Annotated in this window: 56 protein-coding genes (1 of these 56 cut by a window edge); 34 read left to right on the forward strand and 22 right to left on the reverse strand. The window is 55.7% G+C overall.

What is annotated here, in order from left to right; translation table 11 throughout:
- Positions 1–223: 223 nt before the first annotated feature.
- A complete protein-coding gene (gene dps, locus HFD95_RS05450) occupies positions 224–727 on the reverse strand; it encodes a DNA starvation/stationary phase protection protein Dps (RefSeq protein ID WP_010254336.1) in 504 nt (167 codons plus the stop codon).
- Positions 728–1,053: 326 nt separating this feature from the next.
- Positions 1,054–1,968 (reverse strand): threonine/homoserine exporter RhtA, encoded by a 915-nt coding sequence (rhtA, locus tag HFD95_RS05455; RefSeq protein ID WP_167429925.1) that lies wholly within the window; start codon positions 1,966–1,968, stop codon positions 1,054–1,056.
- Positions 1,969–2,336: 368 nt separating this feature from the next.
- Here rhtA and ompX point away from each other — a divergent pair, with 368 nt between their 5' ends.
- Positions 2,337–2,849: an outer membrane protein OmpX gene (gene ompX / locus HFD95_RS05460; protein ID WP_010254344.1), complete on the forward strand. Its 513-nt coding sequence runs from the start codon at positions 2,337–2,339 to the stop codon at positions 2,847–2,849.
- Between the two features lie 240 nt (positions 2,850–3,089).
- Here the strand turns inward: ompX and HFD95_RS05465 are convergent, their stop codons facing one another.
- Positions 3,090–3,281, reverse strand: coding sequence for a hypothetical protein (locus HFD95_RS05465; protein ID WP_122458979.1), 192 nt, complete (start codon positions 3,279–3,281; stop codon positions 3,090–3,092).
- A gap of 253 nt (positions 3,282–3,534) precedes the next feature.
- Here HFD95_RS05465 and mntR point away from each other — a divergent pair, with 253 nt between their 5' ends.
- The 7 genes from mntR (at position 3,535) to HFD95_RS05500 (ending at position 12,560) form a co-directional block, all read left to right on the forward strand.
- A complete protein-coding gene (gene mntR / locus HFD95_RS05470; protein ID WP_010254350.1) occupies positions 3,535–3,993 on the forward strand; it encodes a manganese-binding transcriptional regulator MntR in 459 nt (152 codons plus the stop codon).
- Positions 3,994–4,013: 20 nt separating this feature from the next.
- On the forward strand, positions 4,014–5,123 hold the full coding sequence (locus tag HFD95_RS05475) for an SLC13 family permease (protein ID WP_033779510.1): 1,110 nt from the start codon (positions 4,014–4,016) through the stop codon (positions 5,121–5,123).
- A 150-nt stretch (positions 5,124–5,273) separates the two neighbouring features.
- The gene (locus tag HFD95_RS05480; protein ID WP_124889814.1) at positions 5,274–6,419 is read left to right on the forward strand and encodes an HlyD family secretion protein; all 1,146 of its coding nucleotides are present in this window, start codon (positions 5,274–5,276) and stop codon (positions 6,417–6,419) included.
- On the forward strand, positions 6,416–7,984 hold the full coding sequence (locus HFD95_RS05485) for a DHA2 family efflux MFS transporter permease subunit (protein ID WP_010254360.1): 1,569 nt from the start codon (positions 6,416–6,418) through the stop codon (positions 7,982–7,984). The genes HFD95_RS05480 and HFD95_RS05485 overlap by 4 nt, the downstream gene beginning before the upstream one ends.
- Position 7,985: 1 nt before the next feature.
- Entirely contained in the window at positions 7,986–9,515 is a 1,530-nt protein-coding gene (locus tag HFD95_RS05490; protein WP_010669731.1) for an efflux transporter outer membrane subunit, read from the forward strand.
- Between the two features lie 872 nt (positions 9,516–10,387).
- Positions 10,388–10,789, forward strand: a complete 402-nt coding sequence (locus HFD95_RS05495; protein WP_003850507.1) for an H-NS family nucleoid-associated regulatory protein — start codon at positions 10,388–10,390, stop codon at positions 10,787–10,789.
- Positions 10,790–10,967: 178 nt separating this feature from the next.
- The gene (locus HFD95_RS05500; protein WP_010254366.1) at positions 10,968–12,560 is read left to right on the forward strand and encodes an ABC-F family ATPase; all 1,593 of its coding nucleotides are present in this window, start codon (positions 10,968–10,970) and stop codon (positions 12,558–12,560) included.
- 302 nt (positions 12,561–12,862) lie between these two features.
- Here the strand turns inward: HFD95_RS05500 and moeB are convergent, their stop codons facing one another.
- A complete protein-coding gene (moeB, locus tag HFD95_RS05505) occupies positions 12,863–13,621 on the reverse strand; it encodes a molybdopterin-synthase adenylyltransferase MoeB (RefSeq protein ID WP_033771233.1) in 759 nt (252 codons plus the stop codon).
- Positions 13,622–14,857: a molybdopterin molybdotransferase MoeA gene (moeA, locus tag HFD95_RS05510; RefSeq protein WP_064690061.1), complete on the reverse strand. Its 1,236-nt coding sequence runs from the start codon at positions 14,855–14,857 to the stop codon at positions 13,622–13,624. It abuts the gene before it with no gap.
- Between the two features lie 256 nt (positions 14,858–15,113).
- On the opposite strand from moeA, the gene HFD95_RS05515 reads away from it, so the two are divergent.
- The 9 genes from HFD95_RS05515 (at position 15,114) to HFD95_RS05555 (ending at position 25,059) form a co-directional block, all read left to right on the forward strand.
- Positions 15,114–16,073: an isoaspartyl peptidase/L-asparaginase family protein gene (locus tag HFD95_RS05515; RefSeq protein WP_010254371.1), complete on the forward strand. Its 960-nt coding sequence runs from the start codon at positions 15,114–15,116 to the stop codon at positions 16,071–16,073.
- A gap of 9 nt (positions 16,074–16,082) precedes the next feature.
- A complete protein-coding gene (locus HFD95_RS05520; protein ID WP_167429926.1) occupies positions 16,083–17,939 on the forward strand; it encodes a dipeptide ABC transporter ATP-binding protein in 1,857 nt (618 codons plus the stop codon).
- A 54-nt stretch (positions 17,940–17,993) separates the two neighbouring features.
- Positions 17,994–19,529, forward strand: a complete 1,536-nt coding sequence (gsiB, locus tag HFD95_RS05525; protein ID WP_010669736.1) for a glutathione ABC transporter substrate-binding protein GsiB — start codon at positions 17,994–17,996, stop codon at positions 19,527–19,529.
- Positions 19,530–19,575: 46 nt separating this feature from the next.
- Positions 19,576–20,505 carry a glutathione ABC transporter permease GsiC gene (gene gsiC, locus HFD95_RS05530; RefSeq protein WP_010254376.1) on the forward strand — a complete coding sequence of 310 codons (930 nt, stop codon included), beginning with the start codon at positions 19,576–19,578 and terminating at the stop codon, positions 20,503–20,505.
- Positions 20,502–21,407: a glutathione ABC transporter permease GsiD gene (gene gsiD, locus HFD95_RS05535; RefSeq protein WP_010254377.1), complete on the forward strand. Its 906-nt coding sequence runs from the start codon at positions 20,502–20,504 to the stop codon at positions 21,405–21,407. The genes gsiC and gsiD overlap by 4 nt, the downstream gene beginning before the upstream one ends.
- Positions 21,404–21,853: a DUF4385 domain-containing protein gene (locus HFD95_RS05540; protein ID WP_167429927.1), complete on the forward strand. Its 450-nt coding sequence runs from the start codon at positions 21,404–21,406 to the stop codon at positions 21,851–21,853. The genes gsiD and HFD95_RS05540 overlap by 4 nt, the downstream gene beginning before the upstream one ends.
- 517 nt (positions 21,854–22,370) lie before the next feature.
- Entirely contained in the window at positions 22,371–23,006 is a 636-nt protein-coding gene (locus HFD95_RS05545; RefSeq protein ID WP_010254395.1) for a carbonic anhydrase, read from the forward strand.
- Between the two features lie 141 nt (positions 23,007–23,147).
- Positions 23,148–23,807 (forward strand): DUF3313 domain-containing protein, encoded by a 660-nt coding sequence (locus HFD95_RS05550; RefSeq protein ID WP_022625967.1) that lies wholly within the window; start codon positions 23,148–23,150, stop codon positions 23,805–23,807.
- A gap of 115 nt (positions 23,808–23,922) precedes the next feature.
- The gene (locus tag HFD95_RS05555) at positions 23,923–25,059 is read left to right on the forward strand and encodes a PQQ-dependent sugar dehydrogenase (protein ID WP_167429928.1); all 1,137 of its coding nucleotides are present in this window, start codon (positions 23,923–23,925) and stop codon (positions 25,057–25,059) included.
- Positions 25,060–25,267: 208 nt separating this feature from the next.
- On the opposite strand, the gene HFD95_RS05560 is transcribed toward HFD95_RS05555, so the two are convergent.
- The gene (locus HFD95_RS05560; protein WP_022625965.1) at positions 25,268–25,924 is read right to left on the reverse strand and encodes an HAD family phosphatase; all 657 of its coding nucleotides are present in this window, start codon (positions 25,922–25,924) and stop codon (positions 25,268–25,270) included.
- A 272-nt stretch (positions 25,925–26,196) separates the two neighbouring features.
- Here HFD95_RS05560 and HFD95_RS05565 point away from each other — a divergent pair, with 272 nt between their 5' ends.
- Entirely contained in the window at positions 26,197–27,399 is a 1,203-nt protein-coding gene (locus tag HFD95_RS05565) for a serine hydrolase (RefSeq protein ID WP_010669738.1), read from the forward strand.
- Between the two features lie 263 nt (positions 27,400–27,662).
- On the opposite strand, the gene ybjG is transcribed toward HFD95_RS05565, so the two are convergent.
- Both ybjG and HFD95_RS05575 read right to left on the reverse strand, forming a co-directional pair.
- Positions 27,663–28,268, reverse strand: coding sequence for an undecaprenyl-diphosphate phosphatase (gene ybjG, locus HFD95_RS05570; protein ID WP_010254408.1), 606 nt, complete (start codon positions 28,266–28,268; stop codon positions 27,663–27,665).
- Between the two features lie 404 nt (positions 28,269–28,672).
- Positions 28,673–30,361: an aspartate:alanine antiporter gene (locus tag HFD95_RS05575; protein ID WP_010254410.1), complete on the reverse strand. Its 1,689-nt coding sequence runs from the start codon at positions 30,359–30,361 to the stop codon at positions 28,673–28,675.
- Between the two features lie 258 nt (positions 30,362–30,619).
- Here HFD95_RS05575 and ybjM point away from each other — a divergent pair, with 258 nt between their 5' ends.
- Positions 30,620–30,985: an inner membrane protein YbjM gene (ybjM, locus tag HFD95_RS05580; protein ID WP_010254412.1), complete on the forward strand. Its 366-nt coding sequence runs from the start codon at positions 30,620–30,622 to the stop codon at positions 30,983–30,985.
- Between the two features lie 88 nt (positions 30,986–31,073).
- On the opposite strand, the gene HFD95_RS05585 is transcribed toward ybjM, so the two are convergent.
- Positions 31,074–31,337, reverse strand: a complete 264-nt coding sequence (locus tag HFD95_RS05585) for a GrxA family glutaredoxin (protein ID WP_010254413.1) — start codon at positions 31,335–31,337, stop codon at positions 31,074–31,076.
- Positions 31,338–31,592: 255 nt separating this feature from the next.
- Here HFD95_RS05585 and HFD95_RS05590 point away from each other — a divergent pair, with 255 nt between their 5' ends.
- From HFD95_RS05590 to rlmC, 10 genes are all read left to right on the forward strand, one after another.
- Positions 31,593–31,844: a DUF1418 family protein gene (locus HFD95_RS05590; RefSeq protein WP_010254414.1), complete on the forward strand. Its 252-nt coding sequence runs from the start codon at positions 31,593–31,595 to the stop codon at positions 31,842–31,844.
- 16 nt (positions 31,845–31,860) lie between these two features.
- Positions 31,861–32,583 carry an oxygen-insensitive NADPH nitroreductase gene (gene nfsA, locus HFD95_RS05595; protein WP_167429929.1) on the forward strand — a complete coding sequence of 241 codons (723 nt, stop codon included), beginning with the start codon at positions 31,861–31,863 and terminating at the stop codon, positions 32,581–32,583.
- 20 nt (positions 32,584–32,603) lie between these two features.
- Positions 32,604–33,506: a 30S ribosomal protein S6--L-glutamate ligase gene (rimK, locus tag HFD95_RS05600; RefSeq protein ID WP_010254416.1), complete on the forward strand. Its 903-nt coding sequence runs from the start codon at positions 32,604–32,606 to the stop codon at positions 33,504–33,506.
- Positions 33,507–33,593: 87 nt separating this feature from the next.
- Positions 33,594–34,073, forward strand: coding sequence for a YbjN domain-containing protein (locus tag HFD95_RS05605; protein WP_022625960.1), 480 nt, complete (start codon positions 33,594–33,596; stop codon positions 34,071–34,073).
- Between the two features lie 387 nt (positions 34,074–34,460).
- On the forward strand, positions 34,461–35,570 hold the full coding sequence (gene potF, locus HFD95_RS05610) for a spermidine/putrescine ABC transporter substrate-binding protein PotF (RefSeq protein WP_167429930.1): 1,110 nt from the start codon (positions 34,461–34,463) through the stop codon (positions 35,568–35,570).
- 122 nt (positions 35,571–35,692) lie between these two features.
- A complete protein-coding gene (gene potG, locus HFD95_RS05615) occupies positions 35,693–36,826 on the forward strand; it encodes a putrescine ABC transporter ATP-binding subunit PotG (RefSeq protein ID WP_010254420.1) in 1,134 nt (377 codons plus the stop codon).
- A 9-nt stretch (positions 36,827–36,835) separates the two neighbouring features.
- Positions 36,836–37,798, forward strand: a complete 963-nt coding sequence (gene potH / locus HFD95_RS05620; RefSeq protein ID WP_010254421.1) for a putrescine ABC transporter permease PotH — start codon at positions 36,836–36,838, stop codon at positions 37,796–37,798.
- Positions 37,795–38,640 carry a putrescine ABC transporter permease PotI gene (gene potI / locus HFD95_RS05625; RefSeq protein WP_010254422.1) on the forward strand — a complete coding sequence of 282 codons (846 nt, stop codon included), beginning with the start codon at positions 37,795–37,797 and terminating at the stop codon, positions 38,638–38,640. The genes potH and potI overlap by 4 nt, the downstream gene beginning before the upstream one ends.
- A 75-nt stretch (positions 38,641–38,715) precedes the next feature.
- The gene (locus tag HFD95_RS05630; protein WP_010254423.1) at positions 38,716–39,183 is read left to right on the forward strand and encodes a YbjO family protein; all 468 of its coding nucleotides are present in this window, start codon (positions 38,716–38,718) and stop codon (positions 39,181–39,183) included.
- Positions 39,184–39,224: 41 nt separating this feature from the next.
- A complete protein-coding gene (rlmC, locus tag HFD95_RS05635; RefSeq protein ID WP_167429931.1) occupies positions 39,225–40,415 on the forward strand; it encodes a 23S rRNA (uracil(747)-C(5))-methyltransferase RlmC in 1,191 nt (396 codons plus the stop codon).
- Here rlmC and HFD95_RS05640 read toward each other — a convergent pair.
- The 6 genes from HFD95_RS05640 to HFD95_RS05665 all read right to left on the reverse strand — a co-directional run bounded on the left by HFD95_RS05640 (position 40,394) and on the right by HFD95_RS05665 (position 44,871).
- Positions 40,394–41,125, reverse strand: coding sequence for an arginine ABC transporter substrate-binding protein (locus HFD95_RS05640; protein WP_010254425.1), 732 nt, complete (start codon positions 41,123–41,125; stop codon positions 40,394–40,396). The two genes, rlmC and HFD95_RS05640, sit on opposite strands and share 22 nt — an antisense overlap.
- A 115-nt stretch (positions 41,126–41,240) precedes the next feature.
- Complete coding sequence (gene artM / locus HFD95_RS05645; protein ID WP_031593159.1) at positions 41,241–41,909, reverse strand: arginine ABC transporter permease ArtM; 669 nt, start codon at positions 41,907–41,909, stop codon at positions 41,241–41,243.
- Positions 41,909–42,625: an arginine ABC transporter permease ArtQ gene (gene artQ / locus HFD95_RS05650; protein WP_010254430.1), complete on the reverse strand. Its 717-nt coding sequence runs from the start codon at positions 42,623–42,625 to the stop codon at positions 41,909–41,911. Before artQ ends, artM begins: the two co-directional genes overlap by 1 nt.
- Before the next feature lie 6 nt (positions 42,626–42,631).
- Positions 42,632–43,363 (reverse strand): arginine ABC transporter substrate-binding protein, encoded by a 732-nt coding sequence (artJ, locus tag HFD95_RS05655; protein ID WP_031593157.1) that lies wholly within the window; start codon positions 43,361–43,363, stop codon positions 42,632–42,634.
- A gap of 15 nt (positions 43,364–43,378) precedes the next feature.
- Positions 43,379–44,107, reverse strand: coding sequence for an arginine ABC transporter ATP-binding protein ArtP (gene artP, locus HFD95_RS05660; protein WP_010254433.1), 729 nt, complete (start codon positions 44,105–44,107; stop codon positions 43,379–43,381).
- A 224-nt stretch (positions 44,108–44,331) separates the two neighbouring features.
- A complete protein-coding gene (locus HFD95_RS05665) occupies positions 44,332–44,871 on the reverse strand; it encodes a lipoprotein (protein WP_010254434.1) in 540 nt (179 codons plus the stop codon).
- A gap of 106 nt (positions 44,872–44,977) precedes the next feature.
- Between HFD95_RS05665 and HFD95_RS05670 the strand changes: the two genes are divergently transcribed.
- Both HFD95_RS05670 and HFD95_RS05675 read left to right on the forward strand, forming a co-directional pair.
- Entirely contained in the window at positions 44,978–45,298 is a 321-nt protein-coding gene (locus HFD95_RS05670) for a heavy metal-binding domain-containing protein (protein ID WP_003849304.1), read from the forward strand.
- Complete coding sequence (locus HFD95_RS05675) at positions 45,295–46,119, forward strand: N-acetylmuramoyl-L-alanine amidase (protein WP_132498834.1); 825 nt, start codon at positions 45,295–45,297, stop codon at positions 46,117–46,119. Before HFD95_RS05670 ends, HFD95_RS05675 begins: the two co-directional genes overlap by 4 nt.
- Before the next feature lie 4 nt (positions 46,120–46,123).
- On the opposite strand, the gene ltaE is transcribed toward HFD95_RS05675, so the two are convergent.
- From ltaE to HFD95_RS05690, 3 genes are all read right to left on the reverse strand, one after another.
- The gene (gene ltaE, locus HFD95_RS05680; protein ID WP_010254443.1) at positions 46,124–47,125 is read right to left on the reverse strand and encodes a low-specificity L-threonine aldolase; all 1,002 of its coding nucleotides are present in this window, start codon (positions 47,123–47,125) and stop codon (positions 46,124–46,126) included.
- A gap of 69 nt (positions 47,126–47,194) precedes the next feature.
- On the reverse strand, positions 47,195–48,916 hold the full coding sequence (gene poxB / locus HFD95_RS05685; protein WP_167429932.1) for a ubiquinone-dependent pyruvate dehydrogenase: 1,722 nt from the start codon (positions 48,914–48,916) through the stop codon (positions 47,195–47,197).
- A gap of 130 nt (positions 48,917–49,046) precedes the next feature.
- Positions 49,047–49,946: a lysine exporter LysO family protein gene (locus HFD95_RS05690; protein ID WP_010254448.1), complete on the reverse strand. Its 900-nt coding sequence runs from the start codon at positions 49,944–49,946 to the stop codon at positions 49,047–49,049.
- 132 nt (positions 49,947–50,078) lie between these two features.
- On the opposite strand from HFD95_RS05690, the gene HFD95_RS05695 reads away from it, so the two are divergent.
- A complete protein-coding gene (locus HFD95_RS05695) occupies positions 50,079–51,716 on the forward strand; it encodes an ATP-dependent endonuclease (RefSeq protein WP_167429933.1) in 1,638 nt (545 codons plus the stop codon).
- A gap of 73 nt (positions 51,717–51,789) precedes the next feature.
- Here the strand turns inward: HFD95_RS05695 and cspD are convergent, their stop codons facing one another.
- Positions 51,790–52,011, reverse strand: coding sequence for a cold shock-like protein CspD (cspD, locus tag HFD95_RS05700; protein ID WP_010254451.1), 222 nt, complete (start codon positions 52,009–52,011; stop codon positions 51,790–51,792).
- 316 nt (positions 52,012–52,327) lie between these two features.
- On the opposite strand from cspD, the gene clpS reads away from it, so the two are divergent.
- Both clpS and clpA read left to right on the forward strand, forming a co-directional pair.
- Entirely contained in the window at positions 52,328–52,648 is a 321-nt protein-coding gene (clpS, locus tag HFD95_RS05705; protein WP_010254453.1) for an ATP-dependent Clp protease adapter ClpS, read from the forward strand.
- 52 nt (positions 52,649–52,700) lie between these two features.
- A complete protein-coding gene (gene clpA, locus HFD95_RS05710) occupies positions 52,701–54,977 on the forward strand; it encodes an ATP-dependent Clp protease ATP-binding subunit ClpA (protein ID WP_010254457.1) in 2,277 nt (758 codons plus the stop codon).
- Between the two features lie 87 nt (positions 54,978–55,064).
- Here clpA and infA read toward each other — a convergent pair whose 3' ends face one another.
- From infA to cydC, 3 genes are all read right to left on the reverse strand, one after another.
- A complete protein-coding gene (infA, locus tag HFD95_RS05715) occupies positions 55,065–55,283 on the reverse strand; it encodes a translation initiation factor IF-1 (RefSeq protein ID WP_002211347.1) in 219 nt (72 codons plus the stop codon).
- Between the two features lie 345 nt (positions 55,284–55,628).
- On the reverse strand, positions 55,629–56,321 hold the full coding sequence (aat, locus tag HFD95_RS05720; RefSeq protein WP_010254921.1) for a leucyl/phenylalanyl-tRNA--protein transferase: 693 nt from the start codon (positions 56,319–56,321) through the stop codon (positions 55,629–55,631).
- Positions 56,322–56,354: 33 nt separating this feature from the next.
- Positions 56,355–56,906, reverse strand: partial view of a cysteine/glutathione ABC transporter ATP-binding protein/permease CydC gene (gene cydC / locus HFD95_RS05725; RefSeq protein ID WP_167429934.1) — the 3' end only. Its footprint extends 1,179 nt past the window's final position; only the last 552 of its 1,731 coding nucleotides appear in the window; its start codon lies beyond the right edge, outside the window; it ends in the stop codon at positions 56,355–56,357.

The following is a 56,906-nucleotide window of genomic DNA, read 5'->3' on the forward strand; positions in this document are numbered from 1 at the left end:
GAGTTAAATAACATAGCTGACACGATTTTGCAGTTAATTCTGCCATTGCACTATTTTGGTGCTCAGTTTTGGTGCAGGTGGCTGTTTTGGTGCAAGCGGTAGTGTGCCTCAGATGTTAAGGCTGTGAAGCGGAGGAGGGAAGAACTGTTAACAGGGTCATAAAAATGCGGTAACACAGACGTAAAAAAGGCGGGTTTCCCCGCCTGACAGACTGCATTGAGTCTTATTCGATGTTCGCTTCGATAAACCACAGGAATTTATCAAGGTCACGTGATGCCGCAGTAAAGATATCAGCGGTATCTTCGTCTTTTACTTCAGTGATCGCTTTACGGGTGTCATTCGCGACAACGCTGTAACGGTCTGCCAGCGCTTTCAGATGATCCTGAACGCTGTGAATATTCAGCGGATAGCTCTTCAGCGGAGTCGTATCGTTAACGACCTGCGTGGTGCCCAGCGCCACGCCACCCAGCTGAACCACACGCTCGGCAATAGTATCCTGATGATCGGTAATCGCGGTGCGGAAGCCGTCCAGCATCTCATGCACACCGATAAAATTAGCACCGCGCATGTTCCAGTGCGCCTGCTTAGTGATCAATGACAGGTCAATAAACTCGACTACCAGACGGTTTAACACCGCGATGGTGGCTTTTTTATCGTCTTCGGCCACATCATTGCGGGTATAAATCAGGTCAGAAGATTTAGTTTTAACCAATTTAGCGGTACTCATCGTTTCAGTCCTCTCTTTGATGGTTGTCCTAATCAAGTACCGGATAAGTATAGCAGCGCTTTTCAGCTTTGCAGAAACGACTTTGTCGATGGATGAAATAGCGTGCGTCTTTAGTCAGAGCAGAGCTGGGCTAAGAAGGTTAATGCCATGTTAAAATATAAAATAAAATAAATAGCTATTTAAATCATGTTGTTATTCTATTATGTAAATAACTGGTAAGTGTCTGTTTCAAAATAGGCAACTCAGGAAGGAGCGAAGATTAGGAATAATTCTCATGATGAGCATGATTATTATTTAGCCCCGCCAGCAGGCGGGGCGGATAGCGTTTATTTTTGGATATTGTCTGATAATTCAACGCTGTTTAACTGACTCTTTTTCGGCCGCATGGTCAGCGTTGAACCTGCCGAGGCGATGATGATCGCCAGCAGCGCCAGCCACTGAAGTCCGGTCAGGGTTTCCCCCAGAAACAGCATGCCGGAAAAGGCAGCCATGGCGGGTTCCAGACTCATCAGCGTGCCGAAGATGCGCGCCGGTAAGCGGGTGAGGGCGATCATCTCCAGCGAATAGGGGATGGCGCTGGAGAGCAGGGCAACCAGCAACGCGATCGGCATAACGGCCCATGTCCAGATGCCACTTTCTGCGAACGTCAGCCCCAGCGGTACAAAAATCACTGAGGCAATCAGCGACCCGATAGCTACTGTCGCCGGGCCATGTTCTGCGCCTGCCCGCTGTCCCGCCAGGATATAGATCGCCCAGCAGGCGCCTGCGCTCACTGCCAGCGCAGCGCCCAGCGGATCAATCGCAGTCATGCCTGTGCCAAAAGGCAGCAGGAACCATAGACCAATCACGGCCAGCAGCACCCAGACAAAATCCAGTGGCCGTCGCGATCCGAATAGCGCCAGCGCCAGTGGGCCGGTAAATTCCAGTCCCACCGCCACACCCAGCGGCACGGTACGAATCGCCAGATAGAACGTGAAATTCATTGTGCCCAGCGCCAGTCCATACATCAGGAGTGGCAGACGTTGCTCCCGGCTAAAGCGTAAACGCCAGGGTTTGAAGATAATACAGAGTATCAGGGTGCCAAAGCCCAGACGCAGCGCGGTGATGCCGGTAGCGCCAACGGCAGGAAACAGGCTTTTCGCCAGCGAAGCACCGCCCTGAAGCGACAGCATCGCAATCAGCAGCACGGCAATCGGCATCACTATCGGGGCAAGGTTTTTAGAAGCGGGAGAGGCAGACATCCTGTGTACTTTTCCTGGTCATCAACGTAATGAGTCAGCCAGTGTAAAGGAAATAGCAGGCAAAAAATCACGGAATGGGGTTTTAAATTTCTCTCAACTGAGCGATTTTTGGCCAGAATCAGGGCCATTTAGGTAAAGAAATGTCAGGTTTTTTTAGGATTTAACTTAAAGAACGAAATGAGCACAAAATGATTATTACAGAAAGATGACGGATTTTATAAGAAAAATGAATGACATAGGTTGTCGCATTAACTTCCTGTTACACCAAACATTCTGTTAGACAACAAAATCCGGGCAGAGTTTCTCGCTATTTTTTGTTATATTTTCAGCGTTGTCAGGAGAGAAGTATTTTCACATTTGAGGTGGTTATGAAAAAAATTGCATGTCTTTCAGCATTAGCCTGTGTACTGGCAGTATCTGCAGGTTCAGCAATGGCACAGAGCACCGTAACTGGTGGCTATGCTCAGAGCGACTATCAGGGCGTAGCTAACAAAGCTAACGGCTTCAACCTGAAATACCGCTACGAAGACGGTTCTAACCCACTGGGTTGGATCGGTTCATTCACCTACACAGAAAAAGATAACACCGATTCTGGCATTTATAACAAAGGCCAGTACTACGGTGTGACCGGTGGTCCTGCTTTCCGTCTGAACGACTGGGCAAGCATCTACGGTGTTGTGGGTATCGGCTACGGTAAATTCCAGCAGAACGATACTTCATCACGCGATAAAACTGATTCAAGCGACGTAGGTTTCTCTTACGGCGCAGGTCTGCAGTTTAACCCAGTTCAGGACTTCGCAGTTGACGTTGGTTACGAGCAGAGCCGTATCCGTAACGTTGACGTTGGCACCTGGATTGCTGGCGTAGGTTACAGCTTCTAAGTTTAGCTTAGCTGACCTGCAAAAAAGCGGCCCCTTGTGGGCCGTTTTTTATTGTGCTGATTTACTCACCCTTCTCTCGTATCTGCACGTTTCCCGACTTTTCCGGATCGCTGTAGCCGATCAGCAGCCATGCTGGTTGAAGCCGCAGGTCATATTGATTCGATGGGGAAACAGGAAAAAGAGAGAGCAGAAAGGGAGAGTGCGCCTCTCAGCCAGCGGCTGAAAGGCATAGAATCAGGATTAGCCGCGCCAGATGAGATTCTCACAGCGACGATCGTCAGACTTATGGCCCAGCAGTTTTTCCAGCAACATCAGACGCAGTGTGAACGGTGAACGCGTCAGCAGGCACAGCCAGGATTTCATCTCCGTGGTTGTTTTCTTCTCAGCCTGGAAGCATTTACTGCAATCTAAGCAACATTTCAGGGTGCTCATAGAATCACCTCCCAATCATTGTCGACGCGGTAGTCAGCAGCCTGCGGTGAGAGGCGTCATCATCACCGGAGCAACAGAGGATCATCAGGGATCGCTCTTTTGCTGCTTACATTATCGTCAAATATAGCACTGGCTATATCCTTTAGCCAAGGCTAATGACGAAAAATTTGAGCTTCTTTGCGGCTGGTTTACAATGAGCGCAGCTAAATCCGTACAGCAGTGACAGTACGGGAAAAAATAATGAGGAAGCTGAATGAGTCGTCGTGCTAAAAGCGTGGTTTCTGCGCCAAAAGGACCACTGAAAGATATTGAAGAGCATGTCGAAGGTTTTCGGCAGGTGCGTGAAGCGCATCGTCGGGAATTAATTGATGACTACGTTGAGTTAATCTCTGATTTGATTGGTGAATTTGGCGAAGCGCGTCAGGTTGATATGGCGGCCCGCCTGGGCGTTTCACAACCTACCGTAGCGAAAATGCTGAAGCGGCTTGGCAGTGCCGGGCTGGTTGAGCAGGTGCCTTACCGCGGTGTCTTCCTGACCGGTGAAGGGGAGAAACTGGCAGAGGAGAGCCGCGCCCGTCATCACATTGTTGAAAGTTTTCTGCTGGCGTTAGGCATCAGTCCCGAAACTGCCCGACGTGATTCAGAAGGTATTGAGCATCACGTCAGTGATGAAACGCTGGCCGTATTTAAGAAATTCTCCGAAACCCGCTAACGCTAAGGCGTACCTTCATCATGCCTCAACTGCTTCGATCTTTTTTGCATGACTCTGTTTTGCATTTATTAATCGTGATTGGTGTAGTTCTGGCATTTCTGGCGGATTTTCGCTGGGCCGATCTGCCCGGTGCCGTAGACTGGCATACCATTATTACGCTCACCGGGTTGTTGATCCTGACCAAAGGGCTGGAAACCAGTGGCTACTTTGACGTGCTGGGGGGACGACTGATTGCGCGTTTCCGGCACGAACGTGCGCTGGCGCTGTTTATGGTGCTGGCTGCCGCGTTGCTCTCTACGTTTCTGACCAATGATGTGGCGCTGTTTATTCTGGTGCCGCTGACGCTGACGCTGCGAAAGTTCTCTCACTTACCTATCTCGCGACTGATCATCTTCGAAGCGCTGGCGGTCAACGCCGGATCCCTGCTGACGCCGGTCGGCAATCCGCAAAACATTCTGCTGTGGAGCCACGGCAAACTAAGCGTTGTCGCGTTTATTGTGCAGATGCTGCCGCTGGCCGCCTGGCTGCTGGTTAGCCTGATGGTATTAACCTGGTTCAGCTTTTCAAAGCGGTCGATTGATAAGCATGACAACCCGGAACAGCCGCAGTGGCAGAAGCCGCTGTTTATTGTCAGCGTGGTGCTATACCTGCTGTTTATCGCCGGCCTGGAGCTGGAAATCACCGGTTGGGTCCTGCTGCTGATTCTTGCCACGTTCCTGGTGATGGCGCGTCCGGTGCTGCTGCGCATCGACTGGAGCCTGCTGGCGGTGTTTATCGCCATGTTTATTGACGTCTTCCTGATGACGCGTCTGCCGGTGATGCAGGCTCACTTTGATGCGGTTTCTCATTTCGGTCAGGGGCAGCTCTACCTGCTGGCGATTGGTCTGTCACAGGTGATCAGCAACGTTCCGGCGACGATTCTGCTGCTGCAAAAAGTCCCGCCTGGCGATGTGCTGGCCTGGGCGGTCAATATTGGCGGATTCGGCCTGCTGCCGGGTTCGCTCGCCAACCTGATTGCCCTGCGCATGGCGAAAGATCGGGCCGTCTGGTGGCATTTCCATCTCTTTTCTCTCCCTCTGCTTGCCTGGTCGATGGCCAGCGGCTGGCTGCTGTTGCGGCTGCTCAATTAGGCCCGACGCATCCTGCTACCCGCCACAGGTGGCAGGATGTGCGCCATTTCTCAAGTTTCGTAAAGTTGCGCTGGATTTTGTCAGTTTCCGATATAAGGTTAACAGGACCTTTATGCCCGGGAATTAGGGCCTTAGCCAGTGATGGGAACTATGAGCGAGAATAACCAACGCGATCCACACCAGCAGGACGCAGAGAATGCGACGGATAAAAACCGTCAGGCAGAGGAAAATCAGGACAACGACCAGCAGCCTGAGCGTAAACGCCCCGGTAAAAAGCCGCTGATTATTCTGGCGGTAGTGGTGGTGATTATGCTGATTGTCGGCTTCTGGTTCTGGTTCACTACCCGCAATATTGAAACTACCGACGACGCCTTTACCGAAGGCGATGCCGTTACCATTGCGCCTAAAGCCTCCGGCTATGTCGTGAAGCTGCTGGTGAAAGATAACCAGCGGGTGAAGAAGGGCGATCTGCTGGTGGAGATCGATCCCAGCGACAATCGTGCCCAGCGTGAGCAGGCTAATGCGCAGCTCGGTTTAGCTGTCGCACAGCTGCATCAGGCGCAGGCTCAACTGGCGCTGTCAAAGGTACAGTATCCGGCACAGCGCGATCAGGCGCTGGCGGATCAGGCGAAAGCCGAAGCGAATCTGCTTAATGCGCAGGCGGATTATCGTCGCCAGCGCGGCGTCGATCCGCGTGCGACCAGTCAGCGTAATATCGACAGCGCGTCCGCGCAGTTACGTTCGGCGCAGGCGCAGTTACAAAGCGCGAAAGCACAGGTTGAAGTGGCGTCACAAGTTGCTCTGCAGATTCGCCAGCAGGAGACCAATGTTGAAGCGCGTCAGCAACAGGTTGAGCAGGCTAAGGCGCAGTTAAGCACGGCCGATCTTAATCTCTCCTATACCCAGGTTCGCGCGCCCTATGACGGGTTTGTCACCAAGCGTAACGTTCAGCTGGGCACACTGGTGCAGGCGGGATCGTCGCTGTTTTCGCTGGTCTCGCCTGAGATCTGGGTCACCGCTAACTTCAAAGAGTCTCAGCTGCAACACATGAATCCTGGCGACAAAGTTGAAATCAGCGTCGATGCCTGGCCGGATATGAAGCTGGAAGGGCATGTTGACAGTATTCAGATGGGCTCTGGTTCACGCTTCTCGACTTTCCCGTCAGAAAACGCCACCGGTAACTATGTGAAAATCGTTCAGCGCGTGCCGGTGAAAATCGTCATCGACAAGGGCCTTGATCCGAACCATCCTCTGCCGCTGGGTCTCTCTGTTGAACCGAAGGTAACGGTGGAATGAGTACGGCGCAGAGCTGGAAACCCGCCAGTAATCCGTGGTTAGTGGCGATCACGGTCACGCTGGCGGTGTTTATGGAGATCCTCGACACCACCATTGTTAACGTGGCGCTGCCGCATATCGCCGGTTCGCTCTCCTCCAGTTACGATGAGTCAACCTGGGTGCTGACCTCTTATCTGGTGGCGAACGGCATTGTGCTGCCTATCTCTGCGTTCTTCAGCCGACTGTTTGGCCGTAAACAGTTTTTCCTGATCTGCATCGTGATGTTTACCATCTGCTCCTTCCTGTGCGGCATCGCTACCGAACTGTGGCAAATCATTCTGTTCCGCGTGCTGCAGGGCTTTTTTGGTGGCGGATTGCAGCCGGTTCAGCAGTCTGTGCTGCTGGACTACTTCAAGGCGGAAGATCGCGGCAAGGCATTTGGGCTCTCCTCTATCGCCATTATTGTCGCGCCGGTGATTGGTCCGACATTAGGTGGCTGGATTACCGACAACTACAGCTGGCGCTGGGTGTTCTTTATCAACATTCCGGTCGGCGTACTTACCGTGCTGGCGATCTATCAGCTGCTGGAAGATCCACCGTGGGAGCGTAAATGGGCCAAAGGTAAACTGAAGATCGACTATATCGGTATCAGCCTGATTACCTTAGGACTGGGTTGTCTGCAGGTGATGCTGGATCGCGGAGAGGATGAGGACTGGTTTGCCTCGCACTTTATCGTGCTGTTCGCCATTCTGGCGCTGATTGGCATCGTCGGTGCCATCTACTGGCTGATGTATGCCCGTAAGCCAGTGGTCGATATTCTGGTGATGAAAGACCGCAACTTCTGGGTCGCCGGGCTGTTGATGGCGGGGATGGCGATGATTCTGTATGGCAGCTCCGTAGTGCTGCCACAGCTGGCGCAGCAGGATCTGGGGTACACCGCCACCTGGTCAGGTCTGGTGTTGTCGCCTGGCGCGGTGCTGATTGTGCTGACCATACCGCTGGTGCTGAAACTGATGCCAATCGTTCAGACGCGCTACATCATTGCCTTTGGCTTTAGCTGTCTGGCCGTGGCGTTTCTCTACTCCGCTACCTTAACGCCCAACGTCGATTTCACCACTTTGGTGTTGATGCGCAGCGCACAGTCAATCGGGCTGGGTTTCCTGTTTGTCCCGCTGACGACTATCGCCTTTGTCACCATTCCGCAGCGGCTTAATGCTGACGCCTCGGCGCTGTTTACCATGTTCCGTAACGTGGCCGGATCGATTGGGATTTCACTCTCGACCGCTGCCATTACCGAGCGCGAACAGGTGCGGTCAGCGCACATGGTGCATAACATGACGCCGCTGAATGAGCCGTTCAACATTACGCTTCAGCACTGGGCGCAGGCGATACGCGACTTTACCTCGGCGGTGGGCGATCCCGTCACGCTGGCAACCGGTCAGCTCTATCAGGAGATGATTGCGCAGTCGCGTATCCTCGCTTACATCGATGTCTTCTCAGGCCTGAGTATTGTCGCCCTGATTTTGATTCCATTTTGTTGGCTGCTGTCGCCGATTAAGAGCGAAGGCAGTGCAGGAGCACACTAACATGAAGGTTTTTTACTCTCATCGCCTGAAACCCCTGAGTTTACTGCTGGCCCTCGGGCTGGCGGGCTGCGCTGTCGGACCTGACTATCAGGCGCCGAAACCTGCCGTGCCGGGTGGCTACAACACCCTGGATTCGCAGGAGGCGTCAAAGCCACAAAACGCCGCGATTAATTCACGCTGGTGGCGCAGCTTCAATGATCCGCAGCTCGACAGTCTGATTGAACGGGCGATTGCGGGCAACCTGAGCCTGCAGCAGACGGTGCTGCGCATTGCCGGAGCACGTGAACAGCTGACGCAGGCGCAGGGCAGCCTGTTCCCCACCCTGGGCGGTTCAGCCAAAGTGACGCGTCAGCAGCTCGGGCTGGAAGGCTTGCTTAAATCCAATGGCGCAACCGATCAGCTCGACAGCAACGTGGCCAGCCAGCTCAATGGATTGACCCAGCCGGTTACCCTCTATCAGGGCAGCTTCGATGCCAGCTGGGAGCTGGATCTGTGGGGCAAAGTGCGCCGTCAGGTTGAGGCAGCTAATGCCCAGCAGCAGGCAGCGATAGAACAGCGCAACGATGCGCTGGTCTCACTGGAGGCCGAAGTGGCGCGAGCCTGGCTGCAGCTGCGTGGCGCGCAGAGCACGATTCAGACGCTGCAACAGCAGATTGAGGTGGCGCAGCAGACGACCGAGCTGACCCAAAGCCAGCAGCGTAATGGCCTGGCCCCGCTGACCGATGTGGAAAATGCGCGTGCCCAGCTCAGCACGCTGCAGGCGCAACTGCCGCAGTATCAGTCGCAGGCACGGCAGGCGATGAATGGGTTAGCGGTGCTGCTCGGCAAGACGCCGGGGGCGCTGGATGCTGAACTCAGTACGCCAAAAGCGTTACCCCCGCTGCCACAGTTTGTCCCGGTAGGCATTCCTTCTACGCTGGCACGTCGTCGTCCTGATATTCGTCAGGCTGAAGCGACGCTGCATGCACAAACCGCTGAGATTGGGGTTTCTGTCGCGCAGCTTTTCCCGAGCCTGTCACTGACCGGCCAGCTGGGCGTGCGCAACACCGATGTCAGCTATCTGGATAACTGGAGCAGCCATTTCTACAGTTATGGCCCGTCGTTATCGATTCCGATTTTCCAGGGCGGACAGCTGGTGTCGAGCGTGAAGTTAGCGCGGGCACAGCAGGCCAGTGCCGCGCTGGATTATCGCCAGACGGTGCTGACGGCGTTGCAGGATGTGGAGAATGCGCTGGTCAGTTATCGCGCCGATCAGCAGCGGGTCACCGCGCTGGATGAGACAACCGGTGCGCTTCAGCGCGCCTTTGATCTCGCCAGCGACAGTTATCGCCAGGGGCTCTCGACCTTCCTGGAGGTGCTGGATGCGCAGCGTCAGCTGGCTCAGGCAGAGGAGCAGGCGACACAGGCGCGGATGCAGAGTGCACTCGATTTAGTGGCGCTCTATAAAGCGCTGGGCGGCGGCTGGGAGACTTACCAGAACGTGGATATGCCGCAATATCCGGTATTTGGCCCGGCCACGCAGGCGAATTAGTCTGGTCATCCGGCGGTAGCTGTCTCTGCGCAGTTACCGCTTTTTCTCTCCTCCGGCAGCGTTAAAACCGATGCTGGCTGTCTTTCCATGTTGTTCCCCATGATCTAACTCATTGAAAAAAGAAAGCTTGTCAGCATCACTGTAACGGGTGCAGCCAGCAGAAAATAAAGCAGTGGTAATCGCAGGGTTATTATCAGCGCCTCCGGCGAGCGATTATTTTTATGTTGCTGGCACTTTCCGGATTCAGGTTTTTGAGCTCTGTCACCTTTCTCAGTTTATTTCTTTGACGTTTTTTTAAGGCAACTTACGACTGAACGAGTGGGGGCGCGTGAGGCTATTCAGTCAGCCTGAGCCGGGCGGAACTGTTATTGCGCAGCTAAGCGATCTGCGAATAATCCGACTCTACTATAAATCGCAGCGGCAAAAATGGTTAACAGGTGGCAAAGGGCATAATTAAAAAAGCCACCAGAGCGTTAATTCTTTTGCGCTATTTAACGGTGCCGGGGGTGGCTTTTTAAGCATAATCTGTAAGCTGGTGTGACTGGGGTCACGGGCAGGCACATTTTTAATCTGTTATCTCCGGCCCGTAAGCGTAAATAATGAGGCTGCATGGCCCGCATTTAGTAGATAGCGTTAACTGCCTTCTGCCGGGATAATCTGCCTGAAATCGTTTTCAACTCCTGAGTAAAAGTGCCATTCGTTGTTAATTCAGCGTTAATAAAAGGTCAGGCACGCCCGATTTTAATAGCTCTGTTTTGCCCGAATTAATACTTAGGAATTATCTGTAGCGTAAAAATAATTTATTTTTTTATTTGAATTAGGTAGTCTTGGCGCTACAGTTTTATTAACCCCCCTTAATCAAGGACATTGTGATGAGTGACGCATTTAAGGTACTGAACAATATTCGCACATTACGTGCCCAGGCTCGTGAACTGCCACTGACCGATCTTGAAGAGATCCTGGAAAAATTAACGGTTGTTGTTACTGAGCGCCGTGAAGAAGCAGAAGCGGAAGAGACGCAGAATCGTGAAAAAGAAGAAAAGCTTTCTAAATATCGCGAAATGCTACTGGCTGACGGCATCGATCCTAATGAATTATTAGGTGCACTGGAAAGCGGAAAAAAACGTACCAAGCGTGCGCCGCGTCCGGCTAAATATTCTTACACCGACGAAAATGGTGAGCAGAAATCCTGGACTGGCCAGGGCCGTACCCCGGCAGCGATTAAAAAAGCGCTGGATTCCGGTAAAAGCCTGGACAGTTTCCTGATCGATTGATCGACACAATCCTTGTAAGTGGGAGCCGGGGGGCCATCATGGCCTTCCGGCTTTTTTATTTCTGCCGGGATATCAATCACCCCGCAAGGAATCCACGGCTGACGCTGGCGTGCGCTGCGTCACATCTGGCATAATAGCCGCCGTTTTTTCATCCATTCTCTTCACAAAGGTCAATGCCGTGTTAGTTAGCAGCAATATCACCATGCAGTTTGGCAGCAAGCCACTGTTCGAAAATATCTCCGTTAAATTTGGCGGCGGTAATCGTTACGGTTTAATCGGTGCGAACGGCAGCGGAAAATCCACCTTCATGAAGATTTTGGGTGGCGATCTGGTGCCTTCAGGCGGCAATGTTTCTTACGATCCCAACGAGCGCATCGGTAAGTTGCGTCAGGATCAGTTCGCCTTTGAACAATTTAGCGTACTGGACACCGTTATCATGGGTCACCATGAGTTATGGGAAGTGAAGCAGGAGCGCGACCGTATTTATTCTTTGCCAGAAATGAGCGAAGAAGAGGGGTATAAAGTCGGCGATCTTGAGGCACTTTACGGTGAGATGGACGGCTATAGCGCGGAGTCTCGTGCCGGTGAGTTATTACTCGGCGTCGGCATTCCGGTTGAGCAGCATTATGGCCCGATGAGCGAAATTGCGCCGGGCTTTAAATTACGTGTGCTGCTGGCGCAGGCGCTGTTTTCTAATCCTGATATTCTGTTACTCGACGAACCGACGAACAACCTGGACATCGATACTATTCGCTGGCTGGAGCAGGTGCTGAACGAGCGTGACAGCACCATGATTATCATTTCGCATGACCGTCACTTCCTTAATATGGTCTGTACGCACATGGCTGATTTGGATTATGGCGAGCTGCGGGTTTATTCCGGTAATTATGACGAATATATGACCGCGGCGACCCAGGCGCGTGAACGTCTGTTATCCGATAACGCCAAGAAAAAAGCGCAGATTGCTGACTTACAATCGTTCGTCAGTCGTTTTAGCGCCAACGCCTCTAAATCGCGTCAGGCGACATCCCGCGCTAAGCAGATGGATAAAATTAAACTGGATGAAGTGAAAGCCTCCAGCCGTCAGAACCCGTTTATCCGCTTTGAGCAGGACAAGAAGTTGTTCCGTAATGCGCTGGAAGTGGAAGGTTTGACCAAAGGATTTGATAACGGTCCGCTGTTTAAGAATTTAAATCTGCTGCTGGAAGTGGGTGAGAAGCTGGCGGTGATCGGTGCCAACGGTATCGGTAAATCAACACTGTTAAAATCGCTGGTGGGTCAGCTGACGCCAGATAACGGCAGCGTTAAATGGTCAGAGAATGCGCGTATTGGTTATTACGCTCAGGATCACGCCGATGATTTTGCCAATGACCTGACGGTATTTGACTGGATGAGTCAGTGGAAACAGCCTGGCGATGATGAGCAGACCATTCGCGGTATTCTGGGTCGCCTGCTGTTTTCGCAGGATGATATTAAGAAGCCGGCCAAAGTGCTTTCCGGTGGAGAGAAGGGTCGTATGCTGTTCGGTAAGCTGATGATGGAAAAACCGAACATTCTGATTATGGATGAGCCGACCAACCACCTCGATATGGAGTCGATTGAATCGCTCAATATGGCGCTGGAGATGTATGAAGGCACGCTGGTGTTTGTTTCACACGACCGTGAATTTGTCAGCTCGCTGGCAACCCGCGTGATAGAGCTGAAAGCAGACCGCGTGGTGGACTTCACCGGTAATTACGAAGATTACCTGCGGAGTCAGGGTATCGTCTGATTGAAACGGAGTGGCGCAGGCCACCCTGTTTTTTTTGGTGGCAATGAATGAGTTATATGCTTTTAGCTTGTTAGATGGTGTGGGTTGGGCAGGATGCCAGGCTCAGGGATTATCTGGCAGCAACGCATATACTTAAGGCGCAGGGAACACGGTCAGAGGAGGAAAGCGTCCCGCGCCATGGATGGCGCGGGCCGAGCGCCCATGGATGGTTTAAGCGACTTTCCGATCTGACCGTGTTCCCTAAGCAGGTAAAAACTTCACCACGGTGCGGGCTTCATGAAGCACAGGCGTTCCTGCCGACGCTACGCGCTACCACCACACACTTCACAGTGCGCATCCTGCGCTACCTTCATGCTGCGGAACTCCGCGCTCATCGCATCGTACATCAGCAACCGGCTGGTGGCGGGCGTGCCAAATGCCGTCAGCACTTTAATCGCTTCCATCGCCTGCATCGCACCAATCACGCCAACCAGCGGAGCCATGACGCCCGCTTCCACGCAACTCAGGGTTTGTTCCCCAAACAGGCGGCTGATGCAACGATAGCAGGGTGTGCCGGGCTGCCAGTTGAATACGCTGATCTGGCCTTCCATCCGAATCGCGGCGCCGGAGACCAGTGGCACCCGCTGCTGACGACAGAGCCGGTTAAGCTGCTCACGCACTGCAACGTTGTCAGTGCAGTCCAGCACCACCTGCTGCCGGGCGATCAGCGCCAGCAGCGCTGCATCGTCCAGCTGTCCATTAACCGGATGCAGCTGACAGTGCGGATTGATGGCGGCCAGGCTTTGTGCGGCGGAGTCCACTTTGGCACGACCAATGTCAGCATCGTGATGCAGGATCTGCCGTTGCAGGTTAGAGTGCGATACGGTATCGAAGTCGAGCAGCGTCAGGCTACCGACACCGGCAGCCGCCAGATAGGGCGCAGCGGCGCAGCCGAGTCCGCCCAGCCCGACGACCAGCGCATGACTCGCTTTCAGCCGCTCCTGACCGTCGAAATCAAAGCCGCGCAATACAATCTGCCGGTTGTAGCGCAGCATCTCCTCATCGCTTAATTCAGGCAGCATCTACGCCTCCAGCAGGGCGTTGAACGGTTCCACCTCGACCCATTCGCCCGGTTCAACATTGCCGCGATCCCGTTCCAGCACAATAAAACAGTTTGCCTGGGCGAAGGAGCTGAAGACGTGTGAACCCTGCATCCCGGTGGTTTCCACCTCCAGTTCGCCCTGTGCGTTCTGTCGCAGGATGCCGCGCTGGAAATCGAGCCGGCCTGGTGACTTTTTAAGCTGCGAGGCGCAGCGCACTTTCTGACGTGGCGGCAATGCTGATTTTTGCTGACCGGTGAGGGTGGCAAGCAGCGGCTGGACGAGCTGATAAAAGGTCACGGCGGCGGAGACCGGATTACCTGGCAGGCCGCAGAACCAGCTGCTGTTGAGGCGGCCAAAGGCAAATGGCTTACCAGGCTTGATCGCCAGCTTCCAGAAGCTGATGGCACCAAGCTCTTCCAGCATCGTTTTGGTGAAGTCCGCTTCGCCCACCGAGACGCCGCCGGTAGTAATCACGACATCCGCCTGCCGATCGGCCTCGGTGAAAGCAGCACGCAGTGCGGCCGGGTCATCTTTGATGATGCCAAGGTCGATGACTTCGCAACCCAGCTTATGCAGCATCAGTGATACCGCAAAGCGGTTGGTGTCGTAGATCTGGCCTTCGGCCAGCGGCTCGCCTACCGGCTGAAGTTCATCACCGGTGGAGAAGATAGCGACCCGCAGTTTTCGCAGCACGCTGACCTGCGCGATACCCAGTGAGGCGAGCAGTGGCAGCTCCGCCGCGCCCAGCCGCGTTCCCGCTTCCAGCACCACGGTGCCTGGCTGAATGTCATCGCCGATGAGACGAATGTTCTGTCCGGGACGGACCGGCGCGGTGATCATAACCGCATCACCCTGTGTTTCGGTCTGCTCCTGCATTACTACTGCTTCACAGCCTGCAGGCACCGGCGCACCGGTCATGATGCGAATCACGCTGCCCTGCGGCCACTCACCGCTAAACGGTGCGCCGGCAAAGGCTTTACCCGCCACTGGCAGCGGCTGACCGCTGCTGGCGTCTGCCAGCCTGACGGCGTAGCCATCCATCGCAGAGTTATCAAATGGCGGGACGGCAATCGGTGAGGTCACCGCTTTGGCGGTGATACGCCCGACCGCTTCGGCCAGCGGCACGCTAAGAGAGTCGGTGACGGGCGTCAGCTGTGACAGCATTTTTTGTTGTGCCTCCTCAAGGGAGATCAAGCCTGCAGTAAAACTTTCCATGGATATTCCAGCCTGGTTATCTCAGATGCTGCCTATTATGGTGGGAATTAGCCGCTGAGTCACATCGGTGTCGGCCTGACTTGCCTGTTGTTGTGGCCAAAGTGAAATATGGCGGTAAGAAAAGGTTATAACCACAGGAACAGTTTCCGCTTTACAACACTTAGCAGGCTTTCTATAGTCAAAAATCACCAAAAATGGGTGAAAACCATTTTAAATCAGTGTTTTTCGTCCTGATGCAACCACAGGGTAGATCGTTATGGTCAATGCAGTGATCGCCATTCATGGAGGCGCCGGTGCCATTACGCGCTCAGCAATGAGCGCCGAAAAAGAGCAACTCTATCGTCAGGCGCTACACGATATTGTCACTCAGGGCCAGCAGATACTGGCTCAGGGCGGCAGCGCACTCGATGCGGTGACCGAAGCGGTGCGGCTGCTGGAAGAGTGCCCGCTGTTCAACGCCGGTAAAGGCGCGGTCTTCACCCATCAGGGTACCCATGAACTCGATGCCTGCATCATGGATGGCCGCACGCTGGGTGCAGGGGCGGTCGCGGGCGTAACGCGGGTACGGAATCCGGTGCTGGCGGCACGTGCCGTGCTGGAACATAGCGAGCATGTCCTGTTTATCGGCGAGGGCGCAGAGCAGTTTGCTGAGGCGCACGGGCTGGAAACGGTCACGCCTGATTACTTCTCGACCCCGGAACGCTGGGAGCAGTTGCAGCGCGCGCTGAACAGCGATACGGCGGTGCTGGACCATGATGGTGCCGCGCACAGCGATGACCCGCTCGACCCGGACCGTAAGTTTGGTACGGTGGGGGCCGTCGCGCTGGATCTTGAGGGCAACCTCGCGGCCGCCACGTCAACGGGCGGTATGACCAACAAGCAGGCCGGGCGGGTCGGCGACTCGCCGCTGCCGGGCGCAGGCTGCTACGCCAGCAACGACAGCGTGGCGGTCTCCTGTACCGGCACCGGAGAAGTCTTTATGCGGACGCTGGCGGCCTATGATGTGGCAGCCCAGATGCGCTATGCCGGGCGATCACTGCAGCAGGCCACGGTTAATGTTATTCATGACAGTGTGCTGGAGCTGGGCGGCAGCGGGGGGCTGATTGCCGTCGACCGCGCAGGCAACGTAGCGCTGCCGTTCAACAGCGAAGGGATGTATCGCGGTGTGGCGCGGGTTGGCGAAGTGGCAGACGTCGCTATCTATCGCGAAAGTTAAGGAGCAGAGATGAGCGACAGGCAAACGTTACCGCCGCTGGCCCCTGAGCAGGTCCTGGCGGTGCGCGATCTCAATGTGCGTTTTCAGCACGAAACCACCGTCACTGACGCGGTGCGTCATTTGTCACTCGATCTGTTTCGCGGCGAAACGCTGGCGCTGGTGGGGGAGTCAGGCTCAGGGAAATCAGTGACCTCGCTGGCGCTGATGCGGCTGATTGAGCAGGCTGGCGGGAGGGTCAGCGGCGAGGTGCTGTTGCGGCGTCGCAACGGCGACGTGCTGGATCTGATGCGCGCCTCAAAAGGTCAGATGCGGCGGGTGCGCGGTGCGGATATGGCGATGATCTTTCAGGAGCCGATGACCTCACTGAATCCGGTCTTCTCCGTGGGCGAGCAGATCGCGGAATCCATCCGTCTGCATCAGGGTCTGAGCCACGCTGGCGCGCTGGCCGAAGCGCGCCGGATGCTGGATCTGGTACGAATCCCGGATGCGCAAAATGTATTATCCCGCTTCCCGCATCAGCTGTCGGGCGGGATGCGCCAGCGCGTGATGATCGCCATGGCGCTCTGCTGCAAACCGGCCCTGCTGATTGCCGATGAGCCGACCACCGCGCTCGACGTCACCATCCAGGCGCAGATTCTGCAGCTTATCCGCGTGCTGCAAAAAGAGATGCAGATGGGGGTGATTTTTATCACTCACGATATGGGCGTGGTCGCCGAAATGGCCGATCGGGTTCAGGTGATGTATCGCGGCGAAGTAGTAGAAAATGCCCCGGTAGCCAGGCTGTTCAGCGCCCCGCAGCAGCCCTATACCCAGGCGCTGCTGGCGGCGGTGCCAAAGCTCGGTTCGATGCAGGGCCAGCCCCTGCCAGCTAAATTTCCGTTGCTGCACAGCGATGCCGTTGATGATGTGCCGCAGGATACGGTTCGCCGCCTGCAGCTACCCATTTTGCAGGTGCGCGATCTGGTCACCCGCTTTGATATTCGCGGCGGCCTGCTGAACCGCGTCAAAAGCCGGGTGCATGCCGTCGAAAAAGTCAGTTTTGATCTCTATGCCGGTGAGACACTGGCGCTGGTGGGGGAGTCTGGCTGTGGTAAATCGACCACCGGGCGATCGCTGCTGAAGCTGGTTGCCAGTCAGGGTGGCACCCTGACCTTTGACGGACAGCGGATAGACCATTTGTCGGGTGCCGCGCTGGCCCATCTGCGACGCGACATTCAGTTTATCTTCCAGGATCCCTACGCCTCGCTCGATCCCCGGCTGACGGTTGGCTTCTCCATTATGGAGCCGCTGCTGGTCCACAAGGCGATGCCGCGTCGTGAGGCGGAGCAGCGCGTCGCCTGGCTGCTGGATAAAGTGGGTCTGCTGCCGGAACATGCTCAGCGTTATCCCCATGAGTTTTCCGGCGGCCAGCGTCAGCGCATCTGTATAGCCCGCGCGCTGGCGCTAAACCCCAAAGTGGTGATCGCCGATGAGTCCGTCTCGGCGCTGGATGTGTCAATTCAGGCGCAGATAATTAATCTGATGCTCGACCTGCAGCGCGAGTTTGGCATCGCCTTCCTGTTTATTTCTCACGATATGGCGGTGGTGGAGCGTATCAGCCACCGCGTGGCGGTGATGTATCTCGGTCAGATTGTCGAGATGGGGCCGCGTCAGGCGGTGTTTGAGCAGCCTCAGCACCCTTATACCCGAAAACTCATGGCGGCGGTGCCGGTAGCCGATCCGGCTCACCGGCGTCGCGAACGAGCCTTACTGGTCGATGAGATCCCCAGCCCGATTCATGCGTTAGGGGATGAACCTGAAGTGGCGCCGCTGATGGAGGTGGCTCCGGGCCATTTCGTCGCCCGCCACGTTATCAGTGCGACCTGAACAGTGACGATGTCGCCCCGGCGACCAACCCGACAGGGATTACAGGAGAACAAGATGCAGATTACGATGCGTAAAGGGTTACTGGCGGCTGGCGTGTTAAGCAGCGCAATGGCATTGCCCGCCTGGGCAGCACAGGATGCGGTGATTGCCGTCGCGTCCAACTTCACCACTCTAGATCCCTATGACGCCAACGACACGCTGTCGCAGGCGGTCGCGAAATCCTTCTATCAGGGCCTGTTTGGCTTTGATAAAGAGATGAAGCTCACTAACGTGCTGGCTGAGAGCTATCAGGCCAGCGCCGACGGCCTGACCTACACCATTAAGCTGCGTTCCGGAGTTAAATTCCAGGATGGCACTGACTTCAATGCGGAAGCGGTAAAGGTCAACCTCGATCGTGCCAGCAACCCGGATAACCATCTCAAGCGCTACAACCTGTTTAAACATATCGCCAGCACCGAAGTGGTGGATCCAACTACGGTAAAAGTAACGCTGAAAGAGCCGTTCTCCGCCTTTATCAACATCCTGGCCCATCCGGCGGCAGCGATGATTTCGCCTACCGCGCTGAAAAAATATGGCAAAGAGATCGGTTTCCATCCGGTAGGAACCGGCCCGTTTGTGTTTGAAACCTGGAACCAGACCGATTTTGTGAAGGTGAAGAAGTGGGACGGCTACTGGAAGCCGGGCTATCCGAAGCTTGACAGCATTACCTGGCGACCGGTGGTGGATAACAACACCCGCGCGGCGATGCTGCAGACCGGCGAAGCGAACTTTGCTTTCCCGGTGCCCTATGAGCAGGCAAAACTGCTGGAGAAGAACAGCAAGCTTGCTGTGGTAACCACGCCATCGATTATGCAGCGTTACATCAGCCTTAATGTCACTCAGAAGCCGTTCGACAATCCGAAGGTGCGTGAAGCGCTGGAGTATGCCATCAACCGTCAGGCGCTGGCGAAAGTGGCGTTCTCCGGTTACGCCACGCCTGCTACCGGCATCGTGCCGCCCACCATCGACTTCGCTCAGACCTATCCGGCCATCAGCTACGATCCGGCCAAAGCGAAAGCCCTGCTGAAAGAGGCGGGTTACCCGAACGGGTTTGAAACCACGCTCTGGTCGTCACACAACCACAGCACCGCGCAGAAAGTGTTGCAGTTCACCCAGCAGCAGCTGGCGCAGGTTGGCGTGAAAGTTAAAGTTACGGCGATGGATGCGGGTCAGCGTGCCGCAGAAGTAGAAGGCAAGGGCCAGAAAGAGAGCGGCGTGCGCATGTTCTATACCGGCTGGTCTGCCTCCACCGGTGAAGCGGACTGGGCACTGACGCCACTGTTTGCTACTACGGCCTGGCCACCGGCGATCTTCAATACCGCGTTTTACAGCAATCCTAAGGTCGATAAAGATCTGGCTGATGCGCTGAAAACCACCGATCGTGCCGAGAAAGCGCGTCTCTACAAAGATGCGCAGGATACCATCTGGCAGGATCACCCATGGATCCCACTCGTAGTTGAGCAGCTGGTTTCTGCCAACAGCAAAAACCTCAGCGGTTTTTATGTGATGCCCGATACCTCATTCAATTTCGATGAGGCAACTCTGAAGTAACGGAGCCGGCCAGCCCGTGAGGCTGGCCGCAGCTGCAGGATGTTGCATGTTTAACTATTTTCTCAAACGACTCTTTGGGCTGATCCCCACGCTGCTGATTGTGGCGGTGCTGGTGTTCCTGTTTGTTCACCTGCTGCCGGGCGACCCGGCGCGTCTGATCGCCGGGCCGGAAGCCGATGCCTCGGTTGTGGCGCTGGTGCGTCAGGAGCTGGGACTCGACCTGCCGCTGCCGCAGCAGTTCTGGCACTTTATGCTGAATGCGCTGCAGGGCGATTTCGGCCAGTCGATGGTCTCGAAGCGGCCGGTCGCGGAGGAGATCGCCTCACGCTTTATGCCGACCCTGTGGCTGACGCTGGTCAGCATGATCTGGGCCGTGATTTTTGGCATGGCAATCGGCATCGTTTCTGCTGTCTGGCGCAATCGCTGGCCCGATCGACTGGGGATGACGCTGGCGGTGTCGGGCATTTCGTTTCCCGCCTTTGCGCTGGGCATGCTGCTGATGCAGGTCTTCTCAGTTGAACTGGGATGGCTGCCAACCGTCGGTGCAGAGAGCTGGAAACATTACATTCTGCCCTCCATCACCCTGGGTGCGGCGGTGGCGGCGGTGATGGCGCGCTTTACCCGTGCCTCGTTCGTGGAGGTGATGCAGGAAGATTATATGCGGACCGCCCGGGCCAAAGGGGTGCGCGAGTCGCTGGTGGTGGTGAAGCATGGCCTGCGCAACGCCATGATCCCGGTGGTGACGATGATGGGGCTGCAGTTTGGTTTCCTGCTGGGCGGATCGATCGTGGTCGAGGTGGTGTTTAACTGGCCGGGCCTGGGGCGACTGCTGGTCGATTCCGTGGCGATGCGCGACTACCCGGTTATTCAGGCAGAAGTTTTGCTGTTTTCATTGGAGTTTATTCTGATCAACCTGTTTGTCGACATGCTCTATGCGGTGATTAATCCCGCTATTCGCTTTAAGGAGTCGCGATGAAAAACTGGCGACGCGAAGCGGCACTGAAAACGATGCCGCTGATTGCGGAGAATCGGGTGCGAACGCCGTGGCGTGAATTCTGGCGGCGTTTCAGAGGGCAGCCGGTGGCGCTGCTGGCCGGGCTGTTTGTGCTGGTACTGATTGTGCTGGCGGTTATTGCCCCGTGGATTGCGCCGTTCGACGCAGAGAACTACTTCGATTATGACCGGCTCAATGACGGCCCCTCGCTGATGCATCTGTTTGGCGTCGATTCGCTGGGGCGTGACATTTTCAGTCGGGTGCTGGTCGGCACGCGGATTTCCCTGATTGCGGGCTTCTTTTCGGTAGTGATCGGCGCGCTGATCGGCACATTCTTTGGTCTGTTAGCCGGCTATTACGAAGGCTGGTGGGACCGCATCACCATGCGTATCTGCGATGTGCTGTTTGCCTTTCCCGGCATTCTGCTGGCGATTGCGGTGGTGGCGATTATGGGCAGCGGCATGAGTAATGTGATTGTGGCAGTCGCTATCTTCAGTATCCCGGCTTTTGCCCGGCTGGTTCGCGGCAATACGCTGGTGCTGAAGCATCAGACCTATATTGAGTCGGCACGCAGCATCGGCGCTTCTGACTGGACTATCCTGATGCGGCATATCCTGCCCGGCACGGTATCGCCGATTGTGGTCTATTTCACCATGCGGGTCGGTACCTCAATCATTACCGCGGCCAGCCTGTCGTTTCTGGGGCTGGGCGCACAACCGCCTACGCCGGAGTGGGGGGCGATGCTGAATGAGGCGCGGGCCGACATGGTTATCGCGCCTCACGTGGCAATTTTCCCTAGCCTGGCCATCTTCCTTACCGTTCTGGCATTTAATTTACTCGGAGACGGGCTGCGCGACGCACTTGATCCTAAACTAAAGAGATGAAACCTTTCGATTATGATCAGGACTTCAGCACTATCGACTTCCGCCAGCACCCCGAGCTTTATCAGGTCGGGCGTGGTGAGCAGGGCGTGCTGATGGTCGAGCCTTATAAAGGCGAAATACTGCCACACTGGCGTTTTCGTACCGTTCCCATTGCTGAAGAGTCGGCTGAGAAAATCATGGCGCTGTTTGAGGAGTATCGGCGCAAAGATGATTTTGTCGGCATGGATATGGCGCGTAAATTTATTCAGATGGGGTATACCCGTGCGCGCCGTTACAGCAACCACAAGGCCGGACGTAAATATGACGCAGATGGCAAGGAGCTGCCGCGCGGCATCAACGAGGAAAAAGCCGCGGCGGCGGCTGTTTTCAAAGGCTACTGGGACAAACTTCGTGCAGATGAAGACTATCTGCGACGTAAAAAAGCGCATCAGCAGCAGTATGGCTAAGCGTTAATCCTGCTCTCCCGGCAGCCGCTAACCCCTGCTGCTGGGGTTGTTTTAATGAAACCCGTCCTGCTCAATCTTATCCCTCATTCCTTGCCTGCAAAGGCTTGGGCGCAGCGCCCGTGCTGCCAGATGCGCAGCCGTTTCACCATGCCCTAAAACGCCATAGCCCGCCACGCTTGCCAGATAAGGTCAGACAGCAGCAGAAGAGAAACCTTTTCTGCTGGCGAGCCGGGGGCGTAAAGTAGTGAAAAAACGCGTAAAAGCCGATCCACAGCACAGGCAAAAAAACGGGCGGTTCAAACCGTGCTTTTTCCAATAACTTCCCGTGCTATAAAAAGAAATTGGCTGCGGAGCCTCTGACTGATGAACAAGCGAAACGCTGACAGTGGCCGTTGTTTAGAGCATCCGGTAAAAGGCGGGTTGATATTCACTTGTTTTCATTAATAATAAACGGGCAAACCCCACTGAGGGGGCTATGCCCCTCAGGTAATGAAATGGATAATGTGAGAGCTAAATAATGAAAGAGATCATCAACGGATTTCTGAATTTCCAGCAGAATGTGTTTCCTGAAAGGAAGGATCTTTTCAAAAGCCTGGCATCAAATCAAAATCCGAAAGCGCTGTTCATCTCCTGTTCAGATAGCCGTCTGGTGCCTGAACTGGTGACGCAGCAGGAGCCAGGAGAGCTGTTCGTTATCCGCAATGCGGGCAACATCGTTCCCTCATTTGGCCCGGAGCCAGGCGGTGTCTCCGCCACTATCGAATATGCGGTGGTCGCGCTGGGCGTCTCCGACATCATCATCTGTGGTCACTCTAACTGTGGTGCCATGAACGCCATCGCCTCCTGCGCCTGCATGGATACCATGCCTGCGGTTGAGCACTGGCTGCGCTATGCCGATGCGGCAAAAGCGGTGGTTGAGCAGCGTGAGTATGACTCGCCAGAGAAGAAGCTGAACGAGATGGTCAAAGAGAACGTCATCGCCCAGTTGAACAACATGAAAACCCATCCTTCCGTCTCCGTCGCGCTGCGTAACGGTAAGCTGCGTCTGCACGGCTGGGTTTACGATATCGAAAGCGGCACCATTATGGCGCTGACCCAGGGGGGCAAACAGTTCATCACCCTGTCTGAGAATCCTGATACCTGCTTTGAGTAATCTTTTTCGCCCGCTGTGCTCTGCAGCGGGTTTTCCTGCTACTCATTCTGCATAACAGCGTAAAACCGCCTCTGTTATTCTGCATTTCCCCTCTGGCTTATCTATGCTTGCTTAAACCTTCCTGATACAAGCGAGTTGATGATGCGTAAAACTTCCGTTGCTGCTCTTCTGGCGGTCTCTGCCGTGCTGCTCAGTGGTTGTACTTCTCATGTTGCTGATAAGCAGCAATATTCAGGTTTTTTAAGCGATTACAGCCAGTTGCAACCGACGTCGTCAGCCAGTGGTGAACCGACTCTGCGCTGGATATCACCCGACTATCAAAGCAGCCATTATAAAGATGTGCTTTATACATCGCTGATCTACTACCCGGCGGCGCACCCCACGCCACGCGTCACTCAGCAAACGCTGGATCAGGTGCTCAGTTACACCGAGATCCAGCTAAAAGGCGCGATAGCCACCCGCCTGCCGCTGGTGAATCAGGCTACGCCGCATACCCTGAAGGTAAGGGCCGCCATTACCGCCGTGTCAGCAGAAAATCAGGGCGTGCAGTTTTATGAAGTGGTACCGGTTGCCGCGGTCGTTGCCAGCACCATGGCGGCGTCAGGGCATCGTACTCAGAACAGCGAACTGTTTCTGGAAATAGAAGCCAGCGATGCGGTGACGGGCAAACCGATGATCCGGGTGGTTCGCAAAGCCTTTGGCAAAACGGTCAGTAACAGCAATACGCCGATCACCTTTGACGAGCTGAAGCCTGGTATCGATACGATGGTGCGTGACACGGTAAGTTTTAACGCGCCCTGACTCTGACGGGCGACAGCAGAGCGCTGTCGCCCTGATTAATCTTTTGTAAATCCTCAACATCATTGCAGAGGGGCTGACTACGCTTAAGGGCATTCTATCCCGTCAGGAGATCGTTATGGCCCGTTTCTCAACTGCTTTGTTGCTAAGTGGCTCCCTGTTCTGTACCGCCCCCCTGTTTGCCGCCGACGTAAAGGTCGAGGTATTACAGGATAAGTTACAACATCCATGGTCCGTCGCCTTCCTGCCCGATAACAAAACGCTGCTGATTACCGAACGTAGCGGACAACTGCGCAGCTGGAGCCCGGAGAGCGGCCTGTCGCAGCCGATCCAGGGCGTGCCAAAGGTCTGGGCAGAACGGCAGAGTGGCCTGCTGGACGTCGTGCTGGCACCCGATTTTGCCACCAGTCGTCGCGTCTGGCTTAGCTATACCGAAGCGAACAGCAGTGGCAAAGCGGGCGCGGTGGTAGGCGTGGGCACGCTGAGCAAGGATAACCGGCAACTCAGCGATTTCCGCGAGGTGATTCGGCAGACGCCGATGCTCTCCAGTGGCAACAACATCGGTACCCGGCTGGCGTTTGATACTCAGGGCTATCTCTGGATCGCCTTCGGCGATAACTTTGCCAGCAGCACTGCGCAGGATCTCGATAAGCTGCAGGGCAAACTGCTGCGGCTCAACGCCGATGGCAGCGTGCCGGACGATAACCCGTTTGCGAAACAGCGCGACGCACGGCCAGAGATCTGGGCCTATGGTTTGCGTAATCCGCAGGGGCTGGCGCTTAACCCCTGGACCGGCAAGATATGGGAAAATGAACATGGCCCGCGCGGCGGCGATGAAGTGAATATCATGGAGCGGGGCAAGAATTACGGCTGGCCGCTGGCAACCTACGGCATCGACTATAGCGGTGACAAAGTGCCGGAGTCACAAGGCACACAGGTTGCGGGTACCGAACCGCCGCTTTATCACTGGAAGGATTCTCCGGCCATCAGCGGCATGGCGTTCTACAATAGCGCCCGTTTTCCGCAGTGGAAAAACTCGCTGTTTATCGGCGCTCTGAAAGAGAAAAACCTGATTCGTCTGAGTATCAACGGCGAGAAAGTGGTGGAAGAGCAGCGTCTGCTGGACGATCAGAAGGCGCGCATTCGCGATGTTCGCCAGGGGCCGGATGGCTGGCTCTATGTGCTGACCGATGAGGCCAATGGCAAGCTGCTGAAAGTGGGATTAGCGCAGGACGCTGGTGCGTCCCGCGGCTAAGAGCCTGTCCCCGGGCTATTTTATTGGTCAGTCTGGGCCTGGGCAGTGCTCACACAGGCTGCTTTAGCAACCTGAACGCCCGTCAGGGCGGCCCTGAAGGGGCGAGCGCAGCGAGTAATCCTCACGGACTACGTGTACTACGGATTGTTCCGCGCTGTCCGTGTCCAGGCTGCCAGCAACAGTTACGCCTTATGGAATAAGCTCGGAGTCAGCGCGCCCAGTGATAAACCTGCCAGCCGCGGTTTAACGCTTCCTTGTGTAACTGTTCGTCAGGGTTGATGACATGGGCATGATCGGCCTGTTCCAGTAGCGGCAGGTCGTTCATCGAATCGCTGTAGGCCCAGGTGCGGTCAAAGGCCTCGTCCTGCTGCAGCGCTTTCCAGTCACCCAGTCGCGTGACTTTGCCCTCTTTATAGGTCATGGTGCCGTAAGTGTTGCCGCTGTAGCGCTCGTCCACGATTTCAACGCCAATCGCCAGCGCGCCGCAGGCACCCAGCTTTTCTGCAATCGGCACCACCAGATGCTCGCCGCTGGCGGAGATGATCATGACCTTGTCGCCACGCGCCCGGTGCCACTCAATCCGCTCGCGGGCTGCAGGATAAACGCGTGGCATGATGTCGCGGTGAATGAAGCGGCGCACCCAGCCTTCAACGGTAAGCGTGGCCATGCCCGCCAGGGGGGAGAGTGTTTTATTCATATACTCTTCAATCGACAGCGTACCGGCATAGTACTGGCTCATTAATGCCTGTTCCTGATCAATCAGTTCACTGGGGGCGAATCCCTGTGATACCAGCCAGCGCAGCCACAGGCTGGTGCTGTCTTCACAAATGAGTGTTTCATCCAGATCAAAAAGGGCTAAGTCCATGGTCGGTCTCCTCGGCTGACTGGCGTTCAGGTTAACTGATATTTGTGACGGGCTTAACTCTTCTGCGAAAAATCGGAATTTCACGCAGTTTTGATAGCGACAGAATCGGGGAAAAGCGGCACGCGCGCGGCACTTATGCCAGGGTTACTCTACTAAACTCTAAAAAACTTTACGATTCGACGGTTTTTTTCGCTGCCGTCAAGGGTTAGCGTTTGAGTGAGAATTTTCTGCCCCTGGAATTTCGATTTAACAAGGACAATCCGGCCAAGCCCATGACAAACACTCGCTTCACATCTCGCCTGCGGCACCTTGCTGCCACTTCATTACTGATTCTTGCCCCCGTCAGCGTTTTTGCTGAGCAGGCTCCCGCCGCGCCAGGCATTGATGCTAAAGCGTGGATTCTGATCGACTACGCCAGCGGTAAGGTGTTAACCGAATCCAGTGCCGATCAGCGCCTCGACCCCGCCAGTCTGACTAAAATGATGACCAGCTATGTTGTGGGTCAGGCGATTAAAGCGGGCAAAATCAAGCCGGATGACCTGGTTACCGTCGGACAGGATGCCTGGGCCACCGGCAATCCTAAGCTGCGCGGCTCGTCGCTGATGTTCCTCAAGCCGGGCGATCGTATTCCGGTGCATGAGCTGAATAAGGGAATCGTGATCCAGTCCGGCAATGACGCCTGTATTGCGCTGGCGGATTATGTGGCGGGCAGTCAGGATTCGTTTATCGGCCTGATGAACAACTACGTGAAGGCGCTGGGACTGCAGAATACCCACTTTATGACGGTGCATGGTCTGGATGCAGAAGGGCAGTACAGTACCGCGCGTGACATGGCGCTGATTGCTCAGGCGCTGATCCGCGATGTGCCCGAAGAGTACGCGCTGAATAAAGAGAAAGAGTTCACCTTCAATAATATTCGCCAGATCAACCGCAACCGCCTGTTGTGGAGCACCAATCTCAAGGTTGATGGCGTCAAAACCGGCCACACCTCAGGCGCGGGGAATAACCTGGTCGCTTCAGCAACCGAAGGGGATATGCGTCTGATCTCGGTGGTGCTGGGCACCGCCAGCGATGCGATTCGTTTCCGCGAAAGTGAAAAGCTGCTGACATGGGGCTTCCGTTTCTTTGAAACGGTCACGCCGATTAAAGCGGATGCACCGTTTGCGCAGCAGCGGGTCTGGTTCGGTGATCGCAGCCAGGTCAATCTGGGCGTGGCGAAAGATGCTGCGCTGACCATCCCTAAAGGGCAGATGAAGAATCTGAAGGCGAGTTTCAGACTCACTACGCCGCAGCTGGAAGCTCCGCTGAAGAAGAATCAGGTGGTCGGCACCATCGATTTCCAGCTGGACGGGAAAACGATTGAGCAGCGGCCGCTGGTGGTGATGCAGGATGTGCCGGAAGGCGGGTTCTTCAGCCGGATGTTTGATTTCGTGATGATGAAATTCAATGGCTGGTTCGGGAAGTGGTTTTCATAAGTAAGCAGGGACGCTGATGTGTTCCTCTCAGACGAGCGCTGTTTCTAAAACAGGATCTAACCGCAACGCATTAGCTCAGCGCGCAGGGAGCTGGGTCAGAAGAGGAAAGCGTCCCGCGCCAGGGATGGCGCGGGCCGAGCATGCCATGGATGGCGGTTTTTGCGTCTTTCCGATCTGACCCAGTTCCCTGCGCAGGCTCGATCTCACCGCTGTCAGGTGCAGTTTTTTTCCGACAGCTTCAGGGACGCTAACGCGTCCCTTTCTTAATCCTGCGTCCAGCCTTTGCGAATCGGCACGGCAAACAGCGACCGATAGAGTGGATTGATTACCGCCAGCATCCGCTCGCCATAGAACTGCCACGCCAGATGCGAAGCCAGACAGCTCAGCAGCCCCACCAGGAACCCGCCCAGCATATCCATTGGCCAGTGAACGCCAAGGTAGACCCGCGACCAGGCAATAGCGCAACCGGCCACCATCAGAACCACACCTGACCAGAGGCGATGCCAGAAGATAAAGGCCAGTGCAAAGGTGAATATCGTGGTGCCGTGATCGCTGGGATAGGAGTCATCGGCGGCGTGATGCAGGAACTGATAACCAAAACCGATAGCGAAAGGGCGGGGATGCGGCAACAGCTGGCCCACAGACCAGGAGATCGCCAGCGCATAGATCAGCGCCATACCGGTTTTCAGTACCAGCACCCGCTGCGAAGAAACCTGATCGCGCGGTCCCCAGAGCCACATCGCTACGATTAACAGCGGCACGATGGCGATCAGATCTTTGGCAAAAAACGTCGCCAGCTGCAGTAACCAGGCGGGTGAAGCCGGTGTGGCATTAATGGCAGTAAACAGTGAATGGTTCAGCTCTTCCATTTCGGGATAAATTCCTCAGCAGACAGTCCGGTTAACGGCAGCTGGCAGCATCCCGCCAGCCCGGCCCGATAACAGCGGCAAAAAAAACGGTCAGCGACAACTCGCTCACCCAATCAGTCAGCACAAATTGCTAACTAAACAGCGGTCTATCCTGCTTTTTACCGTTTTGTTCGTCTATAGAAAGGCTCTTAATCTGCCGTTGAGTTGTGTAACGGTTTAAGTTTTATGACACATGCAGTTGTGAATCAGGCGGGGAATGGCGGGCAGGGACGAAAAAAGGGCATAAAAAAACCCGCCGGGAAAAAGACCAGCGGGCTCCACAATTTGGGGATTTCAAAGAAAAGCAGTGGCACTTATTATGACTATCCCTTAACAATAAAGTTCTGGACGCAGGCAAAAAAATTTTATAGGGGCAATATCGGCCAGATAATCACAATCAGCGTTCCCGCCAGCGTCAGCAACACGTTGGCGATGGCATAGGTCCCGGCATAGCCCAGCGCCGGGATATTGCTGCGTGCCGTATCACTGATGATCTCCATGGCCGGTGCGCAGGTACGTGCGCCCATGATGGCGCCAAACAGCAGGGCGCGGTTCATCCGCAACACATAAGCACCAAACAGATAGCAGATGATCACCGGAATCAGGCTGACCAGCAGGCCGCAAAGCAGCATCAGCGCACCATCGCTGCTCAGGCCGTGATTAATGCCGCTACCGGCACTCAATCCCACTCCCGCCATAAACACCATCAGACCGAACTCTTTCACCATAGTGAGCGCGCCCTGCGGAATATAACCAAAGGTTGGATGGTTGGCGCGCAGGAAGCCGAGCATGATACCGGCGAACAGCAGGCCCGCGGCGTTACCAATACCAAAACTGAAATTGCTGAACTGGAAGGTGATCAGACCAATCATCAGACCCACGATAAAGAAGGCGCAGAAGGCTAAAAGATCGGTCATCTGACTGTGAATCGCGATAAAGCCAATGCGATCCGCCACGCTTTTCACTCGTCGTGCCTCGCCGCTGACCTGCAGCACATCACCTTTGTTCAGCATGATACTGTCGTCGATCGGCATCTCAATCTGACTGCGTATCACCCGGTTCAGGAAGCAGCCGTGATCGGTGAGGTTTAACTTGCTGAGGCGTTTGTTTACCGCATTGTGGTTTTTCACCACGATCTCTTCAGTGACGATGCGCATATCCAGCAGGTCGCGGTCAAAAACCTCTTTGCCGTTGCGGAAGCTGGGGTCGAGCCGGGCGTGAGCATCGGGATAGCCCACCAGCGAGATATCATCGCCGAGCTGTAACACCGCATCACCATCGGGACTGGCGAGAATACCGTTGCGGCGGATGCGCTCAATGTAGCAACCGGTCTGACGATAGATACCCAGTTCGCGCAGGTTTTTGCCGCCGCTCCATGCCACCAGTTCCGGACCGACGCGATAGGCGCGGATCACCGGGAGGAAAACTTTGCGCTGGCTGTCCGCATCCAGACCGCGCTCCCGGGCGATCTGCTGGGCGCAGGTGGGCAGATCCTGATGTTGCAGACGGGGCAGATAACGTGCGCCGAAAATCAGACTGACCAGGCCTATCAGATAGGTCACGGCATAACCGAGGCTCAGCTGATCCTGCATCAGTCCAAGCTGCTTCGGATCGCTGATGCTTTGCCGCAGGGTATCGCCCGCCCCGACCAGTACCGGCGTTGAGGTCATCGACCCGGCCAGCATGCCGGCGGTGAGACCGATATCCCAGCCAAAGAGTTTGCCCAGTCCCAGCGCCAGCAACAGTGCGCTGACCACCATGACGATGGCGAGCATGAAATAGTTTTTGCCGTCGCGAAAGAAAATGGAAAAAAAGTTGGGACCCGCTTCGACGCCGACACAAAAAATAAACAGCATAAAGCCCAGACTCAATGCATCGGTATTGATCGTAAAGTGCTGCTGGCCTAATAAGAGCGAAACCACTAATACGCCAATTGAATTTCCCAGCTGAACCGAGCCCAGACGCAACTTACCCAGACAGAGGCCGAGCGCTAAAACGACAAACAATAACAAAATGTCATTTCCGCTTAACAATCCTGCGACGTTAATATTCACTGTTTAACTTCTTGTTTACATGTAACCTATTGAAGAGTAGCCTGTTTTTCGCTATCGTGAGCAGGCCGTTGAGGTGCTGTTGCATCAGTACTGCAAATGGAACCTTTACCGCGGCGCTATTCTAATCACAAATATCTTTCACAGCCATTGGCTGTTTTCATTCGTTGCCACAGCGAACTGTTTCTTTTTATTTCCATCTGAACGCATCAGGGTTATCAGCAGGTTATTGTCGGGGTTACTTTTAATCAGTGGGGTGGTATGCCGCAGCGTTCTTATCTCTGGACTACCCGCCTGTGCGGCGTGGTGTTGTACAGTCTGGTGTTTGTCTTTACCTGTCATTTCTGGCAGGTCGGTCCCGGCCCGCTTCGTGGTCAGCCCGAATTACTGCTCTTTATGTTGCCCGGTATTGTGATGGCATTGGTGCAGGTGGAGAGCCCGCTAAAAAGCACCCTGCTGATGGGGCTATGGGGAACGTTACTGGCAGCACTGCTGTTAAACAGCAGCCTGTTTATCCACAGCAATGCACTTTTTGTGGTCGCATGGAGCCTCAGCGCGCTGTTCTGGGCAGGCTGCGGGGCTTTGCTGGTGCGGTTGATGCAGATAGTGATGGCATCACTCAATTAAACAGTGTTGGGCGATGGATGACCGGCAGAGCGCAAAAAGGCGAGACAGGAAAATCCTGGCTCGCCTTTTTCATTCCGGGTATCAGCGCTTACGCGGCAAATCCCAGATTCTCTTTGGTCCAGGCCGCAAACTCGGTGTAGCCACCGATATGTTTTTCGTCGACGAAAATCTGTGGCACGGTGCTGACCGGTTTACCGGCGCTCGCTTCCAGGTCGGCTTTAGTAATGCCTTCTGCGTTAATATCGACATACTGGTAGCTAAAATCATCACGTTCAGCGGTTAGTTTGTCGGCCAGTTCATGGGCACGCACACAGTAGGGACAGCCCGGACGACCAAAAATAACAGCAATCATTGAGAACTCCTTGCAGCGACTATTATGTGATGTGTATCACACAATGAAACAGAGAATGGCAACCATGATGCCCGCTCGTATCGCTTAAGGAAAGCAGGATTTGCCTGTTAGTCTGATGCCCGCACGCTATCGCTGCCCGGTCAGGAAGCCTCTGAATCAGAGGCTTTTTCGCGCCGGCAGCCCGTGTATCTCGCGCAATTTTTGGGTTGTTGACCATAATTGACGCTCAGTCAGCCGCTAAGGCAGGAGGATATCATGCAGAGTGTAGCCAGATTACCCCGGTTTGTGGTGGTGCTGGAGGCGGCTGGCGGCCTGTTAATCGTGGCCGCGCTGCTGCTGATCAACCACTGGCTTCCGCTGCCAGACAAGGCGGATGTAAAAACGCTGGCCACTGTGCTGTTTATTGCTGGCGTGGTTCTGATGCTACCTGCTGCCTGGCTGTTAATGTGGCGCACCGCGAAAGCGATAGCACCACAGCTGTTTAATCAAACTGACAAAAAAAGATAATATTGCTGGAGACTTTATGACACCGACCATTGATTTACTGTGCAGCCATCGTTCAATCCGCGCCTTTACTGACCAGCCGGTCAGCGAAACACAACGTGAAGCGATTATTACTGCGGCGCAATCGGCGTCCACATCCAGTTTTTTACAGTGTTCTTCCATTATCCGTATCACCGACAAAGCCCTGCGCGACAAGCTGGTGACGCTGACGGGCGGACAGACCTGGGTCGCGGATGCGCCTGAGTTCTGGATCTTCTGCGCTGACTTTAATCGCCACCTGCAGATTTGCCCTGATGCGCAGCTGGGTCGTGCCGAGCAGTTGCTGCTGGGCTGCGTCGATACCGCGCTGATGGGTCAGAATGCCATGGTCGCAGCGGAATCGCTGGATCTGGGCGGCGTCTTTATCGGCGGAATCCGTAACAGTATCGTGGAAGTAACCAAACTGCTGGGCCTGCCGAAATTTGTTCTGCCGTTGTTTGGTTTTTGCCTGGGCCATCCGGAGTCAAAGCCGGACGTCAAACCGCGTATGCCGCACGCGATGCTGGTGCATGAGAACCGCTATCAGCCGCTGGATCCGGCGGTACTGGCCGAATACGATAGCCGCACAGAACTCTATTATCAGCAGCGCGGCAGCAACCAGCGCAGCGAAACCTGGAGTGAGCTGATCCAGCGCCTGATCATTAAAGAGACGCGTCCGTTTATGCTCGATTATCTGCATCAGCAGGGCTGGGCCACGCGTTAAGCCAGTAAGGGAGAGCAGCGATGAAGATAGCTATCCTGTCACGTGATGAGACGCTCTACTCCAGTCGGCGACTGCGTGAGGAGGCCGCCGCACGCGGCCACCAGGTTCAGATCATCGATCCGCTCTCCTGCTATATGAATATTAATCCCGCCTCACCGGCGGTTCACTACTGTGGTGAACCGCTGGGCCATTTTGATGCGGTTATCCCGCGCATCGGCAACCCTATCACTTTTTATGGCACGGCCGTGCTGCGACAGTTTGAGATGTGCGGCAGCTATCCGCTGAATGAGTCCGCCGCCATTACCCGCACCCGTGACAAATTGCGCTCGCTGCAGCTGCTGGCACGGGAAGGCATCGACATGCCGGTCACCGGCTTTGCCTCCTCACCCGATGACACCGCTGATCTGATCGCCCTTGTCGGCGGTGCGCCGCTGGTGGTCAAGCTGGTGGAAGGTACCCAGGGCATTGGCGTGGTGCTGGCGGAGACGCGGCAGGCGGCAGAAAGCGTTATCGATGCCTTTCGCGGCCTGAATGCCCATATTCTGGTGCAGGAGTTTATTAAAGAAGCGCAGGGTCGTGATGTTCGCTGTCTGGTGATTGGCAATCAGGTGGTGGCAGCGATTGAGCGGGTGGCGAAAGAGGGCGACTTTCGCTCTAATCTGCATCGCGGCGGCAAAGCTTATCCCGTCGTCATTACGCAACAGGAGCGCCAGATCGCCGTGAAAGCGGCGGCTACGCTCGGGCTGGAAGTGGCGGGCGTCGATATTCTGCGCGCCCATCGCGGCCCGCTGGTGATGGAAGTTAACGCCTCGCCCGGTCTTGAAGGCATTGAAACCAGCAGTGACCTTAACATCGCCGCCCTGATGATCGAACGGATTGAGCAGCAGGCCATCCCCGGGCTCCGTCCTAAAACCGCTGGCTGACACGCGCTTTTCAGCGGTTTTCATGGCATCGTCGCGCATTTTTCCGTAAGCTAAGTCGCCTGTTTATCACCCCACTGGGATTTTACGATGGATTCTCTTGTCGTTCCGGATATCGACCTGCTGCGTCGCTGGCTGGATCAGCAAAATATCACCTGGTTCGAATGCGATGCCTGTCAGGCACTTCATCTGCCGCACATGCAAAACTTCGATGGGGTGTTTGACGCCAAAATCGATCTGGTCGACAACGTCATTCTGTTTTCGGCGCTGGCTGAAGTGAAGCCGACGGCGCTGATACCATTGGTTGGCGATTTGTCGCAGATCAATGCCAGTTCGCTGACGGTGAAAGCATTTATCGACATTCAGGATGATAATCTGCCGAAACTCATTGTCTGTCAGTCAATGATTACCACCGCCGGGTTAACCTTTGGTCAGTTCTCGCACTTTATGAAACAGAGTGAAGAGCAGATCTCCATGGTGATCCTGGAAGCCTTTGCCAACAATCTGTTGATCGTGGGCGAAGAAGAAGAGCACGTTCCGGTGACCAGCGTTCATTCTGTGCTGCACTAAGCCCGACATGGTCACACACTAAGCCGTCCCTGAGACGGCTTTTTTATGCCCGCCATCCGCTGCCGCGATAATTTTTTATTCTGCATTTTGCCCTTTAACGCCAGATATTAGTCGTGGTTTATGCCATCAAAGCCGAACCTCATAGCTCAAACATGCATAAAATATCGCTTTCAGGCGTTTTTTACGCTGGGGTCTGGTGAAGCCTGACCGGGGGGGCTATGCTTGCGGGGCTGTAACAGGCGCGTAACTGCGCCTCAGCTATAGGTTTTTGCTATTAAACTCCCGCTGAATAATGATTCATTGTGTCACTGACGTCTTGTACAGAACGCAATGCAGGGATCTCTGGTTTGCAGCGTTGTAATGACCCGCTCAGGAGGATGGAAAAATATGTTCAACTCACGTCAGAAATGGCTGTCAGCTGTGGTAGCTGCTGCGCTGATGGCCGCATCGGCCAGCAGCATGGCGGAAGATAAAACGCTGCACGTCTACAACTGGTCCGATTATATTTCGCCAGATACCGTGCCGAACTTTGAAAAGCAGTCCGGCATCAAAGTGGTCTACGATGTGTTTGACTCCAACGAAGTCCTGGAAGGCAAACTGATGGCGGGCAGCACCGGCTATGATGTGGTGGTGCCATCCTCCAGCTTCCTGGCGCGTCAGCTGCAGTCCGGGGTATTCCAGCCGCTGGATAAGAGCAAACTGCCTAACTACAAAAACCTAGATCCGGCGCTGATGGAGAAAGTGGCGCAGCACGATCCGGGTAATAAATATGCCATTCCTTATCTGTGGGGCACCACCGGTATCGGCTACAACGTCGACAAGGTCAAGGCCGCACTGGGCGCTGATGCGCCGGTCAACAGCTGGGATCTGGTGCTGAAGACGGAAAACCTGGAGAAGCTGAAAAGCTGCGGCGTCTCCTTCCTGGATGCCCCAGAAGAGATTTTCGCCACGGTGCTCAACTACCTGGGCAAAGATCCCAATACCTCTGATGCCAAAGAGTATTCCGGCGCGGCCACTGACCTGCTGCTGAAACTGCGTCCAAATATCCGCTACTTCCATTCATCGCAGTACATCAACGATCTGGCCAACGGTAATATCTGCGTCGCCATTGGCTGGTCGGGCGATATTCTGCAGGCGAAAAACCGTGCTGATGCGGCGAAAAATGGCGTGCATCTGGGCTACAGCGTACCGAAAGAGGGCGCACTGGCCTTCTTCGATATGATGGCGATCCCGAAAGATGCGAAAAACCTCGATGGTGCTTACGCCTGGCTGAACTACATCATGGATCCGAAAGTGATCGCCGATGTCTCCAACAAAATGAACTACGCCAACGGCAACAAAGCGTCGCTGCCGCTGATCAATGCCGACGTCCGCAACAACCCGGGTATCTTCCCGACGCCAGAAGCGATGTCGAAATTGTTTGTGCTGAAAGTCCAGGATCCTAAACTGGATCGTGTGCGTACGCGCGCATGGACTAAAGTAAAAAGTGGTAAGTAATTCGTCCTTAACGGATTGACCTGTCATGTATCAGCAACAGAGGCGCGGTGTCGGCCTCTGTTGTGCCATTTTTAGCGGCAAATTTTGTCGCCATGTTCCGCCTGGCTCCGGAGAGAACCTTTGTGAACGATGCCATTCCCCGTCCTCAAAATAAAACCGCAAAGGCGTTAACGCCACTGCTGGAAATTCGCAATCTGACCAAATCCTTTGACGGGCAACACGCCGTGGATGATGTCAGCCTGACAATTTATAAAGGTGAGATCTTTGCCCTGCTGGGCGCATCGGGCTGTGGTAAATCAACGCTGCTGCGCATGCTGGCCGGTTTTGAGCCGCCAACCAGCGGGCAGATTGTGCTGGATGGCCAGGATCTGTCCCACGTTGCTCCCTATCAGCGCCCGATCAACATGATGTTCCAGTCCTACGCGCTGTTTCCCCACATGACGGTGGAGCAGAATATCGCCTTTGGTCTGAAACAGGATCGGCTGCCGAAAGGAGAGATCACCAGCCGGGTAGCAGAGATGCTGGCGCTGGTGCATATGCAGGAGTTTGCTAAACGCAAACCGCACCAGCTCTCCGGTGGTCAGCGTCAGCGTGTGGCGCTGGCCCGCAGCCTGGCGAAACGGCCAAAACTGCTGCTGCTGGATGAGCCGATGGGGGCACTGGACAAGAAGCTGCGCGACAGAATGCAGCTGGAAGTGGTCGATATTCTGGAGCGTGTTGGCGCTACCTGTGTGATGGTGACGCACGATCAGGAAGAGGCGATGACCATGGCGGGCCGTATCGCGATTATGAATCGCGGCAAGTTCGTACAGATTGGTGAACCGGAGGAGATCTACGAGCATCCTACCAGCCGCTACAGCGCGGAATTTATCGGTTCGGTTAACGTTTTCGAAGGCTTACTGCGTGAACGTCAGGCGGATGGCCTGGTGATCGACAGTCCCGGCCTGATGCATCCGCTGAAAGTCGACTCCGATGTCTCAGTGGTGGATAACGTTCCGGTCCATGTCGCACTGCGCCCGGAAAAAGTGATGTTGTGCGATGAGGTGCCTGCCGATGGCTGTAACTTTGCGGTGGGTGAAGTGGTCCACATCGCCTATCTCGGCGACCTCTCTATCTTCCATGTCCGTCTGCACAGCGGACAGATGATCAGCGCACAGTTGCAAAACGCGCATCGCTACCGCAAAGGGTTGCCGACCTGGGGCGATGAAGTCCGCCTCTGCTGGGAATGCGACAGCTGCGTGGTGTTGACGGTTTAAGGAGCGGCTATGAGCCAGATTTTCCAACGCGCTAAAGCGCCTGCCCGACTGGTCGGCACGCCGCTGCAACGCTGGGCCACGCGGATAAAAATGCAGCATGGCCGCAAGCTGGTGATCGCCTTGCCTTATGTCTGGCTGGTGCTGTTGTTTCTGCTGCCGTTTCTGACGGTGCTGAAGATCAGCTTCGCGGACATTGCGCGTGCGATTCCCCCCTACACCGAGCTGGTGAGCTGGGCTGATGACCAGTTCAGCATTGTGCTCAATTTCGGCAACTACCTGACGCTGACCGACGATCCGCTCTACGTCGATGCCTATCTGCAGTCGCTGAAAGTGGCGGCGATCTCCACGGTGATCTGTCTGCTGATTGGCTACCCGCTTGCCTGGGCCGTGGCGCACAGCAAGCCATCCATGCGCACCATTCTGCTGCTGCTGGTGATCCTGCCGTCGTGGACCTCATTTCTGGTGCGCGTCTACGCCTGGATGGGGCTGCTTAACAACAACGGTATCCTGAACCGGTTCCTGCTGTGGCTGGGTGTGATCGATCATCCGCTGGTGATCCTCTACACCAATACAGCGGTCTATATCGGTATCGTCTACTGCTATCTGCCGTTTATGGTGCTGCCAATCTACACCGCGCTGACCCGCATTGATTACTCGCTGGTGGAAGCCTCACTGGATCTGGGTGCGCGTCCGCTGAAGACCTTTTTCAGCGTGATTGTCCCGCTGACAAAAGGGGGCATTATCGCCGGATCGATGCTGGTGTTTATCCCGGCGGTGGGGGAGTACGTGATCCCTGAACTGCTGGGTGGCCCGGACAGCATCATGATTGGCCGCATCCTGTGGCAGGAGTTCTTTAACAACCGCGACTGGCCGGTGGCCTCTGCGCTGGCGGTCATCATTCTGCTGATCCTGATTCTGCCGATCATCTGGTTCCATAAGCATCAAAACCGTGAAATGGGAGAGAAGGCATGAATAATTTGCCAACCATTCGCTCACCCTGGCGTACCGGTATTCTGGTCTGCTGCTTCCTGTTCCTCTATGCGCCGATGCTGCTGCTGGTGGTTTACTCATTCAACAGCTCACCGCTGGTGACGGTGTGGGAGAGCTTCTCGTTCCACTGGTACAGGGTGCTCTTCCAGGACAGCGCGATGATTGACGCCGTGCTGCTGAGTCTGAGCATTGCCGGTCTCTCCGCCACCATGGCGGTGGTGCTGGGCACGCTGGCGGCGGTGATTATCGTGCGCTTTGGTCGCTTCCGCGGCCACAACGGTTTTGCCTTTATGCTGACCGCGCCGCTGGTGATGCCCGACGTCATCACCGGCCTGTCGCTGCTGCTGCTGTTTGTGGCAATGGGCAACGCCTTTGGCTGGCCGAGCGAGCGCGGCATGCTGACCATCTGGCTGGCCCACGTCACCTTCTGTACCGCCTATGTGGCAGTGGTGATCAACTCGCGTCTGCGTGAGCTGGACCGCTCCATCGAAGAGGCGGCGATGGATTTAGGCGCAACGCCGCTGAAGGTCTTTTTCGTGATTACCGTGCCCATGATTGCACCGGCTATTGTGACCGGCTGGCTGCTGGCGTTTACCCTGTCACTCGACGATCTGGTGATCGCCAGCTTTGTGACCGGGCCGGGTGCCACTACATTGCCGATGGCGATCTTCGCCACCGTGCGACGCGGCGTTAACCCGGAAATCAATGCGCTGGCTTCATTGATCCTGTTTGTGGTCGGTTTAGTGGGTTTTATCGCCTGGCGGGTGATGGCACACGAAGAAAAACAACGTTTAAGCGATATTCAGAAAGCTAAACGTGGCTGAAATCCGTAACCTTTGCCACTATATGAACGGGCCGGTCTGACCGGCCCGTTTTTCGATCAGGTGGAGTCACGGACTATGTCAGAAATCTTCAAAAGCAGTGCCACGCTTTCAATCGCGCCGGTTCCGGTGACGGTTGCGGGCATTGCTATTATTGCGACCCGCTGCCTGAGCGTCCTGATGCTGGCAAACGAGCTGGGTTACAGTGAACTCGCCAATTTTGTTCACCGCAGCGCCCAGTCCTGGGACGCGACACTCATCTTTGTCGCCAGCCAGCTGATCTTCCTGTTCGAACTGCGCTGCGCCTTTACCCTGATGCGCGGCAGTAACCGTGGACGCTGGGGCTATGTGGCGACGCAGGTGATTGTGCTCAGCTATATGCTGGTCGCCTCGCTGGGCTGGATCTACCCCGAGATTTTCAGCATTGATGGCGACAACAACGTCCAGATTATCCACCATACCCTGTCGCAGAAAATCCCCGATCTGCTGGTGCTCCTGCTGCTGTTTCTGCCTGCCAGCAGCCGCGCTTTTTTCAGGAAGCGATGATACAATCGCGCTCCGCCCGACCCGATCGTTAAGGCTTTACCATGCACTGCGCGCTTTATGACGCTAACCGTTGCCGCTCCTGTCAGTGGCTGGAAAAACCCTATCCCACTCAGCTGAACGACAAACAGTCGCTGCTGGAACAGTTACTGGCTGAGCAGCCGGTCGCTGCCTGGTTGCCGCCGGTCACCTCACCGCAGCAGGCATTTCGTAATAAAGCCAAAATGGTGGTGAGTGGCAGCGTAGAGCGTCCGGTGCTGGGATTAATCCATCGTGATGGTGAAGCTGTGGATCTGTGCGATTGTCCGCTCTATCCCGCCAGCTTCCAGCCGGTTTTTGCTGCACTTAAGCCCTTTATCGCCCGTGCCGGACTGACGCCCTATAACGTGGCGCGCAAACGCGGCGAACTCAAATTCCTGCTGATAACCGAAAGCCAGCAGGGCGGCGTGATGCTGCGCTTTGTCCTGCGTTCAACCGCGAAACTGGAACAGCTGCGCGCCGCATTGCCGTGGCTGCAACAGCAATTGCCGCAGCTGGCGGTGATCTCTGCCAATATTCAGCCGGTGCATATGGCGATTCTGGAGGGGGAAGAGGAGATTGCGCTGACGCCCGCGCAGTCGCTGGCAGAGAACTTCAACGGCGTGCCGCTGTGGATCCGCCCGCAAAGCTTCTTCCAGACCAACCCGCAGGTTGCCAGCGCACTCTATGCCACCGCGCGCGACTGGGTCAGGGCGCTGCCGGTCAACAGCATGTGGGATCTCTTCTGCGGCGTAGGCGGTTTTGGTCTGCACTGCGCGACAGCGGAGATGGAACTGACGGGCATTGAGATCAGCGCCGAGGCGATAAAATGCGCCCAACGTTCCGCTGAGATGCTGGGGCTGGAAAAAGTGCAGTTTGCGGCGCTGGATTCTACGGCGTTTGCGACCGGACGCGATGCGGTGCCGCAGCTGGTGCTGGTTAATCCTCCGCGTCGTGGGATTGGTGAGGCGCTGTGTGACTATCTCAGCCAGATGGCTCCGGATTATCTGCTCTATTCAAGCTGCAATCCGCAGACCATGGCGCAGGATATTGCCCGACTGAGCGCCTATGAGGTGACGAAGGTGCAACTGTTCGATATGTTTCCCCACACCGCCCATTTTGAAGTGCTGACGCTGTTAACCCGCCGTCAGCACGAGTCCGGGAAAGCATCGGCAGAGGCAGCCGCAGCCGGTAATTACTCCGGGAACCACTTCTGATTAAGCTGCTGCCAGCTGCCGTTGGCTTTCAGTTCGTTCAGCGCCTGATTGAACTGATCGCGAAGCGCCGTATTGCCTTTGCGTACGGCAATGCCGAGACCGGTGCCAAAGTAGTCCGCATCCGTAACATGTTCACCGACAGTGGCGAGATCCGCATTGGTCTTCAGCCACTGATTCACCACCGCGCTGTCGCCAAACACGCCATCCAGCCGGCCACTCTTCATATCCAGAATCGCATTCTGATAGCTGTCATAGGCCACCACTTTCACTTCCGGATGCTTATCCTGCAGGTACTTCTGGTGAGTGGTGCCGTTTTCCACGCCGATGCGTTTGCCCTTAAGCTCAGCAAAGCTGCTGAACTGGCCTTTACGGGCGATCACGATGGCGGAGTTAGCGTAATAAGGCTGGGTAAAATCGACCTGCTTGCTGCGCTCAGTGGTGATATCCATGCCGGAAATCACCGCGTCATAGCGGCGGAACTTCAGTGACGGGATCAGGCTGTCGAAGGCATTGTTGGTAAAGGTACACTCCGCTTTCATCTGCTGGCACAGCGCTTTGGCCAGATCGATATCGAATCCCACCAGGTTATTTTCCCGATCCAGGGATTCAAACGGCGGATAAGTCGCGGAAGCGGCAAAGCGAATCTTTTCCGCTGCCTGGGCGGTAAGTGCCAGCGAAGCCAGCGCAGCGGCAACAATCCATTTTTTCATTTTATGATTCCTGTGATGTGGTCAGCCAGAGAAGGCGATACCCTGCCATAAAATGCATTTTTATGCAATTAGTGTGATTTTTCAGGCGAAAAGGGCGAGGGGCCTCGCCCGGATATCAGTTACGTCGTTCGAAGGCCAGGGCGCGCTTTTCGATCAGCCGCATCATCAGCGTCAGCAAACCGTTAACGCAGAGATAAACCAGACCCGCCGCGGCATAGACTGTGATGTCGTAGGTGCGGCCATAGAGCAACTGGCCGTGGCCCATGACTTCCATCAGGGTGATGGTGTAGGCCAGCGAGGTGCCTTTGAACACCAGCACCACTTCATTGGAGTAGGAGGAGAGGGCGCGTTTAAATGCATATGGCAGCAGAATGCGCAGGGTATCTTTGCGGCTCATGCCGAGCGCGGCACACGATTGCCACTGTCCGGAAGGAATTGCACGCACCGCACCGTAAAACAGCTGCGTGGTGTAAGCCGCGCTGTTCAGCGACAGCGCCAGCATCGCGCACAGCCAGGGCTGCGACAGTAAATGCCACAGCCAGGGGATCTGCTGGATCGAGGGAAACTGTCCCGGGCCGTAATAGATCAGGAAGATCTGCACCAGCAGCGGTGTGCCGGTAAACAGTGTAATAAAGCCTTTGACCAGCGGGTTGAACACCGGCGTTTTCAGCGACAGCACCACGGTGAAGAGCAGCGCCAGCAGCAGGGCCACGACCAGCGAGGCTGCCGTCAGCGTCAGGCTGGTATGCAACCCTTTCAGGAGTTCAGGCAGATAGGCCAGCATTAGCTGTTCCCCCGTTCAAAGCGGGTGGTGCGCAGTTCGATGCGGCGTAACACCGCCTGGCTGAACAGCGTGATCACTAAGTAGATAGCGGCCGCCACCAGGAACCAGGTAAACGGCTCCTGCGTGCGGGTGGCGATACTTTTGGTTTGCAGCATCAGATCGTTGACGCTAATCAGCGAGACCAGCGCAGTATCTTTCAGCAGCACCAGCCACTGATTGCCAAGACCGGGCAGGGCGTGACGCCACATCTGCGGCATAATCAGCCGGAGAAAGATGGCCGATTTTTTCATGCCCAGCGCCTGACCCGACTCCCACTGACCCATTGGCACCGCTTTCAGCGCGCCGCGCAGCGTCTGCGAGGCGTAGGCGGCATAGAGCATCGCCAGCGCAATCACACCGCACAGGAACGGACTGACGTCGAAGTTTTCAATTTCAACCTGAATCGGTAACTGAAACAGGCCGAAATTCAGGGTGAAGCCGTCAGAGAGGGTGAGCAGCAGCTGTGAGGCGCCAAAATAGATAAACAGCACCACCAGAATTTCCGGCAGGCCACGGATCAGCGTTACCAGGCCGGTGCCAATCCACGCCAGCGGTTTCAGGCGCAGTGACTCCCAGCCAGCGAAAATCATCGCCAGCACCAGGCCAGCGATGAGAGCACAAACAGCAAGGCCGACGGTCATGCCGGCGGCGCTTGCGAGGGTCATCATTTCATTCATCAGAGATTACTGCTGGAACCATTTGCTGTAGATGGTTTTGTACGTGCCGTCTGCTTTGATCTTATCCAGCGCGCCATTGAATCTGGTCTGCAGATCGGTGTTACCGGTACGTACCGCAATGCCCAGGCCGGTACCAAAGTAGGCTTTGTCCGTGACTTTCTCACCAACGGCAGCCAGCGCGGCATTCTGCTTCAGCCATTCGTTGACGACTGCGGTGTCACCGAACACAGCATCAATACGGCCATTTTTCAGATCCAGCACCGCATTCTGATAGCTGTCGTAAGGAACGGTGGTGATCTCGCTGTGTTTCTCAGTCAGGTATTTCTGATGCGTGGTGCCGTTCTGGACGCCAACCCGCTTGCCTTTCAGCGCTTCCACGCTGGCAACTTTGCCTTTCTGGGCAACAAACAGCGCGGAGTTGTCGTAGTAAGGCTTGGTGAACAGGACCTGTTTTTCACGATCTGGTGTGATATCCATTCCCGCCATCACCGCATCAAAACGACGGAATTTCAGGCTTGGGATCAGGCTGTCGAACGCCTGATTGGTGAAGGTGCAGGTCGCGTCAATCTCTTTACACAGCGCATTGGCCAGATCGACATCAAAGCCCTGAATCTTGTTGTCCGCATCCACAAACTCAAAAGGAGGATAAGAGGCTTCGGTCGCAAAACGAATCGTCTGAGCCGCCGTAGCGCTCAGGCTAAAACCAGCAAGCAGTGCAGCAAGTACCATTTTTTTCATTTTTAGCATCCTGACTTAGTGCGAAAGATAGTGAGCAAACGCCTCGGTTTGCGGCTGTGTAAAGCGGCTGGCATCGCCCTGTTCCACAATGTGACCGTTCTCCATATAGACGACGCGGCTGGCCGTTTTACGTGCCACCTCCACTTCATGGGTCACAATCACCTGGGTAATGCGGGTCTGGGCCAGTTCGCGAATGATACTGACAATCTGTGCGGTAATTTCAGGGTCCAGCGCGGCAGTCGGCTCATCGAACAGCAGCACCTGCGGCTCCATCATCAGCGCGCGGGCAATCGCCACACGCTGCTGCTGACCACCGGAGAGATGCAGCGGAAAGCGATCGCTGTAGGGCGTCAGGCGCAGCCGGTCAAGCAGCTTGTCGGCGCGGGCGCGGGCGTCACTTTTGCTGAGGCCCAGTACCCGGCAGGGCGCTTCAATCAGATTCTGCAGCACGGTAAGATGCGGCCAGAGATTGTACTGCTGAAACACCATACCGACGTTCTGACGCAGTTCGCGAATCGCAGCATCGGAGGGTTTCTGGCTGAAGTCGAACTGATTACCGGCAATCTGCAACTGACCTGAACGCGGTTGCTCCAGCAGGTTAAGCACCCGCAGCAGCGAACTCTTACCCGCACCGCTGGGACCCAGCAGCACCAGGGTCTCGCCTTGCGGACACTCAAGGTTAATGTCGAACAGCGCCTGATGAGCACCGTAGAAGCAGTTTATTGCGTTTAGTTGAATACTCATGCGCCAGATTTGAATAGCTATTAGTGTCGCGGATTTTAACGTCACCAGAATAGTTATGCAAATAAGGTGGGTTAAAATTTGTAAAACAGCAGGCTAACCGCAAAAGCTTAGCACAATATCATGCGCTGCCTGGGGGCAGCGCGCTGCAGCGGGACGGGCGGCGGAAATAAAAAAAGCGCAGCGCCCGGAGGCGACTGCGCTTCTCTGAACGGTTAAGCCTGAGGTTATTTTTTCGATTTCTCAAGCATCTGGCTCAGGCTGCCACCCTCTGCATGCGCAGGGTTGGCCATGTAGCGCACATCATCCACCACCCAGCAACTGCCCTGATGGATCATCAGCACTTCATCCTGCCACTGCTTGCCGTCGCGGCTCAGGTCGACCCGCAGCGGGATGTTGCGTGCATCGCGGTTCGGAATGGTGGAAGCATCAGCGACGCTGGCGGCGGTCGGACCCTGTGACAGGCTGGAGAAGAGATCGCCATTGCGCCACTGTGCGCCTGCATTGCTGCCGCTGGCCGCCTGCAATGAGTGGTACAGCGCATCACTCAGGTAAGGGCGATATTTTGCCAGGGTGTTGCTGTCGGGCAGACCCTGCGTAGGCTGTTCGATACGCAGGTCGTAAAACTGCTGGGCCACCTGGTCAGGACCGCCTTCAATGCACGGTGCGGTACGTGGGCCATTATCCTTAATCACTGGCTCAACGGTGGTACAGGCGCTGAGCAGCAGGGCCGCCGGGATCATTAGCGCAAACGCGTTGTTTCTCATCTCGATTTCCTTATGGTTCTCTGGCAAGGTGCCCTTTTTAGCATAGAGTATAGCCGTGCTTTTTAGTCGAAAGAGCCTTAGCCCGGTTTTCAACAAGGAGAATGCGATGAAATTTTCAACAACCCCCACGCTGGAAGGTCACAGCATCAGCGAATATTGTGGCGTCGTCACCGGTGAAGCGATTCTGGGTGCCAACATCTTCCGTGACTTTTTCGCTGGCATCCGTGATGTGGTCGGTGGCCGCTCCGGTGCTTACGAGAAAGAGCTGCGTAAAGCGCGAGAGATCGCGTTTGAAGAGCTGGAGGAGCAGGCAAAAGCGCTGGGCGCCAACGCCGTGGTCGGTATCGATATTGATTACGAAACGGTCGGCAAAGATGGCAGCATGCTGATGGTGAGCGTCAGCGGCACGGCGGTGATCATTCGTTGAAACGGGGGCTGTGGCTGATACTGGCGCTGCTGCTGGCGGGCTGCCAGTCCGGGATAGAATCCCGTGACGGCTACTGGGCCGATGTGCGGCATCCGGCGCAGGGCGCGCGACCGCGGGTGAAGGTGATTGTGATCCACTACACCGCCGAAGATTTTTCTTCGTCGCTGGCGACCCTGACCGATCGGGAAGTCAGCGCCCACTATCTGATCCCCCGCCAGCCGCCACAGCGCGCCGGGAAAGGCGTTATCTGGCAACTGGTGCCGGAGCAGCAGCTCGCCTGGCATGCCGGTCCAAGCTTCTGGCGCGGAGCCAGCCGCATCAATGACACATCGATTGGTATCGAACTGGTGAACCAGGGTTATCGCCGGACCCTGACCGGTCTTGAATGGCAGCCGTTTACCGCCGAGCAGATCACCACGCTGGAGGCGCTGCTGCGCGATATTGCACAGCGCTACGGCATCACACCGGAAAATATTGTCGGTCACAGTGATATCGCGCCGCAGCGTAAGCAGGATCCCGGCCCACTCTTTCCGTGGCAACAGCTTGCGCAGCGCGGAATGGGTGCCTGGCCCGATGCCGGACGGGTGCAGTTTTATTTAGCGGGTCAGGATCCGCACGCGGTGGTACCCGTGGAGCCACTACTGGAACGTTTACAGCGCTATGGCTATCCGGTGACGGCAGAGATGAGCGCGCGTGAACAGCAGAGGGTAATCGCCGCGTTTCAGATGCATTTCCGGCCTGCGGATTATCGCGGGCAGCCCGATGCAGAAACCGCCGCGATAGCTGCCGCGCTACTGGATAAATATGGCGCGGCGCAATAGCGGATTATTGGTGTAAAAACGCCTTCCAGTGGGCGACGACCTGCGCCAGTGCCGCACGATCAGCATCCAGATGGGTGACCAGACGAGTGCGGGTTCCTGCGCTGATTAACACCCCGCGCGCCTTCATCCACTCACCTAATGGTTTGACCTGGGCTTCCGGCACCGCCACAAACAGCATGTTGGTCTGCTGATCGATGACCTGAACGCCCAGCTCATGCAACTGCTGTCCCAGCCAGGCGGCATTGTCATGATCCTCCTGCAGCCGCGCCACGTTGTGTTCTAACGCATAGAGACCCGCCGCCGCCAGAATACCGGCCTGGCGCATGCCGCCGCCGGTCATTTTACGCCAGCGACGTGCGCGCTCAATCAGCGCCGTGTCGCCACACAGCAGAGAACCGACAGGCGTGCCCAAGCCTTTAGAGAGACAGATGGTCAGGGTGTCGCAGTAGCGGGCAATCGCCGCCAGCGTGGTCTGCTGCGCGACTACCGCATTGAAAATGCGTGCGCCATCAATGTGCAGCGCCAGCTGGTGCTCGCGGGTAAAAGTCCACGCCTGTTCCAGATACGCCAGCGGCAGGACTTTACCGTGATGCGTGTTCTCCAGACTCAGCAGACGGGTGCGGGCAAAGTGAATATCGTCCGGCTTGATGGCTGCCGCTACTACGTCGAGCGGCAGGGTGCCATCGTCGGCGGCCAGAATCGGCTGTGGCTGAATACTGCCCAGCACCGCCGCGCCGCCCGCCTCATATTTGTAGTTGTGCGCCTGCTGACCGACGATATATTCATCGCCGCGTTCGCAATGGCTGAGTAGCGCCACCAGATTCGCCTGGGTGCCGGTCGGGAAAAACAGCGCCGCTGCTTTGCCGCTCAGCCGTGCGGCTTCCGCCTCCAGCGCATTTACGGTGGGGTCGTCACGGTAGACGTCATCACCGGTTTCGGCAGACATCATCGCGCTTAACATGGCGGCGCTGGGCCGGGTTACGGTATCACTGCGTAAATCGATCACCCTATGCTCCTGAACGTGGCGGAAGAAAAAAAAGGCGGGCATCGCGCCCGCCTGGATGGAGTCTCTGTTTTACCGCAGCCAGTTGGTTTTCGCCAGTTCTACCACCTCATCACCGCGACCATTCATAATGGCGCGCAGCATGTAGAGACTGAAGCCTTTAGCCTGCTCCATTTTGATCTCGGGCGGCATCGCCAGTTCCTCTTTGGCGGTAATGACATCCACCAGCACCGGGCCATCGTGGGCAAACGCCTGCTCCAGCGCGCCATTGAGATCAGATGCCTTTTCCACCCGGATACCCCGGATACCGCAGGCCTCGGCGATAGCGGCAAAGTCAGGATTCTCCAGCTCGGTGCCATCGGTGAGATAGCCACCCGCTTTCATCTCCATCGCCACAAAGCCCAGCACGCTGTTGTTGAAAATCACCAGTTTGACCGGCATTTTCAGTTGCGCCAGCGAGATAAAATCCCCCATCAGCATGCTGAAGCCGCCGTCGCCACACAGTGCCACCACCTGACGATTGCGATCAATCGACTGCGCGCCCAGCGCCTGTGGCATCGCGTTCGCCATTGAGCCGTGGTTAAACGAACCCAGCAGGCGACGTTTGCCGTTCATCTTCAGATAGCGCGCCGCCCAGACGGTCGGTGTCCCGACATCGCAGGTAAAGATGGCGTCATCACTGGCGTAGTGGCTGATCTGCTGTGCCAGATATTGCGGATGGATCGGCTGCTTGTCGTTGGGCTGCGCCAGCTCGTCCAGACTTTTGCGCGCCTCGCCATAGTGCTTAACCGCGCTGTCGAGATGGCTGCGATCGCTTTTGTGCGTCAGTTGCGGCAGCAGCGCCTGCAGTGTGCTTTTCACATCGCCGACATAGGCCTGATTGACGTGACAATGTGACCCAAGGCTGCCCGGATTGATATCAATCTGGATGATTTTAGCCTTTTCCGGATAGAAGGCGCGATAGGGGAACTGCGTGCCCAGCAACACCAGCGTCCCGGCATTCATCATGGCGTGGAAACCGGATGAGAAACCGATCAATCCGGTCATGCCGACATCATAAGGGTTGTCATATTCGATGTGTTCTTTGCCGCGCAGCGCATGGACGATAGGGGCTTTCAGCGCTTCTGCCAGCGCTACCACCTCCTGATGCGCTCCGGCGCAGCCACTGCCGCACAACAGCGTAATATCGCTGGCTTCGTTCAGCGTCTGCGCCAGCTGCGCCAGTTCGGCGGGCTGTGGCAGGACCTGCGGCAACTGTGGCGGATACCATTCCGCGCTGGCGCTCTCTGGCGCCAGTTTAAGCGCGACATCCCCAGGCAGCACCACCACCGAGACACCACGATTCAGAATCGCTTTACGCATCGCGATGCCCAGCACCTGCGGGAGCTGCTCAGGGTTCGAAACCAGTTCGCAGTAGTGGCTGCATTCGCGGAACAGCTCCTGCGGATGGGTTTCCTGAAAATAGCCGCTGCCGATTTCGCTGGAGGGTATATGTGCCGCAATCGCCAGAACAGGAACGCGGTTACGATGGCAATCGAATAGACCGTTGATCAGATGTAAGTTGCCTGGCCCACAGGAGCCGGCGCAGACCGCCAGTTCACCGCTGATGTGCGCTTCCGCGCCCGCTGCGAATGCGGCGACTTCTTCGTGGCGCGTCGGCATCCATTCAATGGTGCCCATGCGATTAAGACTGTCGCTCAGGCCGTTAAGGGAATCCCCGGTGACGCCCCAGATGCGTTTTACGCCCGCGCTTTCCAGCGTTTTGGCGACCAGCGCCGCGACGGTTTGTTTCATGCTCTTCTCCTTTGTCGGCCCGCCCTGAAGAGTGACGTGACCAGAACCGAAAAAAGAAGCGTAGACGACACGGCAGAAAAGCAGGCGTGAAAAAATGCGCTGGCAGAGCTCAGCGCATATCAGACAGGATTCAGGCGGAGAAGAGGGCGATAAGAATCGGGGCCAGCAGGCTCATCACAAAGCCGTGCACAATGGCGGCCGGGACGATCTCATTGCCGCCCGCCCGCTGCAGCACCGGCAGGGTAAAGTCCATTGAGGTGGCGCCACACAGGCCCAGTGCGCTGGAGCGATGACGGCCAATCAGCGCCGGAATAAGCATGATTGCCACCAGTTCACGTATCAGGTCGTTGAAGAAGGCGGCGCTGCCGATGACCGGACCAAAAGCTTCGGTCATCAGAATGCCGGAGAGAGAGTACCAGCCAAAACCGCTGGCTAACGCCAAACCGGTTTTCAGCGGCACCCCCAGCAGCAACGCCGCAATCATGCCGCCGATAAGCGCGCTGACCAGCACTACGCTGGCAACCAGCAGGCCACGACGGTTCAGGATAATCTGACGCAGCGTCATGCCGCTGCCGCGCAGCTGAATGCCCACCAGAAACAGCAGGAAGATCAGCGCATATTCGCTGGCCGTCGAGGCGTGTTGCAGCAGTGGCCACTGGGTCAGGCCAAGCAGAAAACCGATGACAACCACGCCGCATAGCTTCAGAGAGTCCAGCGCCATATGCAGCCGCGAGGGCAGTTTCTCCTGCCGATGCGCATGCTGCCATGGGGCATATTTTTCCAGCCCGCGCAGCGCCAGCAGGTTGCACAGCAAAATACAGAAGGCCGCTACCAGCGCGGTGTGAAATACCGCCAGCAGATTGCTGCTCAGGTTGTCGAGAAAGGCCAGGCTGATGCCCATAAAGAACAGAATGACGTAAACCATCCAGCCCAGCAGCTGATTGACCCGGCGCAGGGTTGAAGTTTGACGGAACGGTAGCAGCCAGCCGGCGATCAGCGGCAGAAGAATAATCAGGAGTCCGGAGTACATAGCGATAAGGGCCATCCATGGTGGAAGAGGCCACACGCTAGCGAAAAAGCGTAACGGAGTAAACCCTGATAAAGCGGCTTGACCGGCTCGCTGGCGGCAACCATGCTGTTTATAAACTGAGGATGGACGCCTATGATTCTGGAACATATCGACATTCGCGGTTTCCGCGGCATCAATAAGCTCTCACTGCCTTTAACCCAGACCAATCTGCTGATTGGTGAGAACGCCTGGGGCAAATCCAGTCTGCTGGATGCCCTGAGCCTGTTACTTTCGCCCCATGAACCGGCCTATGTTTTTACCGAGGCTGATTTCCATTTCACCCCAGGCGATGTGACCGATGCGATGCGCCGTCTGTCGGTGGTGTTCCACTTTCGCGATGACGGCAACGACCCGGATGCGGTGCTCTCGACCTTCTGGCAGCGTGATGCTCAGGGCCAGCGTCAGCTCTGTTACAGCGTCAGCGCCACCTGGCGTGACAGCGGTATCGAAACCCGCCGCCGTTTTGTTGACCTGAACTATCAGCTGTTGCCTGAGCAGAACTGCGCGGCGGCCATCGATCTTTTGCTGAAACGGTATCCGGTTCTGCGATTGCGCGATGCGCGTTTCAGTAAGCGGACGCGGAGTAGTGCACCGCTCCCCACTGCACATCCTGAGTTACTGGCGGGTATGGAGACGCTGGCGCGCGATCTGGAGCACCATCCGCAACAGCTCAGCGATGAGGTGCTGCGGCAGGGGCTGAAGACGATGCAGCAACTGATGCAGCACTACTTCCTGGTGCAGCCGCCCGATGCGGGCAACGAGGTCAGGCTACGGGATCCTCAGACGCGTGAGGGGGAACAGGGATGGCGGGCGCTGGATCACCTGAATCAGCTGATTGCCGGAACCGACTCCCGCAGCCGTCAGCTGATACTGCTGCAGATGTTTACCCTGCTGATTGAGGCACGAGGAGACGTCCCGCTGGCCGCCGGTGCCCGCCCGCTGCTGCTGATTGAAGATCCGGAAACCCGGCTGCATCCGATTATGCTGTCGGTAGCATGGAATCTGCTGAGGCTGCTGCCGCTGCAAAAAATCGCCACCACTAATTCGCCGGAGCTGCTGTCGCAGGTGCCGGTGGAAAACGTCTGTCGTCTGGTGCGTGGACCCTCGCGTGTAGCGGCCTGGCGCATCGGTCCGGAGGGACTGAGTGCCGAAGAGAGCCGGCGCATCGGCTTCCATATTCGGGTCAACCGGCCTGCTGCGCTGTTCGCCCGTTGCTGGCTGCTGGTGGAGGGAGAAACCGAAGTCTGGATCATGAATGAGCTGGCGCAGCAGTGCGGTTACAACTTCGCCGCTGAAGGCGTGAAGGTGATTGAGTTTGCGCAGTCGGGGTTAAAACCGCTACTGAAGTTTGCCCGGCGCATGGGTATCGCCTGGCATGTCCTGACTGACGGTGATCAGGCGGGGAATAAATATGCCAGTACGGCACGCACTCAGTTACAGCCGGGTGAACCGGAGCCGCGTTTTCTGACGCAGTTACCGGCGCTGGATATGGAAAATTTTCTCTATCAGCACGGCTTTCAGGATGTCTATCATCAGATGGCGCACCTGCCGTTAAACGTTCCGATGAGTTCCAGGCGTATTATTACTAAAGCGATTCACCAGAGCTCCAAGCCGGAACTGGCGATCGCAGTGGCTACGTCGGCGGCGGAACGCGGGCCAGAGGCCATCCCGCCATTGATGCGGCAGATGTTTGCCCGGGTGATTGGACTGGCGCAGGGCCAGGCAGATTAGGTGACATCGAACAGGAAAATGCCAGCGGCACTGGCTGGCATTTTTGGGTCTTTGTTCAGAAAGGCGATATGTGTCAGGCCACAGCCTGCACCTCGACCGGCACGATCAGGCTGGCGTGATTGCCTTTCGGGCCTTCGTGGACATCGAACTGAACCTGCTGGCCTGCCTTAAGCGTGCGGTAGCCTTCCATCTGAATGGTGGAGTAGTGCGCAAAAATATCTTCGCCACCGCCAATCGGACAGATAAAGCCAAAGCCTTTGGAATTGTTGAACCATTTAACTGTGCCCGTCTCCATGCTTTTACTTCCCTCGCAAGACATTTTATAAGTAGGTGAGGTCATCGAAGCTGTGAGTCGGATTTGATTAAAACTCAATCAGCCTGTGCAGCTAGAATGTAGAGAAAGCGCGGCTGACGTCAAGCAAACCACCGGGCCAGGTGGGGAAAAAATCATCAAAATTTGAGGCAGTTAACGCTATTGCAAATTTTGTGATGCAGGTCGCGCAGGGGAATTTCTGAATAAATTTTCAGCAGCGGCATGCGGCTTGACAGGCATGTTAAACTCTCAATATGTAGCTACTTAAAGGCTAAAAGCAAAATCTCAACGGAACACTATGGCAAACGCAAACGACTGGCTTAACTTTGAACATCTGGCCGACGATAAAGTACGTGAAGGGTTAAAGCCGCCTTCTATGTATAAAGTCATTCTGAATAATGACGATTATACACCTATGGAATTTGTTATTGACGTTGTACAAAAGTTCTTTTCTTATGATGTTGAACGTGCAACGCAGCTGATGTTGAAAGTTCACTATCACGGCAAGGCGATCTGTGGTGTATTTACTGCAGAAGTCGCCGAAACAAAAGCGGCCCAGGTGAACAACTATGCACGGGAAAATCATCATCCGTTGCTGTGTACGCTGGAAAAGGCCTGAACCCGTCTCCATATAGGAAACAGGTAAGGGCGATAATTGGGGGAGGTGCCTAATGCTCAATCAAGAACTGGAACTCAGTTTAAATATGGCTTTCGCCAGAGCGCGTGAGCACCGTCATGAGTTTATGACCGTCGAGCATCTGTTACTGGCGTTGCTCAGTAACCCGTCGGCCAGAGAGGCACTGGAAGCCTGTACGGTGGACATTGTGGCTCTGCGGCAGGAACTCGAAGCCTTCATCGAACAAACCACGCCCGTGCTGCCTGCCAGCGAAGAGGAGCGTGATACACAACCCACGCTCAGCTTCCAGCGCGTCCTGCAGCGTGCGGTTTTCCATGTCCAGTCATCCGGTCGCAGCGAAGTCTCCGGTGCGAATGTACTGGTCGCCATTTTCAGCGAGCAGGAGTCGCAAGCGGCTTATCTGCTACGCAAACATGAAGTGAGCCGCCTTGATGTGGTGAACTTCATCTCTCACGGTACGCGTAAAGATGAGTCCGGCCAGGCGCCAGGCGCAGAAAATCCGGTTAACGAAGAGCAAGCAGGCGGGGAGGAGCGTATGGAAAACTTCACCACCAATCTTAATCAGCTTGCTCGCGTCGGTGGTATTGATCCACTGATTGGTCGCGATAAAGAGCTGGAACGTACCGTTCAGGTGCTATGCCGTCGCCGTAAAAATAACCCGCTGCTGGTGGGTGAGTCGGGTGTGGGTAAAACCGCCATTGCTGAAGGTCTCGCCTGGCGCATAGAGCAGGGCGATGTACCGGAAGTGATGAAAGACTGCACGATCTACTCGCTGGATATCGGTTCGTTATTAGCCGGCACCAAGTACCGTGGTGACTTTGAAAAACGTTTCAAAGCGCTGCTGAAGCAGCTGGAGCAGGACGAACACAGCATTCTGTTTATCGATGAGATCCATACCATCATCGGTGCGGGTGCTGCATCCGGCGGCCAGGTCGATGCTGCGAACCTGATCAAACCTCTTCTTTCCTCTGGCAAGATTCGGGTGATGGGTTCCACCACCTATCAGGAATTCAGCAACATCTTTGAAAAAGACCGTGCCCTGGCACGTCGCTTCCAGAAGATCGATATCACGGAGCCTTCACCAGAAGAGACCGTGCAGATCCTGAATGGCCTGAAGACCAAGTACGAAGCGCATCACGATGTGCGCTATACCGCGAAAGCGGTGCGCGCAGCCGTGGAACTGGCGGTGAAATATATCAACGACCGTCATCTGCCTGACAAGGCGATTGATGTGATTGATGAAGCGGGTGCGCGTGCGCGCCTGATGCCAGCCAGTAAGCGCAAGAAAACCATCAACGTCTCTGACATTGAAACGGTGGTGGCTCGTATTGCCCGTATTCCTGAGCAAAGCGTGTCAGCAAGCGACCGCGATACGCTGAAAAATCTGGGCGATCGTCTGAAGATGCTGGTGTTTGGTCAGGACAACGCCATTGAGGCGCTGACGGAAGCGATCAAAATGAGCCGTGCAGGTCTGGGTCAGGATCGTAAGCCGGTCGGTTCCTTCCTGTTTGCCGGGCCTACCGGTGTCGGTAAAACGGAAGTCACCGTGCAGCTGGCGAAAGCGCTGGGCATTGAGTTGCTGCGCTTTGATATGTCCGAGTATATGGAGCGTCACACCGTCAGCCGTTTGATTGGTGCGCCTCCGGGTTACGTCGGTTTTGATCAGGGCGGCCTGCTGACGGATGCGGTGATTAAGCATCCTCATGCGGTGGTGTTGCTGGATGAGATAGAGAAAGCACACCCGGATGTCTTCAACCTGCTGCTGCAGGTGATGGATAACGGTATGCTGACCGACAACAACGGTCGCAAAGCGGACTTCCGCAATGTGGTGCTGGTCATGACCACTAACGCCGGTGTCCGCGAGACTGAACGTAAGTCGATTGGCCTGATTCATCAGGACAACAGCACCGATGCCATGGAAGAGATCAAAAAGATGTTTTCTCCAGAGTTTCGTAACCGTCTCGACAACATTATCTGGTTCAGTCACCTGTCACCAGAGGTGATCCATCAGGTGGTCGACAAGTTCATTGTCGAGTTGCAGGCGCAGCTGGATGCCAAAGGCGTGTCGCTGGAAGTCAGCGATGAAGCACGCGACTGGCTTGCTGAGAAAGGCTACGACAAAGCGATGGGCGCTCGTCCGATGGCGCGCACCGTGCAGGACAGCCTGAAGAAACCGTTAGCCAATGAACTGCTGTTTGGTTCGCTGGTGGATGGCGGCTCGGTGTCAGTGGCGCTGGATCGTGAGAAAGGTGAACTGACCTATCACTTCCTGAGTGCTGAAAAACGCAAAACCGAAGGCACGGTGCATTAATCACCTGCTGCAGATATGAAAAAGGCCGGATTAAAATCCGGCCTTTTTTTTTCGCTGCAAATTGCAGAGCGATGAGATTACTGCAAATTAGCGACTACGGAAGACAATGCGGCCTTTGCTCAGGTCGTACGGGGTCAGCTCAACGGTCACTTTGTCACCCGTCAGGATGCGGATGTAGTTTTTGCGCATTTTACCGGAGATATGAGCAGTAACCACGTGTCCGTTCTCAAGTTCTACGCGGAACATGGTGTTAGGTAACGTATCCAGTACGGTACCTTGCATTTCAATATTGTCTTCTTTGGCCATCGAATCCTCTGGGTGTACTACCTTTCAGTTGAACCGGCAAGATAATGCCCAATTCAACGATTTATGTAAAGAACCGTCGGCGATTTTGCCAACGCTTTGCCGGGGTGCACGTCAGTCGCGCGCATCCGGTAAAATTAGGGTGTTTATGTGACGTCTGCGGGGGATTAGCGGGCTAAGAATCTGTATCAACCGGTTACACGCGCACGATTGAAAACAGTTCCGAGAGTGCGTTGAGATTCCCAGCCTGGCAATTCCGGCTCGTTATTGCGAAGCGCGGACGACATACCAAACTCGACCATTATACCACTTAATACGCCTTTATGTGTGCAAAACATCTCTGTGCGACTAAAAAAGGGTTTGTGTCTGCCAGCAGCCATCGCTGACAGGCTGGCACGCAAGGCTTTGTACATATTGCAGATAGTCAGCGCGCGGGATCTCCTGCGCCCCCAAAGAGGCCGTATGAGGGTTAAGTACCTGACAATCCACCAGACGGCCCTGATGTCTGAGGAAATGCTGACAAAATACCCAAAGTGCGGTTTTTGACGCATTCTGCTGACGGCTGAACATTGATTCGCCGCAGAAGATTTGCCCCATCGCCAGCCCATACATGCCACCTGCCAGCTGATGTTCGTCCCATACTTCAATGGAGTGGGCGTGGCCCAGTTCATACAATCGCAACCAGGCGCGCTTCATTTCAAAGGTGATCCAGGTGCCTTCCTCACGACCGGTGGCACAGCCCTCGATCACCTCGGCAAATGACTCATTCATCGTCACCCGATAGGGCGAACGGCTGTGGAAACGCTTCATGCTCCGGCTGAGATGAAACTGCTCAGGCAACAGCACTGCACGGGGGTCGGGCGACCACCAGAGAATCGGGTCGCCAGAAGAAAACCACGGAAAGATGCCGCGCTGATAAGCGTTAAGTAACCGGGCAGGGGAGAGATCACCCCCCATGGCCAGCAGGCCGTTTGGCTCGCGCAGCGCCATCTCCGGTGGGGGAAATTGCAAAGATTCCCGTGACAGTTGTACCAGTCTCATCGCGTTTTGTTACCTATCAGCATTTCGCTAAGACTATAGCGCAATCCGCTGCCGGAAACGCCAGTACCGACCCGCTTTTGAGATTAATTCGGCATGACTTCCCTGTTCCACAATCACGCCATTATCCATCACGCAGATGCGATCCATCTGCTCCAGGCCGCTGAGCCGGTGGGTGACCATTATTACGGTCTTGCCAGCGGTCAGCCGCTGCAGCAGGGTGAGGATATGCTGCTCGGTTGTGGCATCCAGTCCTTCGGTGGGTTCATCCAGCAGCCATAGATCGCCGTTATGCAGTAACGCACGCGCCAGCGCCAGCCGACGCAGTTCGCCGCCTGACAGCGGGCGACCGCCTTCTCCCATCCAGGCGTTTAATCCTTCCGGGTTCTCAAGCAGGCGCTGCAGGCCGACGTCATTCAGCACGCGGCGTAACTGCTCATCAGTAGCATCGGGACAGGCCAGCAGTAGGTTATCACGCAGGCTCTGACTGAAGAGATGAACCCGCTGAGTCACCACGCTGATGCGCTGACGCAGCGCTGGCTCTGACCATGCGGTGATCGGCAGGTCATTCAGGCTGATAACACCGTG

The sequence above is a fragment of the Pantoea sp. EKM10T genome (genome assembly GCF_011800685.1).
Classification (GTDB): Bacteria; Pseudomonadota; Gammaproteobacteria; order Enterobacterales; family Enterobacteriaceae; genus Pantoea; species Pantoea agglomerans.

Coding starts and splice junctions, on each gene's coding strand:
- dps (WP_010254336.1), bottom strand. CDS start 727: ATGAGTACCGCTAAATTGGTTAAAACTAAATCTTCTGACCTGATTTAT.
- rhtA (WP_167429925.1), bottom strand. CDS start 1,968: ATGTCTGCCTCTCCCGCTTCTAAAAACCTTGCCCCGATAGTGATGCCG.
- ompX (WP_010254344.1), top strand. CDS start 2,337: ATGAAAAAAATTGCATGTCTTTCAGCATTAGCCTGTGTACTGGCAGTA.
- HFD95_RS05465 (WP_122458979.1), bottom strand. CDS start 3,281: ATGAGCACCCTGAAATGTTGCTTAGATTGCAGTAAATGCTTCCAGGCT.
- mntR (WP_010254350.1), top strand. CDS start 3,535: ATGAGTCGTCGTGCTAAAAGCGTGGTTTCTGCGCCAAAAGGACCACTG.
- HFD95_RS05475 (WP_033779510.1), top strand. CDS start 4,014: ATGCCTCAACTGCTTCGATCTTTTTTGCATGACTCTGTTTTGCATTTA.
- HFD95_RS05480 (WP_124889814.1), top strand. CDS start 5,274: ATGAGCGAGAATAACCAACGCGATCCACACCAGCAGGACGCAGAGAAT.
- HFD95_RS05485 (WP_010254360.1), top strand. CDS start 6,416: ATGAGTACGGCGCAGAGCTGGAAACCCGCCAGTAATCCGTGGTTAGTG.
- HFD95_RS05490 (WP_010669731.1), top strand. CDS start 7,986: ATGAAGGTTTTTTACTCTCATCGCCTGAAACCCCTGAGTTTACTGCTG.
- HFD95_RS05495 (WP_003850507.1), top strand. CDS start 10,388: ATGAGTGACGCATTTAAGGTACTGAACAATATTCGCACATTACGTGCC.
- moeB (WP_033771233.1), bottom strand. CDS start 13,621: ATGCTGCCTGAATTAAGCGATGAGGAGATGCTGCGCTACAACCGGCAG.
- moeA (WP_064690061.1), bottom strand. CDS start 14,857: ATGGAAAGTTTTACTGCAGGCTTGATCTCCCTTGAGGAGGCACAACAA.
- HFD95_RS05515 (WP_010254371.1), top strand. CDS start 15,114: ATGGTCAATGCAGTGATCGCCATTCATGGAGGCGCCGGTGCCATTACG.
- HFD95_RS05520 (WP_167429926.1), top strand. CDS start 16,083: ATGAGCGACAGGCAAACGTTACCGCCGCTGGCCCCTGAGCAGGTCCTG.
- gsiB (WP_010669736.1), top strand. CDS start 17,994: ATGCAGATTACGATGCGTAAAGGGTTACTGGCGGCTGGCGTGTTAAGC.
- gsiC (WP_010254376.1), top strand. CDS start 19,576: ATGTTTAACTATTTTCTCAAACGACTCTTTGGGCTGATCCCCACGCTG.
- gsiD (WP_010254377.1), top strand. CDS start 20,502: ATGAAAAACTGGCGACGCGAAGCGGCACTGAAAACGATGCCGCTGATT.
- HFD95_RS05540 (WP_167429927.1), top strand. CDS start 21,404: ATGAAACCTTTCGATTATGATCAGGACTTCAGCACTATCGACTTCCGC.
- HFD95_RS05545 (WP_010254395.1), top strand. CDS start 22,371: ATGAAAGAGATCATCAACGGATTTCTGAATTTCCAGCAGAATGTGTTT.
- HFD95_RS05550 (WP_022625967.1), top strand. CDS start 23,148: ATGCGTAAAACTTCCGTTGCTGCTCTTCTGGCGGTCTCTGCCGTGCTG.
- HFD95_RS05555 (WP_167429928.1), top strand. CDS start 23,923: ATGGCCCGTTTCTCAACTGCTTTGTTGCTAAGTGGCTCCCTGTTCTGT.
- HFD95_RS05560 (WP_022625965.1), bottom strand. CDS start 25,924: ATGGACTTAGCCCTTTTTGATCTGGATGAAACACTCATTTGTGAAGAC.
- HFD95_RS05565 (WP_010669738.1), top strand. CDS start 26,197: ATGACAAACACTCGCTTCACATCTCGCCTGCGGCACCTTGCTGCCACT.
- ybjG (WP_010254408.1), bottom strand. CDS start 28,268: ATGGAAGAGCTGAACCATTCACTGTTTACTGCCATTAATGCCACACCG.
- ybjM (WP_010254412.1), top strand. CDS start 30,620: ATGCCGCAGCGTTCTTATCTCTGGACTACCCGCCTGTGCGGCGTGGTG.
- HFD95_RS05585 (WP_010254413.1), bottom strand. CDS start 31,337: ATGATTGCTGTTATTTTTGGTCGTCCGGGCTGTCCCTACTGTGTGCGT.
- HFD95_RS05590 (WP_010254414.1), top strand. CDS start 31,593: ATGCAGAGTGTAGCCAGATTACCCCGGTTTGTGGTGGTGCTGGAGGCG.
- nfsA (WP_167429929.1), top strand. CDS start 31,861: ATGACACCGACCATTGATTTACTGTGCAGCCATCGTTCAATCCGCGCC.
- rimK (WP_010254416.1), top strand. CDS start 32,604: ATGAAGATAGCTATCCTGTCACGTGATGAGACGCTCTACTCCAGTCGG.
- HFD95_RS05605 (WP_022625960.1), top strand. CDS start 33,594: ATGGATTCTCTTGTCGTTCCGGATATCGACCTGCTGCGTCGCTGGCTG.
- potF (WP_167429930.1), top strand. CDS start 34,461: ATGTTCAACTCACGTCAGAAATGGCTGTCAGCTGTGGTAGCTGCTGCG.
- potH (WP_010254421.1), top strand. CDS start 36,836: ATGAGCCAGATTTTCCAACGCGCTAAAGCGCCTGCCCGACTGGTCGGC.
- potI (WP_010254422.1), top strand. CDS start 37,795: ATGAATAATTTGCCAACCATTCGCTCACCCTGGCGTACCGGTATTCTG.
- HFD95_RS05630 (WP_010254423.1), top strand. CDS start 38,716: ATGTCAGAAATCTTCAAAAGCAGTGCCACGCTTTCAATCGCGCCGGTT.
- rlmC (WP_167429931.1), top strand. CDS start 39,225: ATGCACTGCGCGCTTTATGACGCTAACCGTTGCCGCTCCTGTCAGTGG.
- HFD95_RS05640 (WP_010254425.1), bottom strand. CDS start 41,125: ATGAAAAAATGGATTGTTGCCGCTGCGCTGGCTTCGCTGGCACTTACC.
- artM (WP_031593159.1), bottom strand. CDS start 41,909: ATGCTGGCCTATCTGCCTGAACTCCTGAAAGGGTTGCATACCAGCCTG.
- artQ (WP_010254430.1), bottom strand. CDS start 42,625: ATGAATGAAATGATGACCCTCGCAAGCGCCGCCGGCATGACCGTCGGC.
- artJ (WP_031593157.1), bottom strand. CDS start 43,363: ATGAAAAAAATGGTACTTGCTGCACTGCTTGCTGGTTTTAGCCTGAGC.
- artP (WP_010254433.1), bottom strand. CDS start 44,107: ATGAGTATTCAACTAAACGCAATAAACTGCTTCTACGGTGCTCATCAG.
- HFD95_RS05665 (WP_010254434.1), bottom strand. CDS start 44,871: ATGAGAAACAACGCGTTTGCGCTAATGATCCCGGCGGCCCTGCTGCTC.
- HFD95_RS05670 (WP_003849304.1), top strand. CDS start 44,978: ATGAAATTTTCAACAACCCCCACGCTGGAAGGTCACAGCATCAGCGAA.
- poxB (WP_167429932.1), bottom strand. CDS start 48,916: ATGAAACAAACCGTCGCGGCGCTGGTCGCCAAAACGCTGGAAAGCGCG.
- HFD95_RS05690 (WP_010254448.1), bottom strand. CDS start 49,946: ATGTACTCCGGACTCCTGATTATTCTTCTGCCGCTGATCGCCGGCTGG.
- HFD95_RS05695 (WP_167429933.1), top strand. CDS start 50,079: ATGATTCTGGAACATATCGACATTCGCGGTTTCCGCGGCATCAATAAG.
- cspD (WP_010254451.1), bottom strand. CDS start 52,011: ATGGAGACGGGCACAGTTAAATGGTTCAACAATTCCAAAGGCTTTGGC.
- clpS (WP_010254453.1), top strand. CDS start 52,328: ATGGCAAACGCAAACGACTGGCTTAACTTTGAACATCTGGCCGACGAT.
- clpA (WP_010254457.1), top strand. CDS start 52,701: ATGCTCAATCAAGAACTGGAACTCAGTTTAAATATGGCTTTCGCCAGA.
- infA (WP_002211347.1), bottom strand. CDS start 55,283: ATGGCCAAAGAAGACAATATTGAAATGCAAGGTACCGTACTGGATACG.
- aat (WP_010254921.1), bottom strand. CDS start 56,321: ATGAGACTGGTACAACTGTCACGGGAATCTTTGCAATTTCCCCCACCG.